Annotated in this window: 51 protein-coding genes (1 of these 51 running past the window's edge); 24 read left to right on the forward strand and 27 right to left on the reverse strand. The window is 72.8% G+C overall.

The window, feature by feature from the left end:
• Positions 1-310: 310 nt before the first annotated feature.
• Positions 311-1,792 (reverse strand): aminopeptidase P family protein, encoded by a 1,482-nt coding sequence (locus OG990_RS03480; RefSeq protein WP_328418704.1) that lies wholly within the window; start codon positions 1,790-1,792, stop codon positions 311-313.
• A 132-nt stretch (positions 1,793-1,924) separates the two neighbouring features.
• Here OG990_RS03480 and asnB point away from each other — a divergent pair, with 132 nt between their 5' ends.
• Complete coding sequence (gene asnB, locus OG990_RS03485; protein WP_328418703.1) at positions 1,925-3,886, forward strand: asparagine synthase (glutamine-hydrolyzing); 1,962 nt, start codon at positions 1,925-1,927, stop codon at positions 3,884-3,886.
• Positions 3,887-4,001: 115 nt separating this feature from the next.
• Here asnB and OG990_RS03490 read toward each other — a convergent pair whose 3' ends face one another.
• From OG990_RS03490 to OG990_RS03505, 4 genes are all read right to left on the reverse strand, one after another.
• The gene (locus tag OG990_RS03490; RefSeq protein WP_355612779.1) at positions 4,002-5,108 is read right to left on the reverse strand and encodes a lytic polysaccharide monooxygenase; all 1,107 of its coding nucleotides are present in this window, start codon (positions 5,106-5,108) and stop codon (positions 4,002-4,004) included.
• A gap of 307 nt (positions 5,109-5,415) precedes the next feature.
• Complete coding sequence (locus OG990_RS03495) at positions 5,416-7,647, reverse strand: xanthine dehydrogenase family protein molybdopterin-binding subunit (protein ID WP_386983793.1); 2,232 nt, start codon at positions 7,645-7,647, stop codon at positions 5,416-5,418.
• Positions 7,644-8,639: an FAD binding domain-containing protein gene (locus OG990_RS03500; RefSeq protein WP_386983791.1), complete on the reverse strand. Its 996-nt coding sequence runs from the start codon at positions 8,637-8,639 to the stop codon at positions 7,644-7,646. Before OG990_RS03500 ends, OG990_RS03495 begins: the two co-directional genes overlap by 4 nt.
• Positions 8,626-9,123 (reverse strand): (2Fe-2S)-binding protein, encoded by a 498-nt coding sequence (locus OG990_RS03505; protein ID WP_406081638.1) that lies wholly within the window; start codon positions 9,121-9,123, stop codon positions 8,626-8,628. The genes OG990_RS03500 and OG990_RS03505 overlap by 14 nt, the downstream gene beginning before the upstream one ends.
• Before the next feature lie 188 nt (positions 9,124-9,311).
• Between OG990_RS03505 and OG990_RS03510 the strand changes: the two genes are divergently transcribed.
• Together OG990_RS03510 and OG990_RS03515 are read left to right on the forward strand one after the other, a co-directional pair.
• Positions 9,312-10,484, forward strand: coding sequence for an XdhC family protein (locus tag OG990_RS03510; RefSeq protein ID WP_406078964.1), 1,173 nt, complete (start codon positions 9,312-9,314; stop codon positions 10,482-10,484).
• Positions 10,485-10,644: 160 nt separating this feature from the next.
• A complete protein-coding gene (locus OG990_RS03515) occupies positions 10,645-11,580 on the forward strand; it encodes a carbohydrate kinase (RefSeq protein ID WP_386983788.1) in 936 nt (311 codons plus the stop codon).
• On the opposite strand, the gene OG990_RS03520 is transcribed toward OG990_RS03515, so the two are convergent.
• Positions 11,577-12,407, reverse strand: coding sequence for an MBL fold metallo-hydrolase (locus OG990_RS03520; RefSeq protein ID WP_406078965.1), 831 nt, complete (start codon positions 12,405-12,407; stop codon positions 11,577-11,579). The genes OG990_RS03515 and OG990_RS03520 overlap by 4 nt on opposite strands.
• Positions 12,404-12,808, reverse strand: a complete 405-nt coding sequence (locus OG990_RS03525; RefSeq protein WP_406078966.1) for a thioesterase family protein — start codon at positions 12,806-12,808, stop codon at positions 12,404-12,406. The genes OG990_RS03520 and OG990_RS03525 overlap by 4 nt, the downstream gene beginning before the upstream one ends.
• 141 nt (positions 12,809-12,949) lie before the next feature.
• On the opposite strand from OG990_RS03525, the gene OG990_RS03530 reads away from it, so the two are divergent.
• A complete protein-coding gene (locus OG990_RS03530; RefSeq protein WP_406078967.1) occupies positions 12,950-14,050 on the forward strand; it encodes a phosphatase PAP2 family protein in 1,101 nt (366 codons plus the stop codon).
• 33 nt (positions 14,051-14,083) lie between these two features.
• On the opposite strand, the gene OG990_RS03535 is transcribed toward OG990_RS03530, so the two are convergent.
• From OG990_RS03535 to OG990_RS03545, 3 genes are all read right to left on the reverse strand, one after another.
• Entirely contained in the window at positions 14,084-15,421 is a 1,338-nt protein-coding gene (locus OG990_RS03535) for a PH domain-containing protein (RefSeq protein ID WP_328426751.1), read from the reverse strand.
• Positions 15,422-15,695: 274 nt separating this feature from the next.
• Positions 15,696-16,292, reverse strand: a complete 597-nt coding sequence (locus OG990_RS03540) for a PH domain-containing protein (protein ID WP_328426749.1) — start codon at positions 16,290-16,292, stop codon at positions 15,696-15,698.
• A gap of 199 nt (positions 16,293-16,491) precedes the next feature.
• The gene (locus tag OG990_RS03545) at positions 16,492-16,722 is read right to left on the reverse strand and encodes a hypothetical protein (RefSeq protein WP_328418694.1); all 231 of its coding nucleotides are present in this window, start codon (positions 16,720-16,722) and stop codon (positions 16,492-16,494) included.
• Between the two features lie 241 nt (positions 16,723-16,963).
• Between OG990_RS03545 and OG990_RS03550 the strand changes: the two genes are divergently transcribed.
• From OG990_RS03550 to OG990_RS03560, 3 genes are read left to right on the forward strand one after another with little or no spacing between them, the layout of a single operon-like run.
• Positions 16,964-18,070, forward strand: coding sequence for a MoxR family ATPase (locus OG990_RS03550; protein WP_328418693.1), 1,107 nt, complete (start codon positions 16,964-16,966; stop codon positions 18,068-18,070).
• A complete protein-coding gene (locus OG990_RS03555; RefSeq protein ID WP_406081639.1) occupies positions 18,049-19,050 on the forward strand; it encodes a DUF58 domain-containing protein in 1,002 nt (333 codons plus the stop codon). Before OG990_RS03550 ends, OG990_RS03555 begins: the two co-directional genes overlap by 22 nt.
• On the forward strand, positions 19,047-19,997 hold the full coding sequence (locus tag OG990_RS03560) for a VWA domain-containing protein (protein WP_328418692.1): 951 nt from the start codon (positions 19,047-19,049) through the stop codon (positions 19,995-19,997). The genes OG990_RS03555 and OG990_RS03560 overlap by 4 nt, the downstream gene beginning before the upstream one ends.
• Positions 19,998-20,072: 75 nt before the next feature.
• Here OG990_RS03560 and OG990_RS03565 read toward each other — a convergent pair whose 3' ends face one another.
• The 5 genes from OG990_RS03565 to OG990_RS03585 form a co-directional block, all read right to left on the reverse strand.
• The gene (locus tag OG990_RS03565; protein ID WP_406078968.1) at positions 20,073-20,282 is read right to left on the reverse strand and encodes a hypothetical protein; all 210 of its coding nucleotides are present in this window, start codon (positions 20,280-20,282) and stop codon (positions 20,073-20,075) included.
• 126 nt (positions 20,283-20,408) lie between these two features.
• Entirely contained in the window at positions 20,409-21,584 is a 1,176-nt protein-coding gene (locus tag OG990_RS03570; protein ID WP_406078969.1) for an acyltransferase family protein, read from the reverse strand.
• The gene (locus OG990_RS03575; RefSeq protein ID WP_328418689.1) at positions 21,581-22,486 is read right to left on the reverse strand and encodes an alpha/beta hydrolase; all 906 of its coding nucleotides are present in this window, start codon (positions 22,484-22,486) and stop codon (positions 21,581-21,583) included. The genes OG990_RS03570 and OG990_RS03575 overlap by 4 nt, the downstream gene beginning before the upstream one ends.
• 99 nt (positions 22,487-22,585) lie before the next feature.
• Complete coding sequence (locus OG990_RS03580; protein WP_328418688.1) at positions 22,586-23,248, reverse strand: response regulator transcription factor; 663 nt, start codon at positions 23,246-23,248, stop codon at positions 22,586-22,588.
• Complete coding sequence (locus OG990_RS03585) at positions 23,245-24,483, reverse strand: sensor histidine kinase (protein WP_386983769.1); 1,239 nt, start codon at positions 24,481-24,483, stop codon at positions 23,245-23,247. Before OG990_RS03585 ends, OG990_RS03580 begins: the two co-directional genes overlap by 4 nt.
• 154 nt (positions 24,484-24,637) lie before the next feature.
• On the opposite strand from OG990_RS03585, the gene fabG reads away from it, so the two are divergent.
• The 4 genes from fabG (at position 24,638) to OG990_RS03605 (ending at position 28,090) form a co-directional block, all read left to right on the forward strand.
• Positions 24,638-25,342, forward strand: a complete 705-nt coding sequence (gene fabG / locus OG990_RS03590) for a 3-oxoacyl-ACP reductase FabG (RefSeq protein ID WP_328418686.1) — start codon at positions 24,638-24,640, stop codon at positions 25,340-25,342.
• A gap of 36 nt (positions 25,343-25,378) precedes the next feature.
• The gene (fabI, locus tag OG990_RS03595) at positions 25,379-26,146 is read left to right on the forward strand and encodes an enoyl-ACP reductase FabI (protein WP_386983767.1); all 768 of its coding nucleotides are present in this window, start codon (positions 25,379-25,381) and stop codon (positions 26,144-26,146) included.
• 100 nt (positions 26,147-26,246) lie between these two features.
• Positions 26,247-27,275, forward strand: coding sequence for a ferrochelatase (locus OG990_RS03600; protein ID WP_406078970.1), 1,029 nt, complete (start codon positions 26,247-26,249; stop codon positions 27,273-27,275).
• The gene (locus tag OG990_RS03605; RefSeq protein ID WP_406078971.1) at positions 27,227-28,090 is read left to right on the forward strand and encodes an HAD-IIA family hydrolase; all 864 of its coding nucleotides are present in this window, start codon (positions 27,227-27,229) and stop codon (positions 28,088-28,090) included. Before OG990_RS03600 ends, OG990_RS03605 begins: the two co-directional genes overlap by 49 nt.
• 36 nt (positions 28,091-28,126) lie before the next feature.
• Here the strand turns inward: OG990_RS03605 and OG990_RS03610 are convergent, their stop codons facing one another.
• Positions 28,127-28,921 carry a hypothetical protein gene (locus OG990_RS03610; protein ID WP_328418683.1) on the reverse strand — a complete coding sequence of 265 codons (795 nt, stop codon included), beginning with the start codon at positions 28,919-28,921 and terminating at the stop codon, positions 28,127-28,129.
• A gap of 240 nt (positions 28,922-29,161) precedes the next feature.
• On the opposite strand from OG990_RS03610, the gene OG990_RS03615 reads away from it, so the two are divergent.
• Positions 29,162-29,974, forward strand: coding sequence for a DUF3097 domain-containing protein (locus OG990_RS03615; RefSeq protein WP_328418682.1), 813 nt, complete (start codon positions 29,162-29,164; stop codon positions 29,972-29,974).
• Between the two features lie 181 nt (positions 29,975-30,155).
• Here the strand turns inward: OG990_RS03615 and OG990_RS03620 are convergent, their stop codons facing one another.
• The 3 genes from OG990_RS03620 to OG990_RS03630 all read right to left on the reverse strand — a co-directional run bounded on the left by OG990_RS03620 (position 30,156) and on the right by OG990_RS03630 (position 32,564).
• Positions 30,156-30,317 carry a hypothetical protein gene (locus OG990_RS03620; protein WP_406076958.1) on the reverse strand — a complete coding sequence of 54 codons (162 nt, stop codon included), beginning with the start codon at positions 30,315-30,317 and terminating at the stop codon, positions 30,156-30,158.
• Positions 30,314-30,991, reverse strand: coding sequence for a hypothetical protein (locus tag OG990_RS03625; RefSeq protein ID WP_406076957.1), 678 nt, complete (start codon positions 30,989-30,991; stop codon positions 30,314-30,316). Before OG990_RS03625 ends, OG990_RS03620 begins: the two co-directional genes overlap by 4 nt.
• Before the next feature lie 259 nt (positions 30,992-31,250).
• Positions 31,251-32,564, reverse strand: coding sequence for a serine hydrolase domain-containing protein (locus tag OG990_RS03630; RefSeq protein WP_406078972.1), 1,314 nt, complete (start codon positions 32,562-32,564; stop codon positions 31,251-31,253).
• A 131-nt stretch (positions 32,565-32,695) separates the two neighbouring features.
• Between OG990_RS03630 and OG990_RS03635 the strand changes: the two genes are divergently transcribed.
• The 4 genes from OG990_RS03635 (at position 32,696) to OG990_RS03650 (ending at position 37,680) form a co-directional block, all read left to right on the forward strand.
• Entirely contained in the window at positions 32,696-33,169 is a 474-nt protein-coding gene (locus OG990_RS03635) for an NfeD family protein (protein ID WP_328418680.1), read from the forward strand.
• 5 nt (positions 33,170-33,174) lie between these two features.
• The gene (locus tag OG990_RS03640; RefSeq protein WP_328418679.1) at positions 33,175-34,281 is read left to right on the forward strand and encodes an SPFH domain-containing protein; all 1,107 of its coding nucleotides are present in this window, start codon (positions 33,175-33,177) and stop codon (positions 34,279-34,281) included.
• A 151-nt stretch (positions 34,282-34,432) separates the two neighbouring features.
• Positions 34,433-35,200 (forward strand): hypothetical protein, encoded by a 768-nt coding sequence (locus OG990_RS03645; RefSeq protein ID WP_328418678.1) that lies wholly within the window; start codon positions 34,433-34,435, stop codon positions 35,198-35,200.
• 281 nt (positions 35,201-35,481) lie between these two features.
• The gene (locus OG990_RS03650; RefSeq protein WP_406078973.1) at positions 35,482-37,680 is read left to right on the forward strand and encodes a transglycosylase domain-containing protein; all 2,199 of its coding nucleotides are present in this window, start codon (positions 35,482-35,484) and stop codon (positions 37,678-37,680) included.
• Between the two features lie 47 nt (positions 37,681-37,727).
• On the opposite strand, the gene OG990_RS03655 is transcribed toward OG990_RS03650, so the two are convergent.
• Entirely contained in the window at positions 37,728-39,575 is a 1,848-nt protein-coding gene (locus tag OG990_RS03655; RefSeq protein WP_406078974.1) for a thiamine pyrophosphate-requiring protein, read from the reverse strand.
• A 130-nt stretch (positions 39,576-39,705) separates the two neighbouring features.
• Here OG990_RS03655 and OG990_RS03660 point away from each other — a divergent pair, with 130 nt between their 5' ends.
• The gene (locus OG990_RS03660; protein ID WP_406078975.1) at positions 39,706-40,515 is read left to right on the forward strand and encodes a TrmH family RNA methyltransferase; all 810 of its coding nucleotides are present in this window, start codon (positions 39,706-39,708) and stop codon (positions 40,513-40,515) included.
• 63 nt (positions 40,516-40,578) lie between these two features.
• Positions 40,579-41,757, forward strand: coding sequence for an epoxide hydrolase family protein (locus tag OG990_RS03665; RefSeq protein WP_406081640.1), 1,179 nt, complete (start codon positions 40,579-40,581; stop codon positions 41,755-41,757).
• A 66-nt stretch (positions 41,758-41,823) separates the two neighbouring features.
• On the opposite strand, the gene OG990_RS03670 is transcribed toward OG990_RS03665, so the two are convergent.
• Positions 41,824-43,107 (reverse strand): serine hydrolase domain-containing protein, encoded by a 1,284-nt coding sequence (locus tag OG990_RS03670; protein WP_406078976.1) that lies wholly within the window; start codon positions 43,105-43,107, stop codon positions 41,824-41,826.
• A gap of 104 nt (positions 43,108-43,211) precedes the next feature.
• Here OG990_RS03670 and OG990_RS03675 point away from each other — a divergent pair, with 104 nt between their 5' ends.
• Complete coding sequence (locus OG990_RS03675; RefSeq protein WP_406078977.1) at positions 43,212-44,996, forward strand: PucR family transcriptional regulator; 1,785 nt, start codon at positions 43,212-43,214, stop codon at positions 44,994-44,996.
• A 25-nt stretch (positions 44,997-45,021) separates the two neighbouring features.
• Here the strand turns inward: OG990_RS03675 and OG990_RS03680 are convergent, their stop codons facing one another.
• On the reverse strand, positions 45,022-46,371 hold the full coding sequence (locus OG990_RS03680; protein WP_328418673.1) for a hypothetical protein: 1,350 nt from the start codon (positions 46,369-46,371) through the stop codon (positions 45,022-45,024).
• A gap of 91 nt (positions 46,372-46,462) precedes the next feature.
• Here OG990_RS03680 and murD point away from each other — a divergent pair, with 91 nt between their 5' ends.
• A complete protein-coding gene (gene murD, locus OG990_RS03685) occupies positions 46,463-47,809 on the forward strand; it encodes a UDP-N-acetylmuramoyl-L-alanine--D-glutamate ligase (protein ID WP_406078978.1) in 1,347 nt (448 codons plus the stop codon).
• 1 nt (position 47,810) lies between these two features.
• Here murD and OG990_RS03690 read toward each other — a convergent pair whose 3' ends face one another.
• The 3 genes from OG990_RS03690 to OG990_RS03700 all read right to left on the reverse strand — a co-directional run bounded on the left by OG990_RS03690 (position 47,811) and on the right by OG990_RS03700 (position 49,912).
• Complete coding sequence (locus OG990_RS03690; protein WP_406078979.1) at positions 47,811-48,320, reverse strand: DUF6114 domain-containing protein; 510 nt, start codon at positions 48,318-48,320, stop codon at positions 47,811-47,813.
• 1 nt (position 48,321) lies between these two features.
• Complete coding sequence (locus OG990_RS03695) at positions 48,322-48,951, reverse strand: DUF6230 family protein (RefSeq protein WP_328418670.1); 630 nt, start codon at positions 48,949-48,951, stop codon at positions 48,322-48,324.
• 190 nt (positions 48,952-49,141) lie between these two features.
• Complete coding sequence (locus tag OG990_RS03700) at positions 49,142-49,912, reverse strand: TetR/AcrR family transcriptional regulator (protein WP_406078980.1); 771 nt, start codon at positions 49,910-49,912, stop codon at positions 49,142-49,144.
• 398 nt (positions 49,913-50,310) lie between these two features.
• On the opposite strand from OG990_RS03700, the gene OG990_RS03705 reads away from it, so the two are divergent.
• Entirely contained in the window at positions 50,311-50,994 is a 684-nt protein-coding gene (locus OG990_RS03705; RefSeq protein ID WP_386983747.1) for a Tat pathway signal sequence domain protein, read from the forward strand.
• Positions 50,995-51,054: 60 nt separating this feature from the next.
• On the opposite strand, the gene OG990_RS03710 is transcribed toward OG990_RS03705, so the two are convergent.
• Positions 51,055-52,050: a hypothetical protein gene (locus tag OG990_RS03710; RefSeq protein ID WP_406078981.1), complete on the reverse strand. Its 996-nt coding sequence runs from the start codon at positions 52,048-52,050 to the stop codon at positions 51,055-51,057.
• A 214-nt stretch (positions 52,051-52,264) separates the two neighbouring features.
• Here OG990_RS03710 and OG990_RS03715 point away from each other — a divergent pair, with 214 nt between their 5' ends.
• From OG990_RS03715 to OG990_RS03725, 3 genes are all read left to right on the forward strand, one after another.
• Positions 52,265-52,585 (forward strand): hypothetical protein, encoded by a 321-nt coding sequence (locus OG990_RS03715; RefSeq protein WP_406078982.1) that lies wholly within the window; start codon positions 52,265-52,267, stop codon positions 52,583-52,585.
• 128 nt (positions 52,586-52,713) lie between these two features.
• The gene (locus OG990_RS03720) at positions 52,714-54,012 is read left to right on the forward strand and encodes an aspartate aminotransferase family protein (protein WP_355612544.1); all 1,299 of its coding nucleotides are present in this window, start codon (positions 52,714-52,716) and stop codon (positions 54,010-54,012) included.
• Positions 54,009-55,496 (forward strand): CoA-acylating methylmalonate-semialdehyde dehydrogenase, encoded by a 1,488-nt coding sequence (locus tag OG990_RS03725; RefSeq protein WP_406078983.1) that lies wholly within the window; start codon positions 54,009-54,011, stop codon positions 55,494-55,496. Before OG990_RS03720 ends, OG990_RS03725 begins: the two co-directional genes overlap by 4 nt.
• Here the strand turns inward: OG990_RS03725 and OG990_RS03730 are convergent.
• Positions 55,468-56,702, reverse strand: the 3' portion of a protein-coding gene (locus OG990_RS03730) for an acyltransferase (RefSeq protein ID WP_406078984.1). Its footprint extends 190 nt past the window's final position; 1,235 of the gene's 1,425 nt are visible here — the last part of the coding sequence; the start codon falls outside the window, past its right edge — the gene reads right to left on this strand; the stop codon is at positions 55,468-55,470. The two genes, OG990_RS03725 and OG990_RS03730, sit on opposite strands and share 29 nt — an antisense overlap.

Here is a 56,702-nt window from a genome sequence, read left to right on the forward strand (position 1 = left end):
AAGAAACCCCACATTGGGCATGCCCGGCGCGGACGGCAGGAGTGGGGACGCCCAGGGCCCCTGGGCATGACCGGTGCTGAGAACGCGGCCGGTGGCGGAAAGCTCACGGATGCCGCCAGGCCGTGGCTGGTGGCGGAAAGCTCGCGGGGACGCCGGGGAGGATCAACGGTGATGGTCGGGCACACTCATCCCGTACGGCGCGGTAGCGGCAAGATCAGCCCAAGACGCCGGCGGGCCCCGCCGCCGGAGTCTCACGACGAATACGTCGCAGACGCCGGCGGCGGGGCCCGCCGTTGTCGTACGTGCGAGGTCAGACCGGCAGGCGCGGGCCCGCCTCGCGCTGCTCGGCCAGCCAGGTCTCCACCTCGTCCGCGGTGCGCGGCAGGCCGGCCGACAGGTTCACCGCGCCGGTCGCGGTGACCAGCACGTCGTCCTCGATGCGCACGCCGATGCCGCGCAGCTCGGCGGGGACCAGCTCGTCCTCCGGCTGGAAGTACAGCCCCGGCTCGACGGTGAGCACGTAGCCCTCGCCCAGCGTGCCGTCGCGGTAGTTCTCCTTGCGGGCGTTCGAGCAGTCGTGCACGTCGATGCCGAGCATGTGGCCGAAGCCGTGCAGTGTCCACCGCCGGTAGACCGAGGACTTCTCGTCCATCGCCTCGTCCACGCTCACCGGCAGCAGGCCCAGCTCGGCCAGGCCCTCGGCGAGCACCCGCATGCAGGTCAGGTGGACGTCCTTGAACTTCACCCCGGGCCGGATGGCCTCGATCCCGGCCTGCTGCGAGGCGTACACGATGTCGTAGACCTGGCGTTGCAGGGCGGTGAACCGGCCGCTCACCGGCAGCACCCGGGTCACGTCGGCGGTGTAGAGGTTGCGCCCCTCGACACCCATGTCCATCAGCAGCAGGTCACCCGGTCGAGTGGCGCCGTGGTTGTGCACCCAGTGCAGGATCGTGGCGTGCTCGCCAGCGCCGACGATCGAGCCGTACCCGACGTCGTTGCCGTCGTGCCGGGCCCGCAGCGCGAAGATCCCCTCCAGCAGCCGCTCCGAGACCGCCCGGTCGGCCGGCAGGATCCGGGCCACGTCCTCGAAGCCACGCACCGTGGCGTCGATCGCGTCCTGGAGTTGGCCGATCTCCCACTCGTCCTTGACCAGCTTCTGCTCCGAGATGGCGATCGCCAGCTCCCGGTCGCGCGGCGGCTGCCCTTCGGCGCGGACGCCGTCGTACGGGCGTACCGCTGCGTCCACCTGCGTGTCGAAGCCGCGCAGCACCCGGGTCCGCCCCGGCGCCAGGTCGGCCAGCGTCGCCTCCAGGCCGGTCAGGTCTGCGGTGGGAAGGCCCAGCTCGGTGGACTTCTCGCTGAGCGTGTGCCGCCGGCCCACCCACAGCTCGCCGTGCCGGCTGCGGAAGAACTCGTCGGTCTCCCGGGACGAGCGGGGCCGCATGTACAGGGTGGCGTCGTGCCCCGAGCCGTTCGGGCGCAGCACCAGCACGCTGTCCGGGTCGTGGTCGCCGGTCAGGTAGACGAAGTCACTGCCCGGCCGGAACGGATACCCGGTGTCGTTGGCCCGGACCTTCTCGGGGCCGGTCGGGATCACCAGCGTCTCGCCGGGGAAGGCCGCCGACAGCGCGGCCCGCCGCTTGGCGTAGTTGGGGGCCTCCTGCCGGGGCGCTACCGGGAGCGCGGTGTCCCGCCAGCCCTGCCGCATGAAGGACAGGAACGCCTCCGGGAAGTCCGGATCATGCGATTCCGTACCGTTCGTCGGCGTTCCGTCGGTGCGTCCCTCGGTCATTGCGCCGCTCCCTCCGCTTCGTTGCTGGTCCAGACCGTATCGCGCGCCCGGTTCCCGATGGTGCCGGCCAGGGGGCTCCGGATCAACGGACGGCTGCGACGGGCCGATGGCGCGCGTGGAAAGATGTCCACCATGTGCGGACTCCTGGCCTTCTTCAGCGCGAACGGTAACGCCGCCGCGCACCGCGACCACATCGCCGGAGCGTTGGAATGCCTGCACCACCGCGGCCCCGACGAGACAGGGGTCGAGGTGGTCGGCGACGCCTCCGGCCGATACGCGGACGGAGTGTTCGCCCACAAGCGGCTCGCCATCATCGACGTCGCGTCGAGTCACGAGCCGCTGCCCTACGCGAACGGCCGTTACCTGCTCACCTTCAACGGTGAGATCTACAACTACATCGAGCTGCGCGACGAGCTGGTCCGGAACTTCGGCGCCCAGTTCGCCACCGCCGGTGACGGCGAGGTGATCGTCGCCGGCTACCACTTCTGGGGCGAGCAGGTGCTCACCCGGCTGCGCGGCATGTTCGCCTTCGTCATCTGGGACCGGCAGGAACGGCGCGCGTTCGGCGCCCGCGACTACTTCGGCATCAAGCCGATGCACTACCTGGAGACAGCCGACGGGCTGTACCTGGCCTCGGAGAAGAAGGCGCTGCTGCCGTTCGCGCACAGCAACTACCAGGGCGACGCGGGCGTCGACGCGGCCAACCTCAGCCACTACCTGACCCTGCAGTACGTCCCCGAGCCCGGCACGCTGCACAAGGGCGTCAACCGGATCGGCTCCGGGGAGTACCTGACCTGGACCCCGGGCGGGCGGATCGACGTACGCCGCTGGTACCGGCCGGTGTTCCGGCCGGCGCCGGTCGACGACGAGCAGAAGCTCTACCACGAGATCCGGGAGACGCTGCGGGAGAGCGTGCGCATGCACATGCGCTCCGACGTGCCGGTCGGTTCGTTCCTGTCCAGCGGCATCGACTCCACAGCGGTGGTCGCGCTGGCCCGGGAGTTCAACCCGAACATCCTGACCTTCACCGTCGGGTACGACGTACCGGGGTATTCGGAGATCGACGTCGCGCAGGAGTCGGCCCGGCACCTGGACGTCACCACCATCCCCACCAAGATCGGTCCGCAGGACATGATCGACGCGCTGCCGAAGATCGTCTGGCACCTGGACGACCCGGTGGCCGACCCGGCGCTGGTGCCGCTGTACTTCGTGGCCAAGAAGGCCGCCGAGCACGTCACCGTGGTGCTCTCCGGTGAGGGTGCCGACGAGTTCTTCGGCGGGTACACGATCTACCGCGAGCCACTGTCGCTCGGCACCGTCAACGGCCTGCCCGGTGGGGTGCAGAAGGGGCTGCGCGCGGTCTCCAAGGCGATCCCGCAGGGGGTCAAGGGCAAGAGCTTCCTGGAGCGCGGCACCACCCCGATAGAGGAGCGCTACTACGGCAACGCCCGGATGTTCACCGAGGAGGAGAAGCAGCACCTGATGCGCCGCTACGACCCCTCGGTGCGCTACACCGACGTGACGGCGCCGATCTACGCCGAGTGCACCGAGCTGGACGACGTCACCAAGATGCAGTACGTCGACCTCTACACCTGGCTGCGCGGGGACATCCTGGTCAAGGCCGACCGGATCTCGATGTCCCACTCGCTGGAGGTGCGGGTGCCGTTCCTCGACCGCGAGGTGTTCGACGTCGCGGCGAAGATCCCGGTGGACCTCAAGCTGCCGCCGCGCTCGGACGCCACCAAGTACGCGATGCGCCAGGCGTTGCAGGGCGTCGTCCCGCCGGCCATCGTCAACCGCAAGAAGCTGGGCTTCCCGACCCCCACCCGGGTGTGGCTGCGCGGCGAGATGTACGAGTGGGCCCGGCATGTGCTGAGCACCTCGGGCGCCGGCGACCTGCTCGACCTGTCGTACGCGCTGCGGCTGCTGGACGAGCACAAGCGGGAGGAGGCCGACCACTCCCGCAAGGTGTGGACCGTGCTGATCTTCTGCATCTGGCACGCCATCTTCGTGGCCAAGACCCTCGACCCCGGCATCCAGCGCAACCAGTCCGCCCTGCTGACCAAACCGGTGGTCGGCTCCATGGTCCGCTGACCCCGCTGCCCGCCCCGACCCTGTTGATCAAGAGGTTTGCGTCACCGGAACGCCTCCGGATGACGCAAACCTCTTGATCATTTCGGGGTGGGGTTGGACGGGGGCGGGGTTGGGTTTAGCGGCGGGCGCAGGTGACTGTTGGCAGGGTGTTGGTGCCGGTGGTGCTGGCCAGGAAGCCGAAGGTGGTGGTGCCCTCCGGCGCGACCGTGCCGTTGTACGAGACGTTGCTCGCCGTCACCGACGAACCGGACGAACTCTGGGTGGCGTTCCAGATCTGACTGATCGACTGCCCGCTGGGCCACGTCCAGCTCGCGGTCCAGCCGGCGAACGGCGTACTGCCGTGGTTCATGATCATGACTTCGCCCTGGAAGCCGCCCTGCCAGGCGCTGACGACCTTGTAGACCGCCATGCAGTCACCGCCGTGCGGCGGCGGGGTGGTCGGGGTGGGGGTTGGCGGGGGAGTCGTCGGGTTCGGCGGCGGGGTGGTCGGGGTGGGGGTCGGCGGGGGAGTGCCGCCCGGACCCACGCCGGTCACCTGGCCGTTGCCGCCGTCGAAGGTCACGTCGGAGCAGCCGAAGAAGTTCTCCTGCGAGTCCGAGCGCACCCAACGGGAGTAGATGATGTGCCGGCCGCTCTTGCCCGACGGCAGGTTTCCGCTGAAGTAGTAGTGCCCCTCGTTGGTGCCGACCCCGCCGCGCTGCGGCGGGTTGGTCACCGTCAGGAACGGCTCCTCCAGGTCGCCCCACGCCAGCGGCCGGTTCGGGCTCCAACTGTCCTTGGTCACGTAGAAGTAGAAGGTGCCCGGGTGGTGCGCCCAGTTGCTGTACCGGAAGTCCAGCCGCGCCCCCGAGGTCAGGTGGGTCAACGGCCAGTCGGTACGGGCCAGGTCGTAGCCGCTGTAGCCGGAGTTTCCGCCGCTGCACAGCTGCCCGTCCGGGATGAAGCCGACGGTCCGGCCGCCGGCGTCGGAGCGCAGCACGCTGAACCAGTTGTAGAGCGAGTTCGCCCCGCTCTGCGCCACGGCGGCGGAGCACGCGGGGTTGTTCGGCCTGATCTCGCCGGTCTGGCTCAGGCCGTCCTGCCAACACAGGAAGGTACGGCTGCCGGGGGTCATCGCCGCACCGTGCGCGGCGGCGGGCTCCGGGCTGGAGGTCAGGGCGACGGCGCCCAGGGCGAGGGTCACGGCCGCGATGAGCAACGCGGCCGTACGGGATCGTTTCACGGGTTCTCCTGACTCGCGAGGCGCGCCGCCCGAGCCGCCCCGCCGCAATCGGGTGGGGGTGTGGCCTGGTCGCCCCGCTGCGGTGAGCGGGTGCGACGGTCACGGCGATGTGCCTCGGCAGGAAAATGGCCGGTGGACACGTGCCGTCAACGGTCCCTGTCGTGGACCGGCGCCCTCGCGTCAAACGAACCCGGCAACCGGCGGCGCGGCAGCCCTCGCACCGCCCGGTATGCGTCATCCCACCACGCCACCCGGCCGCAGCGCAATAGTCGTTCCTCGATGCGTCAGGCCGGGTGCCGGGCCACCCTCAGAGCAGCTTCTCCAGGGTGATCGGCAGCTCGTACTGCCGGCGTCCGGTGGCGTGGTGCACGGCGTTGGCGATCGCGGCGGCCGCACCCACCACGCCGATCTCCCCGACCCCCTTCATCCCGAGCGGGTTCACCACCTCGTCGTGCACCTCGATGGTGTCCACCACGACGTCCGGCGCGTCTGCGTTGACCGCGACCAGGTAGTCGCCGAGGCTGGCGTTGGCCCAGCGACCCGACCGGGGATCCATCCGGGTGGCCTCCAGCAGCGCCTGGCCGAGCCCCCAGAGCATGCCGCCCATCAACTGGCTGTGCGCCGTCTTGCGGTTGAGCACCCGGCCGGGCGCGAACACCCCGACCATCCGGCGCACCCGTACGACGCCGAGGTCGGCGTCGACCGCCACCTCGGCCATCTGGGCGCCGAAGGTGTGCACCCCGTACCCGGCGTCCTGCGGTGGCGGCGTCCAGGTGCCCAGCACCTCCGCGTCCGGGGTCAGGGTGCGGGCCATCATGTCGGCGTACGCCTCGCCGACGTCGGGCCGGTCGCGCAGCACCATCCGCCCGTCCCGGACCACCACCGTGCCGGGATCGGCGCCGTGCAACGGCGAGTGGGCGTCGGCAACCGCGCGCCGGATCAGTTCATCGCGCAGCTGCGTCGCCGCGAGGTGTACGGCGGAGCCGACGGCGCTGGTACCCGTGGAACCCACGGCGGCGGTGACGTTCGGCAGGTCACTGCTGCCGCCGACGAACCGCACCCGCTCCACCGGGAGGCCGAGCGCGTCCGCGGCGACCTGGGTCATCGCGGTGAAGACCCCGGTGCCGAACTCCGACACTCCCGCCTCGACGACGGCCGTACCGTCGTTGTAGAGCCGGGCCCGGGCGCGCTGCGGGTTCACCGGCTGGGTCACCGGGTAGAGCGCGCTGGCCATGCCACTGCCGATCAGCCACTGGCCCTCGCGCCGGGGCCGGGAGTCGCGGTCGCGCCAGCCGAACAGCTCGGACGCCCGCTGGTAGCACTCCTTCAACCCGCTGCTGGACCACGGGTGCCCGCTCTCCGGGTCGGTCTCCGAGTAGTTGCGCAACCGCAGCTCCAGCGGGTCGATCCCGATCCGCTCGGCCAGCTCGTCCATCGCGCACTCGAGGGCGAACATGCCGGTCGCCTCACCCGGGGCGCGCATGAAGGTCGGGGTGATCGTGTTGCCCCGGACCAGGTGGTAGATCCCCTCGTAGTGAGGGCTGGTGTACGCCACCGCCGGGCTCTGCAACGACGGCTCCGCCCAGTCGTCGAAGCGCGAGGTGAGCGACAGCTTGTGGTGGCGCAGCGCAGCGATGCGGCCGTCCGCACCCGCGCCGATGGTGATCCGCTGCTCCTGCTCCTCGCGGTGCCCGCAGGAGGTGAACATCTGCTCCCGGGTCAGCGCCAGCCGTACCGGCCGGCCGACCTGCCGGGCGGCGAGCGCGGCCAGCGCCGGGTGATGCCAGATCATCGCCTTCGAGCCGAAGCTGCCGCCGACGGCGTGGCTCACCACCCGGATCGAGATGGGTGGCAGGCCGAGCAGCGCCGCGACGGTGAACTGGGTGGCGTTCGGCCCCTGGGTCGAGTCGTAGATGGTCAGCCGGTCGACGTCCTCCCAGACCGCGGTGCTGGCCGACGGCTCGATCGGGTTGTGGTGGTTGGGCGCGAAGCGGTACGTCGCGTCCACGCACACCTGCGCCTCAGCCAGCGCCTTGGCCACGTCACCACGGGACGCCTGCCCCGGCAGCAGCCCGCCGAAGATCCGTTCGGGCACGTACGCCTGGTCCCGGGCCTGGTCGAGCAGGGTGGTGGGGGGCGTGGTGGCGTACTCGACGCGGATCAGGGTGCCGGCGTGGTCGGCGCGTTCGACGGTGTCGGCGACCACGATGGCGATCGGCTGGCCGGAGTAGTGGATGGCCTCGTCCTGCATCGGAAAGAAGGTCTGCCCCGGCGCGGCCAGCCCGGCGAGCGACGGGAGCAGCTTCGGCACGCTGGCGACCCGGCTCAGGTTGCGGTGGGTGAGCACGGCCAGCACCCCGTCGGCCCGCTCGGCCTCGGCGGTGTCGATCGCGGTGATCCGGCCGCTGGCCACCGTCGCGTTCACCAGCACGGCGTGGACCAGGCCGGTCACCGCGACCTCGGCGGAGTAGCGGGCCTCCCCACGCACCTTGGCGCGGCCGTCCACCCGATTGAGCGTGCCGCCGATCGCCGGGCTCATGCCGGTCCCTCCCGCTGGGTCATCTGCTCCAGAGCCCGGACCATGGTCCGCCGAGCCAGCTCGATCTTGAAGGCGTTCATGCCATGTGACACCGCCGGTGCCAGCTCGGCCGCCGCGGCCCGGGTGAACGACTCGGTGGTCGCCGGGGCGCCATCGAGCTCCCGCTCGGCCGCACGTGCCCGCCACGGTTTGGTGGCCACCCCGCCCAGGGCCAGCCGGACCTCGGTGATCCGGCCGCCGTCGACCGCGATGGCCACCGCGACCGAGGCGAGCGCGAACTCGTACGACTCACGGTCGCGGATCTTGATGTAGCGGGAGGTGGCCGCCACCGGTGCCGGTGGCAGGTCGATGCCGGTCACCAACTCGCCGTGGGTCAACGGGTGTTCCCGCTCCGGGGTCTGACCGGGCAGCAGGAAGAAGTCGTCGATGGGGATGCTCCGCGCACCGCCCGGCCCCTCGGTCCGCACCACGGCGTCCAGCGCGACCAGCGCCACGGCCAGGTCGGACGGATGGGTGGCGATGCAGTGGTCGCTGGTGCCGAGGACCGCGTGCCCCCGGTTGATGCCCTCCAGCGCGCTGCACCCGCTACCGGGCAGGCGCTTGTTGCAGGCCGCCTCGGTGTCGCGGAAGTAGCCGCACCGCACCCGTTGCAGCAGGTTGCCGCCCATGGTGGCCATGTTGCGTAGTTGCGGGGATGCACCGAGCAGCAGCGACTCGGCGACCATCGGGTAGCGCCGGACCAGCTCCGGCTCCTGAGCCACGTCGCTCATCCGAGCCAGCCCGCCGAGCCGCAGCCCGCCGTCGGGCAACTCCTCGACCCGGTTCAGCGGCAGGTCGTTGATGTCGACGAGGCGGCGCGGCTGCTCGACGTAGATGCGCAGCAGGTCGATCTGGGTGGTGCCGCCGGCCAGGAAGGCGCTCTCCGGGTCGGAACTCACCGCGCCGATGGCGGTGCCGACGTCGAAGGCCCGGGAATAGCTAACGGGCCGCATCGGCGCCGCCTCCGTCGCGGATCCGGCGGATGGCCGTGCGGATGTGCGGGTACGCGGCGCAGCGGCAGATGTTGCCGCTCATCCACTCCCGGATCTCCGTGTCGTCGCCGGCATGCCCCTCGGCCAGCAGCGCCACCGCGGACATGATCTGCCCGGGGGTGCAGTACCCACACTGGAACGCGTCGCAGTCCAGGAAGGCCTGCTGCATCGGGTGCAGGGTGTCTCCGTCGGCCAGCCCTTCGATGGTGGTCACCTCGCGGCTCTCGCAGGTGATGGCCAAGGTCAGGCAGGCCAGCACGCGGCGACCGTCGACCCACACCGTGCACGCGCCGCAGGCGCCCTGGTTGCAGCCTTTCTTGGTGCCGGTCAGTTCGAGCCGGTCCCGGAGGGCGTCGAGCAGGCTGACCCGTGGCTCCACGGTCGTCGTCCGACTCTCCCCGTTGACGTGCAGGTGGACCTCCACCTCGCCGGGACCTCTGACCACCGCGTGGTCCGGATTCGGCGCGGTACGCAGCGCCTCGTACGACTTCACCAACTCACACCCCCTCTGGTGAAACCGACCATATCCTTCGCTTAATGCCGTTTTACGGCTTTTGCGACCACGGACTCCGGCCTGCGGTTCGGCCGGGGTTGGCTCGGCTGAATCAGCGCCGGGACGGAGATTGGGGAAGCGTGCCGGAGGTGTTCGACGAGGTGCACCGCCGCTGCCGGGCCGGCGAGGTGGTCGCCCTGGCCACCGTCGTGGCCACCTGGCGGTCCGCGCCACAGCCGCCCGGCGCCACCATGCTGGTGGCGACCGACGGCACGGTCACCGGCAGCGTCTCCGGCGGCTGCGTGGAGGCTGACCTCTACGAACGGGCCCACCGCGTGCTCGACACCGGCGTACCCGAGCTGATCCGCTACGGCGTCAGCGACGACGACGCGTACGCCGTGGGCCTGACCTGCGGCGGGGTGCTCGACGTGTTCGTGGAGCGGATCGAGCCCGACGCCCTCGCGGAGTTGGACGCGGTCGCCGTCGCGCGCCGGGCCGGCCAACCGGCGGCGGTGGTCACCTGCGTGGCGGCCGACGACGGCGAGGTGCCGGGCGACGGCGGCGACCTGCCGGGCGCGGTGCCGGGCGACCCGGCGGGGCGGCTGGGCCGGCGGCTCGTGCTGACCGGGGACCAGGTGACCGGCTCGCTCGGCGCCGAGCGGCTGGACGCCGCCGCCACCGCCGACGCCCTCGGGCTGCTCGCCACCGGGCACAGCGGAATGCTCCGGTACGGGTATCACGGGCAGCGCCGGGGCACCGGCCTCAGCCTGTTCGTGGCCGTCCACGCCACCCCGCCTCGGATGATCGTTTTCGGGGCGATCGACTTCGCCGCCGCGGTGGCCCGGATCGGCGCGTTCCTCGGCTACCGGGTGACCGTCTGCGACGCCCGGCCGGTCTTCGCCACCGCTCGACGGTTTCCGGAGGCGGACGAGGTGGTGGTGCAGTGGCCGCACCGCTACCTGGGGGCGGAGCTGGACGCCGGCCGGGTCGACGGACGGACCGTCGTCTGCGTGCTGACCCACGACCCGAAGTTCGACGTGCCGCTGCTGGCGCTGGCGCTGCGCCACCGGCTGGCGTACGTCGGCGCGATGGGGTCACGACGCACCCACGACGAGCGGCACAAGCGACTGCGCGAGGCGGGTCTCGATGCGGCGCAGCTCGCCCGGCTCGCCTCGCCGATCGGGCTGGACCTCGGCGGGCGTACCCCGGAGGAGACCGCGGTGAGCGTGGCCGCCCAGATCGTGGCGGGCCGCTGGGGCGGGACCGGCCACCCGCTGACAGCACTCGCCGGGCCGATCCACCACCCGGTGTAGCCGCCGGGTCGGCCGGCTTGGCCGCCTCGCCCGTGTCCCGGTAGGGCCGGACCGTGCCTTCGGCGCCCGCCGGGCCGTGCGCTGTGCCAGCCTGGTGCCACGCCGGTCGCCTCAGCGTGCGGCGGGCGGTGGCGGGGCTGACGACGACGAAAGGACCGGCATGGGACACGCGGTGGTGCTCGGCGAGGCGCTGGTCGACCTGCTCGACACCGAGCGCGACGGTGAGCGGGTCTACCGGCAGGCGATCGGCGGCGGACCGCTCAACGTCGCCGTCGGGGTGAGCCGGCTCGGTGGCGCGGCACAGTTCGTCGGGTCGCTCGGCGACGACGTGCTGGCCGGCCGGATCCGCGCCTTCCTGACCGCGCTCGACGTCGGGCTGGCCGGCGTGGTCACGGTGCCGGCGCCGACCACGCTCGCGGTGGTCACCTTCGCCGGCCCGGAACCCGACTTCCGCTTCTACGGCGACCCGCCTTCCTACAGCCTGCTCGGCCCGGACGATCTGGACGTGGCGCTGGTGGAGGGCGCCGACGTGCTCTACTGCGGGTCGGTCGTGCTGCTCCAGCCCGCCACGCTGGCCGCCGCCCGGCGTGCCTGGTCGCTCGCCCCCGGGCTGCGGGTCTTCGACCCGAACGTGCGCCCCCGGCTGCTGGACGGGCCGGCCGCGTTGGCCGGGCTGCGCGAGGTGGTGGCCGAGTTCGCCGCTGGTGCGCACCTGGTCAAGCTGAGTACCGCCGACGCCGAGCTGCTCTACCCGGGCGAGCCGGCCGAGGGGGTGGCCGCGTACCTGCGGGAGCTCGGCGCCGCCACGGTGGTGGTGACGCTCGGCGCGGCCGGTGCGGTGCTCGCCGCCGCCGAGGCGGATCCGGTACGCGTGCCAGCGCCGAAGGTGGACGCGATCGACGCCACCGGCGCCGGCGACTCGGTGATGGCCGCGTTGATCGCCGACCTGCTCCTCGACGGCGAACCGGCCGACCCGGCGGGCTGGGTCGAGCGGGTGGCGTTCGCGTTACGGGTGGCCGGCCTGGTCTGCGAGTCCCCGGGCGGGGCCACCGCCATGCCCACCCGCGCCGACGTCCAGCGCCGCTTCGGGGGTTAGGCGGTGCCGTTGAGTTCGGTGTAGCCGCGGCGGGCGGCGGTCAGGGCGGCGCGGGCGCCGAAGGGTGCCTCGGCGGCGACTCGTTCCGGTGGTGCGCCGCCGGTGTGCGCGGCCCGGATCAGCCAGGCCAGCTTCGCCAGCTCGGCGTGCTGGGCGCGGACGAACTCGACGTCCACCGGGTCGCCGTGGCCCGGCACCACCACCGTGCCCGCGGTGGTCAGCCGGAGCAGGTCCGCGACCGCGTCCGGCCACTGCAGCGGGTACGAGTCCTCGAAGGCGGGCGGGCCGCTCTGCTCCACCAGGTCACCGGCGACCAGCACGTCCACGTCGGGTACGTGCACCACCAGGTCGGCGTCGGTGTGGCCCCGCCCCGGGTGACGCAGCAGCACCCGCCGGCCGCCCACCTCCAGCGCCGTCTCGGTGTGCACGGTGTGCGTCGGGGCGAGCAGTGGGGTGTCGGCCAGCTCGGCGGCGAGCGCGGGGTGCTCCTCGTGCAACTCCTCGTACGCCTCCCGGCGCAGCCGCTCCGGCTGCTCGCGCAGGGCAGCGGCGGCCAGCTCGTGCGCGTACACCGGGCGGGGTGGGTCGCCGGCCAGAACGGCGTTGCCGAAGCAGTGGTCGTAGTGGTGGTGGGTGTTGACCAGGGTCAGCGGACGGTCGGTGATCGCCCGGATGGCGGCGGCCAGCGTGGTGGCCTGGCCGGCCGAGGAGAGGGTGTCGACCAGCAGCGCCTCGTCGTCGCCGACGACGAGAGTGACGTTGACCCGCAGCAACGGCTCGCGCAGCACGTGCACCCGGTCGGCGACCTCGATGACATCGATGGTCACGACGCCCGCCCGGCACGGTCGACGAAGCGCTGCCGATTCACCACGATCCGGTCCACCCGGCCTCGGGCCACCGTCTCGTCACCGTCGCTGACGGTGATCTCGAACGACAGCCGGCGGCCGTCCACCGCGGCCAGCAGTGCCTGTGCCTGGACGGTCCGGCCGACCACGGTCGGTGTCAGGTGCTCCAGCTCGACCCGCGTCCCCACGGTGGTCGAACCGGGCGGCATCGCGGGCGCCGTCGCCGCGACGGTCGCCGCCTCGGCCAGCGCGACCACCCGGGGAGTGCCCAGGACCGGTACGTCCCCGGAACCGACCGCCCAGGCGGTGTCCGCGTCCGTGACGGTCAACTCGACCCGGGCGGTCAGACCCGGCGCGAAGGCCGGCTCGGGCTGCTCCTGCATGGTCGTCAGCCTAGGTGCTCGCCGAGCCCGGCGACCACGCGCCCGCCGATCCCGCCGGAGCCGGCCGCCGACCACCTGCGGACGGGTCCTCCGGGTGGTCGCCGCCGGTCGATGCCGCCCCCGTCGTTACCCTTGACCGCGATGGCCGTCGTGACTGACCCCCAGCCCCCCGCCCGGACCGACCCACCCGCGTCCCCCGACGGGGGCCGTCGGCGCGTGGTCGCCATGTCGATCTGGGCGGTCGCCTTCGTGGCCGCCTGGCTGGGCATCGGTCTACCCACCGACCCCGCGTACGCCTTCGTGTGGATCTGGTTGGGGACCATCGCCTGGAACAGTGACCGGCCGTGGCGCAGTCACCTGCGCTTCGCCCGGGACTGGGTGCCGGTGGTGCTGCTGCTGGCCGCGTACAACCTCTCCCGGGGGTTCGCCGACAACGGGGCCACCCCGCACGCGATGGAGCTGATCGTCGCCGACCGGTTCATGTTCGGCTGGGCCACCGGCGGTGAGGTGCCCACCATCTGGTTGCAGGAGCACCTCTACCACCCGCAGGTGCAGTGGTACGACGTCGCGGCGAGCTGGGTGTACTTCTCGCACTTCGTGGTGGCGTTTGCCGCCGCCGCGGTGCTGTGGCTGCGTGACCGGCACCGCTGGGCGGCGTACATGCGGCGGTGGGGTTTCCTCTGCGCCGCAGGCCTGGCCACCTACTTCCTCTACCCGGCCGCCCCGCCCTGGTGGGCCGCGCAGAACGGGCTGCTCACCGAGGTGGCCCGGATCTCCACCCGGGGCTGGAGGGAATTCGGCATGCACGGCGCCGGCAACGTGCTCAACGCCGGCCAGATCGCCTCGAACCCGGTCGCCGCGATGCCGTCGCTGCACACCGCCTGGGCATTGTTCGTGGTGCTGTTCTTCCTGCGCACCACCCGCCGCCACTGGTGGCCGCTGCTGTTCGCGTACCCGCTGGCCATGACCTTCACCCTGGTCTACTCGGGTGAGCACTACGTGATCGACGTGCTGGTCGGCTGGGCGTACGTCGGGCTGACGTTCCTGGTGGTCGGCCTGGCCGAGCGCGGGTGGGCGGCGGTGCGGGCCCGCCGCGCGGGGTCCGGGGGACCGCCGCCAGGGAAGATCACCGGCCCCGACGGCACCGCCGGACTGCCGGAACCGGACCGGTCGGACAGCGAGAAGTCGGCACCGGTCGGGCCGAGCACCACCGACCAGCCCCCGGTACCCGTCGACCGCTGACGCCGAGGGTTGGCCGGCGGCCGGCGGAACGGGTCAGCCGGGCAGCCGGGTGGCGTGCGAGCGGGCGGTCAGCTCGGCCGCCAGTGCCCACGCCTCCGCCAGATCCCGGTCCTGAGCCGCCGCACCCGACCCGCCCGCGGTGTCCGCGTGCACGGTGGCCAGCCCCAGCAGGCGCTGTACCGGCCCCTGTACCACCCGCACGCTCTGGATCCGGGCGTACGGGACGATCGCCAACTGCCGGGTGAGCAGCCCGGACCGGGTGGCGAAGACCCGCTCGAACAGGCCGGCGCCGAGCGCGCCACGGCCGAGCGGGTGCAGCCAGCGGGTCCGGGGCGGCGGTGGCTGCAACGCCAGCGCGTCGAGGCGTACCCCAGGCAGCACCTCGGCGACGATCATCGTGGCGGTCGGCAGGTCACCCACCGGCAGCAGCCGGTCCGGCCGGTTGCGGTCATCGGCCTCCGCGACGGAGTATCCGGCCACCTCCAGCCGCAGCCGCAGCCAGCCGTTCACCCGCCAGAGCAGCGGCCAGGTGGCCCGTACGGTCTGCACCCGGTCCAGCGGCACGGTCTGCGCCCGGGTCTCCAGCAGGCCGTTGTGCACCCGCAGCGTGCCGCCGTCGCGGGCCAGCCGGAAGTTCCAGTCGTCGAGCACCCGGCGGATCGGTTGCAGCAACACGCCGGCCATCGCGGTCAGCGTGCTCGCCACCGCCACGAACGACCACGACCCAGCGGTGACGAACTGCACCACGACGAAGGCCAGACCGAACGGGAGCAGGAACGCCTGCGGGGTGAGCAGTTGGCTGACCAGCAGGCTCTGGTTGCGTACCGCGTGCAGCGGCCGGCCCGGCGCGGCCGCCGGCGGCACGGTTCCCGGGGCCGCCCCGGGCACCGCGAGGCCCGGCGCGGGCGGCTGCGACGCCCGTCCGGCCAGGGCCAGCAGCCGTTCGCGCAGCCGGGCCGCGTCGGCCACTCCGAGGTACGCCAGCGGCGCCTCGGTCTTGCCCCCGCCGACCACCTCCAGCCGCAGCTCGGCCAGGCCGGTGAGCTGGGCGAGCAGCGGCCGGACCACCTCCACGGCCTGCAACCGCTCCAGCGGGATGGCCCGGGTACGCCGCCAGAGCAGCCCCTCGTACACCCGCAGCTCGCGGCCCACCACGTGATAGCCGGTGTTGTACCAGCTGACCACCGACAGCACGGTCGCGCCGAGCGCCAGCACCACCACCATGGCGGCGAACCAGCCGAACCCGACCCGGGACAGCGTCGACCAGGACAGCCCGGCGATCACCACGACCAGCGACTTGGCCCCGTGCAGCAGCGGGCTGAGCGGATGCAGCCGCTGTCGTGGTTCGCCGTCGCCATCGGTCGGCGGCATCGGCCAGGGATACGGCACCCCGGGCGGTACAGCTCCGTAGGGCGGCGCACCGCCCGGTGGCACGGCACCGTAGGGCGGCGTGCCGCCAGGCGGTACAGCCCCGTAGGGCACGGCGCTGCCGGGCGGCACGGCGCCGTACGGCACGGCGTCGGCGGGTGGCGGGCCGGTGGGGGGCGCGCCGCCGGGTGGCGGGGGCGGCCGGGTGTCCGGCTCGGCGGGACCGTCGTTCATCGGGCCGGTCCACGGCGCGGCCGGCGGTCGACCGGTCGGGTGCTCACAGCCCCTCCGCCCGGTCCTCGCCGAGCGCGGTGAGCCGATCGCGCAGCCGGGACGCCTCCGCCGGCCGCAGCCCCGGCACCCGGGCGTCGCTCGCCGCCGCCGCTGTGTGCAACTGCACGGTGGCCAGGTCGAAGAGGCGCTCCAGCGGCCCCGCGCTGACATCGACGAACTGCATGCGGGAGTACGGGACGATGGAGAGCCGCCGGACCAGCAGCCCGTGCCGGACGAGCAGGTCGTCCTCCCGCTCGGCGTACCCCCAGGCCCGGACCGCGCGGACGATGGCCACGGCGCGCCACCCGCCGAGCACCAGCACGACGGCGAGGGCGAGCCCGAACAACCAGTGACCGCTCAGCGCCCACCCGATCGCCGTCACCGCCAGCCCGATGGCGACCACGATCGCCAACCGGATCAGCTCGACCCAGATCAGGTCGGAGGAGATCGGCTGCCAGCGGACCGTGTCCGGCCACGGCTCCAGGGGGCCCCGACCGACCGGCCCGCCCGTCAGCAGGGGACCGGGTGCCGCGCTGGCCGGGCCGGGCCCACCGGCGGCGGGCAGCGGGCCGGACGTCGGCACGGCACCGGGCGCTGGCATGACGCCGGCCGGTGGGGGAGGTGACGTGGCCGGGGTGGGCGGCCAGGACGGGGAGGCGGGTCCGGGGGGAGCCGGTGGGTCGACGCGGTCCTCCGCGCTCACCGATGGGATCCGTTCTGCTCGCTCACGGCGCCACCTCGCTCTGCGGCGGCGCGAGACGCCACGCTGCTGTGCCTCATGGTTCGCCCGCTGCGCTCGCTCACATGTCGAGGGTAGGCGATCCGGGCACCGGTGTGACGGCACGCAGGAAGCCGCGAGCGTCCAGGAAGTCGCCGAGGCTGCCCCGATGCTCGCCGCAGGCCAGCCAGGTCTTGCGCCGTTCGGCGTCGTGCAGGCGGGGATTGTTCCACTCCAGCGCCCAGACGGCGGGGGCGCGGCAGCCCCGGGCCGAGCAGATCAGGGCCTCTTCGGCGGGGGAGGGGGTGCTCATCCCTGCCAGTCTAGGACGGCGGGACGGAAGGTTTGAGCGCCGGGCGGCCACGGGGGGAGCCGCCCGGCGACGGGGTGAATCGTACACGCGGCTGGCCGGTCCGTGTCCACCCGTGGCGGGCGATTCGGCCGCTCGGGACGGTGCGGCGAAAATCGGCTTCTCCCCCCCTCGCCACTCAGGAAGGCGTGCGAGTCTTGATACCGCACCAGCCGCGACGACCGACCAACGCTGTGGAGGACCGGTGGCCCAGCCGACCATGCCCGACGCCCCGACGCCGAACGGGGTGGCCCCGGAGAGACCCGAGCCGGTGACCACACCCGCGCAGGACGCCACCCTGTTGGAGCGGGCGCTGTTCGAGATCAAACGGGTCATCGTCGGGCAGGACCGGATGGTGGAGCGGATGTTCGTGGCGCTGCTCGCCCGCGGCCACTGCCTGCTGGAAGGCGTGCCCGGGGTGGCCAAGACCCTGGCGGTGGAGACCCTCGCGAAGGTCGTCGGCGGTTCCTTCGCCCGGGTGCAGTTCACCCCGGACCTGGTGCCGGCCGACATCATGGGCACCCGCATCTACCGGCAGTCCAGCGAGAAGTTCGACGTCGAGCTGGGCCCCGTTTTCGTCAACTTCCTGCTCGCCGACGAGATCAACCGGGCACCGGCCAAGGTGCAGTCGGCGTTGCTCGAGGTGATGAGCGAGCGGCAGGTGTCCATCGGCGGGGAGAGCCACCGGGTGCCCGACCCGTTCCTGGTGATGGCCACCCAGAACCCGATCGAGCAGGAGGGCGTCTACCCGCTGCCGGAGGCGCAGCGGGACCGCTTCCTCATGAAGATCGTGGTGGGCTACCCGACCGACGCCGAGGAGCGGGAGATCGTCTACCGGATGGGTGTCGCCGCTCCGGAGCCGACGGCCGTGTTCGACACCCCCGACCTGATCGCCCTGCAACGCAAGGCGGACCAGGTCTTCGTGCACAACGCGTTGGTGGACTACGCGGTCCGGCTGGTGCTGGCCACCCGGGCCCCGGCCGAGCACGGCATGCCGGACGTCGCCCAGCTGATCCAGTACGGGGCCAGCCCGCGCGCCTCGCTCGGCCTGGTCCGGGCCACCCGCGCGCTGGCGCTGCTGCGCGGGCGGGACTACGCGCTGCCGCAGGACGTGCAGGACATCGCCCCGGACATCCTGCGGCACCGGCTGGTGCTCAGCTACGACGCGCTCGCCGATGACGTGCCGGCCGACCACATCGTGCACCGGGTGATGTCCACCATCCCGCTCCCGGCGGTCGCCCCCCGGCAGCAGGCATCCCCGTCACCGACCGCCCCGCCGCCGGGCGCAGGCTGGCCCGGGCAGCGCCCGTGACCTCACCCACCCCTCGACCCGCCCCTCTCGCCGATCGCAGCGAGGCCGTGCTGTCCCGGCTTCAGTTGCTGGTCACCCGCAAGCTCGACGGCATGCTCCAGGGCGACTACGCCGGGCTGCTGCCCGGGCCGGGCAGCGAGGCGGGTGAGTCGCGGGAGTACCGCCCCGGCGACGACGTCCGCCGGATGGACTGGCCGGTCACCGCGCGGACCACGACGCCGCACGTGCGGCGTACGGTCGCCGACCGGGAGTTGGAGACCTGGCTGGCGCTGGACCTCTCGGCCAGCCTGGACTTCGGCACCGGGCAGTGGCTCAAGCGGGAGGTGGTGGTCGCCGCCGCTGCCGCCATCACCCACCTGACCGTGCGCGGCGGCAACCGGATCGGCGCGGTGATCGGCACCGGCGGCGGCGCTCCCGCGCCGACCCGGCGATGGCGGGCTGGGCCACCGCCGGCCGGTCCCGGGGTGCTCACCCGGCTGCCGGCCCGCTCCGGCCGCAAGGAGGCGCAGGGTCTGCTGCGTGCCGTCGCCAACACCGCGATCCAGCCCGGCCGGGGTGACCTGGGCGCACTGATCGAGATGCTCAACCGCCCGCCCCGACGGCGCGGGGTGGCCGTGGTGGTCTCGGACTTCCTCGCGCCGGCCGAGCAGTGGGCACGGCCGATGCGCAAGCTGCGGGTCCGGCACGACGTGCTGGCGATCGAGGTGGTCGATCCGCGCGAGCTGGAGTTGCCCGACGTGGGCGTGCTGCCGGTGGTCGACCCGGAGAGCGGCGAGCTGCACGAGGTGCAGACCGCCGACCCGCGGTTGCGGCAGCGCTACGCCGAGGCCGCCAACGCCCAGCGGGCCACGATCGCCGCCGCGCTGCGCGGTGCCGGCGCGGCCCACCTGCGTCTGCGTACCGACCGAGACTGGCTGCTGGACATGGTGCGTTTCGTGGCCGCGCAGCGGCACGCGCGCACCCGGGGGACGACACGATGATCCGTTTCATGCAACCGTGGTGGCTGCTGGCCGTGCTGCCGGTGCTCGCCCTCGCCGCGTTCTACCTCTGGCGGCAGCTGCACCGCCGGACGTACGCGATGCGGTTCACCAACGTGGATCTGCTGCGCACCGTGGCCCCGAAGGGGCTGGGCTGGCGACGACACGTTCCGGCGACGGCGTTCCTGCTCTGCCTGCTGGTGCTGGCCACCGCGCTGGCCCGGCCCGCGGTGGACACCAAGGAGCCGCTGGAGCGGGCCACCGTGATGCTCGCCATCGACGTGTCGCTGTCCATGCAGGCCGACGACGTGGCGCCGAACCGGCTGGAGGCGGCACAGGAGGCGGCCAAGCAGTTCGTCGGCGAGCTGCCGGAGAGCTACAACCTGGGCCTCGTCTCGTTCGCCAAGGCGGCCAACGTGCTGGTCCCGCCCGGCAAGGACCGGGCGGCGGTGACCAGTGCGATCGACGGGCTGGTGCTGGCCGAGGCGACCGCGACTGGCGAGGCGGTGTTCACCTGTCTGGAGGCGATCCGGTCGGTGCCGGCCGACGGCGCGGCGGGCATCCCGCCGGCCCGGATCGTGCTGCTCTCCGACGGGTTCCGCACCTCCGGCCGATCGGTGGAGGAGGCGGCGGCGGCCGCGCAGGCGGCCAACGTGCCGGTCTCCACCATCGCCTTCGGCACCGACACCGGCCAGGTGGACATCGGCGGCCAGCTCCAGCGGGTGCCGGTGGACCGGCTGGCCCTGGCCGAGCTGGCCGAGACCACCGAGGGCTACTTCTACGAGGCGGCCTCGGTGAGCGAGTTGAAGCAGGTCTACCAGGACATGGGCAGCTCGATCGGGTTCCGCACCGAGCCCCGCGAGGTGACCCAGTGGTACGCCGGTCTGGCACTGCTGTTGGCGCTCTGCGCCGGCGCGCTCAGCCTGCTCTGGTCGTCGCGAATGCTCTGACGTCGGCGGTGCCCGGGCTGGTCCCGGGCACCGCTCGTCCGGCCAGCGTGACGAGAGCGGGCGGGAGAACGATGGTCAGTGACCGCCGCCGGCCAGTACGAAGACGACGGCCACCCAGACGGCGGCGAGGGTGAAGCCCAGCGGGGCGACGTAGCGGCTCATGGACGGCTCCGGGTGGCGGCTGGACGGTCCGCGTGCGGGGGCGGACCGCAGGGGTGGGGACGCGCACACGAGGTCGTGACCGGGCGGCTCCCGGCGACCGTCCGGAATCGGACGGCGCGGCACGCGCACCTCGGCGTGAGCCGGGTGGCGGGGAGCGGAGCGGGGTCAGCTCACCAGACTGAGTCGTGGCTCAGCGGGGCTGACCATCGGCCCGGCCACGACTGGGAGGATCGCTATCTCGCACAGCGATCACCTCCTGAAGTCGGCCGGGCCGGAACGTCGATGATCGTACACCCGCGTTGCCGCCGGGACGCACTCGGCCGACCGGCCGGCGCTCCCTCCACCGCCCGGCTGGCCCAGCCGCTGCGCCGGCCGGCCCGCCCGCACGAGGGTGACCAGCACCACGGCGAAAAGCGGTAGCCAGCAGCACCGGGCCAGCACCCAGCCCGGGTCGTCCGGCGCGGTGTGCAGCCCCGGCAGGGCCAGCCCGCCCCGGGCGACGAGCGCGGTCACCGCCACCAGGACCGGCTGGTGCCACAGGTAGATCCGCACCGCGTTCCGGTTCACCTCGGTCACCGCCCGGCCCGGCAGTGGCCGGGCCAGCAGCCGTTCCAGCATCGGCCGGGCGAGCAGCCCCAGCCCGACCTGGGTGACCGCCAACGCCACCGCCAGCAGCGACGGCGGGTTCAGGTTGGACACCCCCGCCCCGGGCACCCCGACCGCGCTGACCGGATAGCCCAGCGCCAGCAGCGCGGCCAGCGCCGCGGCGCCACCACCGGCCAGCGCGCCCGCCACCCGCCGGCCGGCCAGCCGCCCGTCGGCGTGCGCCACGCCCAGCAGGAACGGCACCGCCCACGCCGTCACCACACTCACCGGCGGCAGTCCGGCGCCGGCCGGCAGCAGGCGCATCGCCAGGTCGGCCGCCGCCACCACGACCACCGCCGGCGCGACACAGAGCGCCACCCCCCACCGGCGGACGGCGGCGACCAGCGGGCCGGTCGACGCGACCAGCAGCAACAGCGGCAGCAGGAACCACAGCGGACTCACCGCGAGCCGCAGCGCGACCACGAGCGTGTCGTCCGGGGTGCCGGCCACGGTGGCGGCGAGCAACACGGCGGCACCCACGCCCAGCAGTGCCACCGTGGGCAGCAGGAGCCGGCGCAGCCGGCCGGCCAGCCAACCGCCCGGCCCGCCCGGGTAGCGGGCCAGCGACCGGGCCGAACCGAACCCGGCGGCGAAGAAGAACAACCCGAGCGTCTGCAACACCCAGGTCGCCGGGGCCAGCGCGGGCAGCGCGGTCAGCGGGCTGGCCTGGTGCAGCCCGCCGTCGTCGCCCAGCACCAGGCCGGTGACGAGCCAGTGCCCCAGCACCACCCCGCCGATGGCGTACGCCCGCAGCGCGTCGACCACCCGGTCGCGGCTCACCGGGCGCTCCCCGCCCGCTCGGCGGCGGCTCCGTCCCGCACGACCGCCGCCACCGCGACCAGCGTGGCGCTGCCCGGCACCAGGTAGCCGTCGTGCCCCGCCACCCCGGCCACCGGCAACGGCCGGGCGCCGAACGCCGGGTCGCCGGGGCGACGGCCGTACCCGAGGCCGGCCAACCGCACGGATGGCACCCGGCGGATCCAGTCGGTGGGTGCCTCGGCCGCCCAGAACCGCCGACCGCCGCGCAGCTCATCGGCGTGCTGCACCCCGGCGCCGATCCCGCCGATGCTGACCACGTCGCTGACCTGCGGTGGGGCGGCCGCTGCGGCCAGCGACACCACCAGCGCCCCGTAGCTGTGCCCGACCAGGGTGATCGTCGCGGCCGGGCGGCGCCCGGCCAGCTCCCGCAACAGCGCGGCCAGGCCGACCGCGCCGCGCCGGGCGCTGGCGCCGCCGACGGCGGTCAGCACCCCGTCGGGCGGGTCGTAGCCGAGCCAGGCCAGCACCGCGACCCGCGCCGCCGGGTCGGCCGCCCGCAGTGCCCGGTACAACTGCCCGGCCTGCACCGCTGGCGCCCGGTGGGCGACCCCGCCCAGCCCTCGGTCGAAGTCGGCCAGGGTGCTGCCCACACCGGGCACCAGCACCGCGATCCGATCCGCGTCGGCCAGGTCGCCGAGCACCTCGACCGCACGGCCGTCGCCCCGCGGGTCGAACGTCAGGAACCGGCGTCCGCCCGCCACCCAGTCCGCGTACGGCGGGCCGGCCGCGCGCATCGCCGCCGCCGTGACCGGGTACGCCTCGACGAAACCGGCCGCCGCGACCGGCTCGGCTCGAGTGGGTAGAACCAGGTTCACGCCGAGCAGCGCGGCCAACGCCAGCCGGCTGGCACCTCGTCGTCGCATCACGTTCTCCCTCCGGAATGTCGTCCAGAGGCAGGGTGCGTTGGTGGGTGGCGCCCGGTCGTCGTCCCGGAGAGCCGTTCCCGGGCTGGCTCCGCGGAGCTACTCGCCGGCGGCGACCAGACCCGTCTCGTACGCCAACACGACGGCCTGGGCCCGGTCTCGCAGCCCCAGCTTGGCCAGGATCCGCCCGATGTGCGTCTTCACGGTCTGCTCGGCCACCACCAGGTCGGCGGCGATCTCCGCGTTGTTGCGGCCTCGGGCGATCAACCGCAGCACCTCGGTCTCCCGCGGGGTGAGCCCGGCCAGGTCGGTGGGGCGGGGCCGGCGGCGGTCCGGGCGGGCCGCGAACTCGGCGATCAGCCGACGGGTGACCGCCGGGGCGAGCAGGGCGTCGCCGGCCGCCACCACCCGCACCGCCTGCACCAGGTCGGCCGCCGGGGCGTCCTTGAGCAGGAAGCCGCTGGCCCCGGCGCGCAGTGCCTCGTACACGTAGTCGTCCAGGTCGAAGGTGGTGAGGATGAGCACCCGGGGGCGCTGCGTCGACCGGTCGCCGAGCAGCTTGCGGGTGGCGGCAAGCCCATCCAGCACCGGCATCCGCACGTCCATCAGCACCACGTCCGGGTCGAGCCGGCGGGCGGCGGCGACGGCCTGCGCGCCGTCGGCGGCGTCACCCACCACCAGCAGGTCGGGCTGGGCGGCGAGCAGCGCGCCGAAGCCCTGCCGGACCATCGCCTGGTCGTCGGCGATCAGCACCTTGATCATCGGTCCCCGCCCTCAACGTCGTACGGCAGCTCGACCGCCACCTCGTAGCCTCCGCCGGGCAGCGGCCCGGCGGTGAACGTACCGCCCAGCGAGGTGGCCCGCTCCCGCATGCCGGTCAGCCCGTGCCCGGCGCCGGCCTCGGCGGCCGGCCGGACGTCCAGGTCGTCGGGCGGCGCGTTCTGCACGCGTACCGCCAGGGTGGACCGGCCGGCGCGGACGGTGACCCGCACCGCGGCACCGCCCGCGTGGCGGGCCGCGTTGGCCAGCCCTTCCTGCACGATCCGGTACGCGGCCAGCCCGACCGGCGCGGGCACCAGCCCGTCGTCCACCGGCTCGGCGTCCAGAGTCACCGGCAGCCCGGCCCGGTGGGCCGCGTCCACCATCGAGCCCAGGTCGGCCAGGTCGGGCTGCGGCGCGGTCTGCGGGCCGTTCGACTCGCTGCGCAGCACGCCCAGCAGCCGCCGCATGTCGGTCAGCGCGGCGCGGGCCGAGCCGGCGATGGCCGCGAACTCCGCCGCGGCCGGCGCCGGCACGTCGGTCAGCCGGTACGGCGCGGTCTCCGCCTGCACCGCGATCAGCGACATGTGGTGGGCCACCACGTCGTGCATTTCGCGGGCGATTCGGGTGCGTTCCTCCAGCACCGCGCGGCGCTCCTGCTCCCGCTCGCTCAGCTCGGTCTGCGCGGCCAGTGCCCGGCGGGACAACCGGTTGCGCCGGACCAGGTCGCCGACGATCGCCAGCGCGCCGAGTAGCGCCAGGACGGCGGCCCGGTTCTCGGGGTGAACCAGGGTGAGCACCGGCACCGTGGTGATCGTCACCAGCCAGACCAGCACCGGCCGGTCGACCCGCGCGACGACCCCCGCGACCACCGCGATCGACCCGAGCGCCAGCGGCGGGGTCCACGGCCAGGGCTCGTCAGCCGGCGCGTTGAACGTGCACACCAGCAGGGCCAGCACCATCAGCCGCCAGGCCAGCAGCGGATGCCGGGGCAGCGCCAGCAGCGGTGCCACGGTCAACGCCGCGAACAACACCCCGATCGGCGCCGGCAGGCCCCAGTCGCTCTCCACGGCAAACGTGATCCAGAACAGGCCGAGCGCGGCGAGCAGCCCGACCGGGGCGGAGTAACGGGCCAGCCTGGGCCAGCGGGCCAGCAACGGACGGCCGGCCGGGGCGTCCGGGCCCAGCAGGGTCTGCCGCAAAGCGCGCAGGGCCGCGGCGATCAGTTGCCGGTTCACCACCGGGAGGCTACGGGCCAACACCCCCGCAGGTCGTGCCACCAGGGGTTGATCCCGGTGTCGTACCCCGGTGTGACGCGTTCCCGTTAGCGCTTACCTGCCGGTAACGCCTAGGCTCCGACGCGTCCGTGCTGACCATTCGCAAGGGGGAACCGTGGCCCGTACCGTGCTGGTGACCGGGGGCAACCGGGGAATCGGCCTGGCCATCGCGCAGGCCTTCGCCAAGCAGGGCGACCGGGTGGCGGTGACCCACCGCAGCGGCGACGCCCCCGAGGGGTTGTTCGGGGTGCGGGCCGACGTCACCGACGCGGCCTCGATCGACGCCGCGTTCACCGCCATCGAGGCGGAGCTCGGGCCGGTCGAGGTGCTGGTCGCCAACGCCGGCATCACCGACGACACGCTGCTGCTGCGGATGTCCGAGGAGCAGTTCACCGGCGTGCTGGACACCAACCTCAGCGGGGCGTTCCGGGTCGCCAAGCGAGCCTCCGGAAAGATGCTCCGGGCCAAGTGGGGCCGCATGATCTTCATCTCCTCGGTGGTGGGCCTCTCCGGAGGTGCTGGTCAGGTCAACTACGCCGCCAGCAAGGCCGGCCTGGTCGGCGTGGCCCGCTCGATCACCCGGGAACTGGGCAGCCGCAACATCACCGCGAACGTGGTGGCGCCCGGCTTCATCGACACGGACATGACCGCCGGCCTGTCCGACGACCGCAAGGCGGAGATCCGCAAGTCGATCCCGGCCGGCCGGATGGCCCACCCGGACGAGGTCGCCGCCGTGGTCACCTGGCTCGCCGGGGACACCGCCGGGTACGTCTCCGGCGCCGTGATCCCGGTCGACGGTGGCCTCGGCATGGGCCACTGACCAGCGCTTTCTGACTACGTACGGAGGAACCCCTGCATGTCCGGACTGCTCGCCGGTAAGCGGCTGCTGGTCACCGGCGTCATCACCGACGCCTCGATCGCCTTCTCGGTGGCGAAGATCGCCCAGGAGAACGGCGCGCAGGTCGTGCTGACCGGCTTCGGACGGCTCTCCCTGGTCGAGCGGATCGCCAAGCGACTGCCCGAGCCGGCGCCGGTTATCGAGGTGGACGTGACCAACACGGAGCACCTGGCCAGCCTCGCCGACCGGGTCCGCGAGCACGTCGACGGGCTCGACGGCGTCGTCCACTCGATCGGCTTCGCGCCGCAGAGCTGCCTCGGCGGCGGCTTCCTCGACGCTCCCTGGGAGGACGTGGCGACCGCGCTGCACGTCTCCACCTTCTCGTACAAGTCGCTGGCCATGGCGGCGCTGCCGCTGATGTCCCCCGGCGGCGCGGTGGTCGGCCTGACCTTCGACGCGACCAAGGCGTGGCCGGTCTACGACTGGATGGGCGTGGCCAAGGCCGGCCTGGAGTCCGCCTCCCGTTACCTGGCGCTGCACCTGGGCAAGCAGGGCATCCGCAGCAACCTGGTCGCCGCCGGCCCGCTGCGCACCATCGCCGCCAAGTCGATCCCCGGCTTCGACCAGTTCGAGGACGCCTGGACCGAGCGGGCCCCGCTGGGCTGGAGCCTCACCGACCAGGAGCCCGCCGCCCGGGCCTGCCTGGCGCTGCTGTCCGACTGGTTCCCGGCCACCACCGGCGAGATCGTGCACGTCGACGGCGGCTACCACGCCATCGGCGCCTGACGTCCCCGGCGGCGCCCCCGACCGCCGTCCCGTGTGATCCACGTGGGCCGGAGCAGGGGGCGTCGCCGGGTCGTTCCGCCCGACCGGCAAGAATGGGCCCATGGCGTACGACGCGGTGGTGCTGGTGTCCTTCGGTGGGCCGGAGCGGCCCGAGGACGTGATGCCGTTCCTGCAGAACGTGACCCGGGGTCGCGGCGTGCCGCCCGAAAGGCTGGCCGAGGTCGTCGAGCACTACCTGCACTTCGGCGGGGTGTCCCCGATCAACCAGCAGTGTCGTGACCTGCTGGCCGCCGTCCGCGCCGACTTCGCCGCGAACGGCCTCGACCTGCCCGTCTACTGGGGCAACCGCAACTGGGACCCGCTGCTCGCCGACACCGTGACCCAGATGCGCGACGACGGTGTCACCCGGGCGCTGGCCTTCGTCACCAGCGCGTACGGCGGCTACTCGTCGTGCCGGCAGTACCAGGAGGACATCGCCGCCGCCCGGGCCGCGGTCGGTCCGGACGCCCCGGTGATCGAGAAGCTGCGCCAGTTCTGGGACCATCCCGGGTTCATCGAGCCGCACACGGACGCCGTCCGGGCCGCGTTGGGCCAGCTCGACCCGGCCAAGCGGGGCACCACCCGACTGGTCTTCACCGCCCACTCCGTCCCCACCTCGATGGCGGCCAACGCCGGCCCACACGGCGGCCGGTACGAGGCGCAGCTGCAAGAGGCCGCCCGGCTGGTGGCTGCGGCCGCGGCCCCGGACCTGCCGTACGACCTGGTGTGGCAGAGCCGCTCGGGTCCGCCGCAGGTGCCGTGGCTGGAGCCGGACATCAACGACCACCTGGCCACCCTCGCCCAGGGCGACACCACCAGCGTGGTGGTCAGCCCGATCGGGTTCATCTCCGACCACCTCGAGGTGGTGTGGGACCTGGACACCGAGGCGCTGGAGACGGCCAAGCAGCTCGGCCTGGAATTCGCCCGGGCCGGCACCCCGGGCACCGACCCGCGCTTCGTGACCATGGTCCGCGAGCTGGTGACCGAGCGGACCGACCCGGACGGCGCGCAGCTGCGCCGCCGCCTGGGCGAGCTGCCGATGTGGGACACCTGCCCCACCGTCTGCTGCGTGCCGACCCGTCGCCCCTGACCGTCCACCCGTCCACCGACACCCTGGGATCATCGATGCAGGACCGAAAGCCCGTGCAGAGCTGGCTGACCGACATGGACGGCGTGCTGGTGCACGAGGGCCAGCCGGTGCCCGGCGCGCCGGAGTTCATCAAACGGATGCGCGCCTCCGGCAAGCCGTTCCTGGTGCTGACCAACAACTCGATCTACACCCCGCGCGACCTGACGGCTCGGCTGAGCCGGATGGGGCTGGACGTGCCGGAGGAGTCGATCTGGTCCTCCGCACTGGCCACCGGCCAGTTCCTCGCCGACCAGCGGCCGGGCGGCACCGCGTACGTGATCGGGGAGGCCGGGCTGACCACGGCGCTGCATGCCGTGGGCTACGTGCTCACCGACTTCGCGCCGGACTACGTGGTGCTCGGGGAGACCCGCACCTACAGCTTCGAAGCGATCACCAAGGCGGTCCGGCTGATCAACGACGGGGCCCGCTTCATCTGCACCAACCCCGACGTGACCGGCCCTTCCGTGGAGGGCGCGCTGCCCGCCGCCGGCTCGGTCGCCGCCATGATCTCCAAGGCGACCGGGGTGGAGCCGTACTTCGTCGGCAAGCCGAACCCGATGATGATGCGCTCCGCGCTGAACACCATCAACGCGCACTCGGAGAGCACCGCGATGATCGGCGACCGGATGGACACCGACATCCTGTGCGGCCTGGAGGCCGGGCTGGAGACCATCCTGGTGCTCACCGGAATCAGCAGCCGCACCGAGGCGGAGCGCTACCCGTACCGCCCGTCCCGGATCGTCAACTCGGTCGCCGACCTGCTCGACGAGGTCTGACCGGCCGCGGCCTCGTGCCGGTGCCGCCGCCTCCCGTCAGGGGCGCAGCGGTGCGTTGCAGGCGGCCACCAGCGCCTGCCGGCAGGCCGCGGTGAGCGGGCGGAGCGCGGCGTCGCGCTGCTGGGCCTCGTAGTTGTTGATCGCGCCACCGGGGGCGGCGTGCCCGGCCAGCGCCAGCACCCGGTCGAGCACCGCGGCCCGGGCGAAGAGCCGGCGGGCGCGGGGGTCGAAGCCGGGCGGCAGGTCGGTGGCGCCGTCCGGGCGGCGCAGCGCGGCCAGCGCGCCGGCCAGCTCGGGTCGCCACTGGGCGACGTCCAGACGGGTCAGCGCGGCGGTGGTCTCGGCCAGCGCGGCGGCCAGTTCGGCCTCCGCCTCGGCGGCACCGGGCAGCACGAGCGACGCGGCGGGCGCGTTGGCCGGCAGCGGGTACACCCGCCAAAGCACCGTCTCGAAGCAGTCCCCGGAGCCGGAGGTGTGCAGCCGGACCTGCGGGATCAACCCGAGCATGCCAGCCACCACCGCCTCGCCCGTGACCAGTGCCGCGCCGGCGAAGTCGCCGGGGCCGGGCAGCCCTCGGGGGTCACCCGGCGCGGGCAGCACCAGGCGGATCTCGTCCGGGGAGAGCTTGGCCAGGGTGGGCAGCGCGGCGCTGAGTGGGACGTCGGTCCAGGTGCCGGGAGCGTCCGCCACGAGGTGTTCCTCGTCGCCGGCGATGGCGTCGGCGACCTCGTCGTACGGCACCAACCCGGCGCGCCACGCGCGCACCCAGGCAACAAACCGGCTCGACCGGCGCGGCGCGAGTGTGGCCGCGCCCGTTGCGGGGGTGGACATGCCGAAAGGGTACGTGGTGACCGGCGGCCCTGTCTCGACTGCCGCTCCGGCCGCCCTGCGTGCCCCGAACTGCCCCCTTCGCCCCGCCTCTGCCCGTGCCGACAACGCAGTGGTGGCGGGGGTTCGCTGGTGGTTCGCGGCGTTTCGCCGCCGCTGTGATCGAGGCGGTGGGGCGTGGTGTCCGGCAGGCGGCGGTGTGTCGGGGTGATGTGTGGGTGCGGCGGGGTTAGCGTGATCGACATGGCGGGGCGATACGGCGAGGACGTGTTGGCGGGGGACTGGCGGCGGCGGAAGGTCACCCCCGAGGTGGACGCCGAACCGGATCTCGTGGTGGAGGACGCCGAATCCGGGTTCTGCGGCGCGGTGGTGGGCTTCGAGTCCGGCGCGGTGGTGCTGGAGGACCGGCACGGCAAGCGGCGCAACTTTCCCCTGCTGCCGGCGGCGTTCCTGCTCGACGGTCGCCCGGTGACGCTGCGCCGCCCGACCCGCGCGTCGGTGCCGGCGGCCCGCCGGCGCACCGCGTCTGGTTCGGTGGCGGTGGACAACGTCCGCGCGCAGGTGGCCAAGGCCAGCCGGATCTGGGTCGAGGGCATCCACGACGCCGCGCTGGTCGAGCGGATCTGGGGCGACGACCTGCGGATCGAGGGCGTGGTCGTGGAGCCGCTGGACGGCATCGACGCCCTCGACGCCGAGGTACGCGACTTCGCCCCCGGCCCGACCCGGCGGCTCGGCGTGCTCGTCGACCACCTGGTGCCCGGCAGCAAGGAGAGCCGGATCGTGGCCCGGGTGAACTCGCCCTACGTGCTGGTGACCGGGCATCCGTACGTGGACGTCTGGCAGGCGGTCAAGCCGGCGGCGCTGGGCATCGCGGCGTGGCCGGTGGTACCGCCGGGGCGGCCGTGGAAGGAGGGGGTCTGCGCGGCCCTCGGAGTGGCCGAGCCGGCCGACATGTGGCGGCACATCCTGTCCCGGGTGAACAGCTTCGCCGACGTGGAGACCCCCCTGATCAACGCCATGGAACGCCTCATCGACTTCGTCACCGAACCGGCCTGACCCGCAACGGCCGTCCGCGCCGCGCCGCGCCGCGCCGCGCCGTGCCGTGCCGCGCAAGATCCGCACAACTTCCAGGAGCTTGTCTCATCCTGTTTGGGCTGCTCAGGGATGGTTGACAGGTCGTGGTGGTGTGGTTGGGGTGCTGGTGTGCGGGTGTGGATCTTCGGTGTTGATCATCTGTCTAGCGGTTGATTTCGGTGTTGGTCAGCACGAGTAGGGCGCGTAGCAGGGTGGTGGCGTGTGGGCGCCAGCCGTGGCGTAGTCGGGTGAGGATGCGCCAGTTCTTGAGGTGAGCGTGGGCGTGTTCATTGGCCGCGCGTTCGCGGCTGAGCAGGGTGTTCACGCTGTGTTGGGCGGGGGTGAGGGGTGGTGGCGGTTGCCGCGTCGTCCGGTGATGACGGTGGGGTTCTCGGGTTGGTCGTCGAGGCGGGTGTGGATGCGGTCGCAGATGACGGCGAGGTCATGACGGCGTAGCCGGGTGGGTAGGCGTAGGCGTTTGGCTTGGGTGGCTTCGTGGGTGCGGGCGCCGGCGGCGGCGGAGATCCAGAGCAGCCGGCCGTGGTGGTCGGTGAGGGTGAGTACGCGTAGGTGGTGAGCCTTGTGTTTGCCGCACCACAGGCGTCGTTCGGCGCGGCCGCTCGGGCGGTGCACGGGCAGGCAGGTGCCGTCGAACAGCAGCGGGTCCTCACTGCTGGTGCGGGCGGTGTGGGTGAGGACTCGGTCCAGGCGGGGCGCCATCGCGGCGAGAGTGGTGATGGTTTGCCGAACCCAGCGGCGCACGCTGTGATGCGACACCCCGTAGGCGGCGGCGAGGTCGGCGGGACGCTGATCATGGCGGAGCACGGCCAGCACGATGAGGGCGACCTGCTCATCGGGCAGCTTGCGCCACCGCGAGCGCACACCACGGCGATACCGGCGGATCGCTTGAGTGATCATGGTCAGCGACTTCGTCGACAAGGGCAGATGGACCTGGTAGACCAGAGCATGGCCCTCGGTGGGCGTGTTGTCGTGTGTCACGACCTGCAACCCTCACCGAGGGCCCTGCTATGAGCCACGCGCAACACCGGAACAGATCGAACCTTCCCGAGGGCAGTCGATCATCAGCGAAGATCACCACACCCTGACCAGCGCCGCGACCCCACGACTCGTCCTGTCAACACCACCCCACCAGCCCAAACAGGATGAGACAAGCTCCAGGATGTAGTGGCCTCGTCGACCTCGGAGGCCACTACATCCATGATTCTGTGCGGATCTTGCCCAGGAGGTCAGCGAGCGGTCAGGGTTCCTGGTCGGGGTGGCGGGTGTGGACGAAGGTGGCGATGTCCAGGGCGACCGCACGGCCCTGCTCGTCGCGGCGCACCGTGAGGATCTCGCCGTCCTGTCCACCGGCGCGGCCCCGCCACCGGTCCGGTCCCTCGGCGACGAAGCGCAGATCCGGTACGCCGACCGGGCCGGCGTGCAGGTCGCCGGTGACGTCCGCGAACACCTCGATCTCGCTGCCCATCCACCACCAGCGGCCGGTCAGCTCGCTCAGCTCGGCGGGCGGCGCGGCGGCGGCCGGCAGCCAGGGGGTGATTGGCGCGGGCTCGGCGTCCAGCACCAGCGTGAGCAGCCGCCGGCCGAGCGCGCCGAGGTGCCCGGTACGCAGGCCGTACGAGTTGGCGAAGCCGACCACGGCGGTGCGGGTGGGCCGGTGCACGGCCAGCGAGGCGATGTAGCCGGGCATCGAGCCGCCGTGCCCGACGTACACCCGGTCGCCTTCCCGGAAGAGCTCCAGCCCGAGGCCGTGCCCGTGGTTCCAGGACTCCAGGTCGCTGATCACCACGGGGGAGCACATCTCGGTCAGCGTCTCGGCGGCGAGCACCGAGGGGTCGGGGTCGGCCAGGAAGGCTGCCCAGCGACCCAGGTCCTCGATGGTCGACCAGAGTTGCCCGGCCGGGGCCATCGCCCCGGTGTCGGTGCGGGGCTCCTCGCGCAGCGTGTCGTGCCAGGGGTGGACGACGTAGCCGCGGGCGAACGGCTCGGTGGCCGCGTACGTGGTGCGGCCCATCCCCAGCGGGGTGAGGATCCGCTCGCCGAGCAGGTCGGCCCAGGGTGTCCCGGTGAGCCGTTCGAGGACGCCGCCGAGCAGCCCGTACGCGAGGTTGGAGTAGTGGTAGGTGGCGTGCGGCGGGTACGCGATCTTGTCTGCGGTCAGCCCGGCGAGCAGGGTGCGCAGGTCGGCGCCCTCGGTCCGCTCCCACCACTCACCCTCGGGTTCGCGCTGGATGCCGCTGGCGTGCCCGAGTAGCTGGCGCAGGGTGAGCGTGCCGACGCCGGTGCCCGGCAGGTGCCGTTCCAACGGGTCGTCCACGGCCAGCCGGCCGGCGTCGCGCACCTGCATGATCAGCGTGGCGGTCATCGTCTTGCTGATCGAGCCCAGCCGGTACTGCAGGTCGATGTCCGGGCGGGGATGCTCTCCGGCGGCGGCCAGATGCACCAGCGCGCCGTCGCGGACCACGCCCAGCACCAGCGACGGGGCGCGCCCGTCGACCTGTGCCTGGGCGACCATGGCGTCGACCTGTCGGGCGGTCTCGGGCAGCAGGGTCAACGGGATCTCCTCGCTCGTCGGCTCGGGCCGGTTTATCGAGACGGGGCGTTTCGGCCGGCCAGGTGGGTTTCGCCGAGCTTACTGATCATCACGGGTCGTCCGCGCGTGCAATTGCGTGTCACGATCAGGGGGTGGACGCCGTGGTGTGGATCGTGTTGGGTGTGTTGCTGGTGGTCGCCGAGATCTTCACGACGACGCTGTTTCTGATCATGTTCGGGGCTGGCGCGTTCGCCGCCGCAGGTGCGGCCGCCCTGGGCGCGCCGGTGGCGATACAGGCGCTGGTGTTCGCGGTGGTGTCGGCGTTGAGCCTGGTGGTGGTCCGACCGGTCATCCGGCGGCATCAGAGGACCGCGCTGGACAGCGGCGAGCAGCCGTTCGGCCTGGAGGCGATCGAAGGCTCCACGGCGTTGGTGCTGGAACGGGTGGACGCCGAGCACGGCCTCGTCAAGATTGACGGAGAGCTGTGGAGCGCCCGGTCGTACGACACGACGCAGGTCTACGACGTCGGTCAACGGGTTCGGGTGATAAAGGTCCGGGGCGCGACCGCCCTGGTCTGGCAGGACGATGTTTCTTCCGCCGGCGAGCTGCCGGAATCGAGAGGGTGAACGGGATGACGGTCATAGGGGTGCTGGTGATCGCGGTGGCGCTGATCGCCGTGGTGACGCTGGCCAAGGCGGTGCGGATCGTGCCGCAGCAACGCCAGGACGTGGTGGAACGGCTCGGCAAGTACAAGCGCACCCTCAGCCCCGGCCTCAACCTGCTGGTGCCGTTCATCGACGCGGTCCGTACCAAGGTAGACATGCGGGAGCAGGTGGTCAGCTTCCCGCCGCAGCCGGTGATCACCTCGGACAACCTGGTGGTCTCGATCGACACGGTCCTCTACTTCAAGGTGGTCGACTCGGTCCGGGCGACCTACGAGATCTCCAGCTTCCTCCAGGCCATCGAGCAGCTCACCGTCACCACGCTGCGAAACGTGATCGGCTCGCTGGACCTGGAGCGGGCGCTGACCAGCCGGGACGAGATCAACCGGCACCTCTCCGGCGTGCTGGACGAGACCACCGGCCGCTGGGGCATCAAGGTGACCCGGGTGGAGATCAAGGCGATCGAGCCGCCAGCCAGCATCCGTGACTCGATGGAGAAGCAGATGCGCGCCGAGCGGGACCGCCGCGCGGCGATCCTGACCGCCGAGGGGCACAAGCAGTCGCAGATCCTCACCGCCGAGGGCGAGAAGCAGTCCGCGGTGCTGCGCGCCGACGGTGACCGGCAGGCTCGGATCCTGCAGGCCGAGGGCCAGGCGAAGGCGATCCGGACGGTGTTCGACGCGATCCACCAGGCGAACCCGAGCCAGAAGGTGCTCGCCTACCAGTACCTGCAGGCCCTGCCGCAGATCGCCCAGGGCAGCGCCAACAAGGTCTGGATCATCCCGGCCGAGCTGACCAAGGCACTTGAGGGGATGGGTGGCGCGCTGGGCGGTTTGAGCCAGATGGTGGGGGACCTTCCCGCACCGGAGGCAGCCGACCACGCGAGCCAGGTCGAGCGCGAGGCCGCGGAGGCGGCGCAGGCCGCGGCGGCCGCCGCCCAGCAGATCCACGACGAGGTACGCGTCGCCGAGGCGCAGGCCACCGGCACCAAGGGGCCGCAGGGGCTGCCCGCGCCGGAGCCGGTCTCCCCGACCAGCCTGGTCAATGACCCGACCGATCAGCGCGAGCGCGGCTGATCCAGTAGAGCGGCCGCCCGGCCGGGTAAATGCGAGAAAGACTCATGGGGCGCTCCGACGCCTGCCACGATCGGTCCTAGGACGGGTGGTGACCAGGCAATCGGGGCGCCCCGGCGCGTCCCGCACCGCTCGCGGACGAGCGAGGTGACGCATGAAGGATCCGGCGAATCGGATGTGGTCCTCCGCCCCGGTGCCCGGCGCGCACGACCCGGCCGGCCCACTGGGTTCCCGGAGCAGCGGCGGAGGGTTCGGCGTACTGCCGTTCGTGGGCGAGCCGACCCCGGCCGGGCCGGCAACGAACGCCAGTTGGGCCTGGTCGATACGCCGGTTCGCGCGGGCGGCGGTGTGGCTGCTGCCCGCGTACGCCATCCTCTACGGCGTGGTGGCGATGGCCAGCGACGGCGGGGTGGGCAACGACCCGTACCCGGCCGACGGTCGGGCGGCGTACCTGATCGGTTGGGTGGCCGCGGTCTGGCTTGGCCTGCTCGCGCTGCTGGCCCTCACCGGGCTGCTCGCCGCGACCCGCAGTCGTCGGGTGGCCGCCGCCGGCCTGCTGGTCAGCATCGCCGGCACCGTGCTGATGCTGCCCTTCGCCGGGCTCGCCGAGCAGACACCGGTCTTCGGCACCACGGCGCGTTCGCTGGTCCTGGTCGGCGCCACCTTCTACAGCGTGGGCTGGTTCCTCACCGGTTGGGCGGTCGCCCGATCGGGCACGTTCAGCCTCGGCGACGGGGTCATGCTGATCATCGCCGCGCCGCTGCTCGGCCTGGGCGGCGCCCTGATCGGGTCGCTGCAGACGTTCGGCGCGATCTTCGTGCTGATCGCCGGCATCGGCATCGGCTACCGCTCCGGGCGCCTGGTGCCCCGCGACATCGCCCGCGACGCCGCCAGCGCCAGCCTCTCCACCCCAACCCCCTAACCCACCCCACCTCGCCCATCCCGCTCCACCCACCCCGCCCACCCCACCCGCCCACTCGCCCGGCTTCGGTGATCATGAGGTTGACGAGGGTTTCCTTGATCGAACTCCCCGTCAACCTCATGATCACCAGGGGTGGGCGGGGGTGGGCGGGGGTGGGTCGGGGGTCGGAGGAGGGGTGCGGGCGGTTTGGGTGGGAGTTGGCTGGTGGGGGGCGGTGAAGTTGCTGACAATCGGGCTGCGAGGGTGGTCGGTTGGCGGCATTCGTGGCAATCCTGGGGAGCATGGCCGCCTCCCGCTCGCCGCTGTCGCGGCTGTTCACCGTGCTGCTCGCCGGCTTGCTGGCCGGGCTCGCCCTGGCAGTCGCCGCGCTGCCGGGCAACCTGCTGCTCGGGTTCGCCGCCCGCTCCGCGATCGGGACGTACGCCGCGTTGCCTGACGCGCTGCGCACCCCGGCCACCCCGCAGCGCTCCTACCTCTACGCCAACGACGGCAAGACGCTGATCACGACGTTCTACGACGTGAACCGCACCGACGTCCCGCTGGCGGACATCGCCCCGGTGATGCGGCAGGCGATTGTGGCGGCCGAGGACCGGCGGTTCTACTCGCACGGCGGCGCGGACCTGCGCGGGCTGGCCCGCGCGCTGGTGTCGAACGTCAAGGGCGGCGGCACCGAGCAGGGCGGCTCGACGCTGACCATGCAGTACGTCCGTAACGTGCTCAAGACCGACCCCACCCGCACCGCCGAGGAACGCGCCGCCGCCACCGACCCCACGATTCCGCGCAAGATCCAGGAGATCCGGTACGCGGGCGCGTTGGAGCAGAGCCTCGGCAAGGACGAGATCCTCAACCGGTACCTGAACATCGCCTACTTCGGCTCCAATGCGTACGGGATCGCGGCGGCCAGCCAGCGCTACTTCGGCAAGCCTCCGGCGCAGCTGACCCTCGCCGAGTCGGCCCTGCTCGCTGGCCTGGTGCAGTCCCCGGACGCGTACAGCCCCATCGACGGGAACAAGGACGACGCGCTGGCCCGCCGGTCGTACGTCCTGGACTCGATGGCCGAGACCGGCGCCATCACCGCCGGGCAGGCCGCGCAGGCCAAGGCGGAGCCGCTGACCCTGCACCCCACCGCGCAGCCCAACGGCTGCACCGCCGTGGCCCAGGGCCACGACGACTGGGGCTACTTCTGCGACTACCTGCGCCGGTGGTGGGTCGCCCAGCCGGCGTTCGGGGCCACCGTGCCGGAGCGCGAGCAGGCCCTGCGGTCGGGCGGCTACACCGTCGTGACCTCGCTGGACCCGCAGATCCAGGCCACCGCGCAGCAGCAGGCCACCAAGGTCTACGGGTACGACAACAAGCGCGCCCTGCCGATCGCGGCCGTGCAGCCGGGCACCGGGCAGGTGCTGGCGATGGCGGTCAACCGGCACTACAGCCTGGCCGACAACCCGGGCGGGCAGGCCAACTACCCGAACACCGTCAACCCGCTGATCTCCGGCGGGGCCAGCGTCGACGGGTACCAGGCCGGCTCGACGTTCAAGCTGTTCACCATGCTCGCCGCGCTGGAGTCGGGCCGTACCCTCTCCACCGGCTTCGACGCACCCGCCAAGCTGCCCACCCGGTACGCCGCCGAGGGCCCGGGCAGCTGTGACGGCACCTGGTGCCCGGCCAACGCCAACCCGGACTGGATGGACGGGTACCGGATGATGTGGGACGGCTTCGGCCGTTCGGTGAACACCTACTTCGTCTGGCTGGCCGAGCAGGTCGGCCAGGACAAGGTGGTGGAGATGGCGCAGCGGCTCGGCATCACCTTCCGCGCCGACGCGGACGCCGCCTTCGCCAAGGACGACGCCGCCAACTGGGGTTCGTTCACCCTGGGCGTGGCCGCCACCACCCCGCTGGACCTGGCCAACGCGTACGCCACGGTGGCCGCCGAGGGCACCTACTGCACGCCCGTGCCGGTGGTCTCGGTGACCGCCGCGAACGGGGACAAGGTGCCGGTCGGGCAGCCGGCCTGCAAGCGGGTGCTCGACGCCGACGTGGCCCGCGCCGCGACCGACGCCGCCCGCTGCCCGGTCGGCCAGCAGTCGCCGTACGGGCAGTGCAACGGCGGCACCGCCACCGGCGTGAACGACATCCTCGACGGCCGCCCGGTGGCCGGCAAGACCGGCAGCTCGGAGGAGAATTCCACCGAGACGTTCGTCGGCTTCACCCCGCAGGTCGCGGTCGCCGGCATCGCCGCCAACCCGGACGACCCGACCGACTCGGTGGGCTCCGCGGTGCAGGCCAAGGTGATCGACGCGGTCGCCCGGGTCATCGCCACCGCCGTGAAGGGCCAGCCGGAGAAGGCGTTCGTCGCACCCAGCCGCGAGCTGGCCGGCGAACCTCGCCGCCCGGTCGAGCGCGCTCCCGTTCCGGACCGTCGACCAACCCGGGAGGACGACCCTCGCTCACTCCTGCAACGCTGGCTGGACCGCCGCGGCTGACCGCCCTGCCTGGCCCCCGCCCCGGCTCCTGAGGAGCGGGGGGACCGTCAGCCCTGCCGACGACGGGGGCGGTAGCTGGCCAGGGTGGCGGGTAGGCCGCGGCGGATGATTCCGGCCCAGTCGGTGTCGCCGCGCAGCACTGCCGCCGCGGTCTTGCGCGCCTGCTCGGCGGTGAAGTGTGGTGGCAGCATCAGCTCCGCCGGGTCGACCAGCGCGTTGATCACCACCGGCCGGTCGGCGGTGAGCGCCCGGTCCCAGATCGCCGGCACCTGCCCCGGGGAGTCGACCAGCTCGCCGTGCAGCCCGAGCACCTGCGCCCACTGGTGGTAGCCGATGTCCGGCAGTTGCTGGCTGTCCGGGAACATCGGCGTCCCCTCGCTGGAGCGTTGCTCCCAGCTGACGAACGCCAGATCCCGGTTGTTGAGCACCAGCACCACGAACCGTGGGTCGGCCCAGCTGCGCCAGTACTTGGCCACGGTGATCAGCTCGTTGACGCCGTTCATCTGCATCGCACCGTCGCCGATCAGCGCCACCAGCGGGCGGTCCGGGTGGGCGAACTTGGCGCTCAGCGCGTACGGCATGGCGCCGCCCATGGACAGCAGGGTCCCGGAGAGGCTGGCCAGCATCCCGGGGCGGACCTGCACGTGCCGGGCGTACCAGGCGGTCGTGGTGCCGCAGTCCACGGCGATCATCGCGTCGTCGGGCAGCCGCTCGCTGAGGGTGCTGAACAGCAACTGCGGGTTGACCGGGTCGGCGGTCTGCTCTGCCAGGTCGCGCTGCACCCGGCGCCACGACGAGGTGGCCTCGGCGATCTCCGCCCGCCAGGCGGTCGGCCCCGGGCCGGGGCCCAGCTCGTGCAGCAACGCCCGCAGCGTGGGGCCGGCGTCGCCGGTCAGGTTCACCTCGGTCGGGTATCGCAGCCCGAGCTGGGTGCCGTCCACGTCGATCTGCACCGCGCGGGCCTGCCCCTGCGGCGGGTAGAACTCCGAGTACGGCATGTTGCTGCCGACGATCAGCAGCCGGTCGCAGCCGGTCATCAGCTGCCAGCTCGGCCGGGTGCCGAGCAGCCCGATCGAGCCGGTGACCCACGGCTCCCGGTGGTCGACGGCGGTGAAGCCGAGCAGCGCGGTGGCCACCCCCGCGCCGAGCCGCTGGGCGATCTCGCGGACCTCGTCCGGTGCCCCGAGCGCGCCCTGCCCCACCAGCATCGCCACCCGCTGCCCGCTGCGCAGCACCTCGGCTGCCCGGCGCAGGTCCGCCTCCGGCGGCACGGTCGGCGGGCTGCTCGGCACGTTGCTGGTGTGGTAGTAGCCGTGCGCGTACGGCGGGTCCGGGATGGCCGGCTCGTCCTGCAGGTCTGAGGGGAGCACCAGGGCGGTGACGGTACGCCGGGCCAGCGCCGTGCGGCACGCCCGGTCGACCAGATGGCGGACCTGCGCCGGGTGGTCGAGCTGGGCCAGGAACGCGGCGGCCACGTCCTTGTAGAGGGCCAGCAGGTCGACCTCCTGGTAGTAGCCGCCGCCCTCGGCGGTGACCGCGGTGTGCCCGACCAGAGCGACAACCGGCTGGTGGTCGAGCTTGGCGTCGTACAGGCCGTTGAGCAGATGGATGGCGCCCGGCCCGCTGGTCACCAGCGCGCAGCCCAGCGGCCCGCCGCCGTACTTGACGTGCGCCGAGGCGGCGAAGCCGGCGGTCTCCTCGTGTCGCACCTGGATGAACTGGGCCCGCTCGTTGGTGCGTTGCAGTGCGGAGGTGAGGCCGTTGATGCCGTCGCCCGGGTAGCCGAAGTACCGGTGCACGCCCCAGCTGAACAGGCGGGCGACGATGTGGTCCGCGACGGTGGCGTGCTTGGGCAGGGCACCCGCTTCGCCCGGCGCGGCGTGGTCTGGGCTCACCTGGCTGGTCCTTCCGGTTGAGTCCTTTACTCCGCCCGCCATTCCCCTTCCTTTCCGGACAAAACGCCCCGGGTGGGGTGGGCTCGACCGGCCCCGGAGTGCCGGGCGGGCCGTCCGGCAGAATCGTCGGGTGCCCGTCCACCAGATCACCGATCCCGACGACGACCGGATCGCCGACTACCGCGCGCTCACCGACGTCGAGCTGCGCACCCGCTGGGAGCCGCCGCACGGCCTGTTCATCGCCGAGGGGGAGCTGGTGCTGCGCCGCGCGCTGCGCGCCGGCTACCCGGCCCGGTCGTACCTGGTCGACGCCAAGCGGGCCGACCAGCTCGCCGACCTGGACACCGGCGACGCGCCGGTCTACGCGGCGACGCAGGACGTGCTGCAACGGGCCACCGGATTCCACGTACACCGGGGGGTGCTGGCGTCGTTCCACCGCCGTCCGCTGCCGACGGCGGCCGAGGTGCTCGCCACCGCGCGCCGGGTGGTGATCCTGGAGGACGTCAACAACCACACCAACCTCGGCGCGGTTTTCAGGGGCGCCGCCGCGCTCGGCATCGACGCGGTGCTGCTCTCGCCCACCTGCGCCGACCCGCTCTACCGACGCAGCGTACGGGTCAGCATGGGCGAGGTCTTCGCGGTGCCGTACGCCAAGCTCGAGCGCTGGCCGGTGGCCCTGGACCAGGTGCGGGAAGCGGGCTTCACCGTGCTCGCCATGACGCCGGCTCCGGACGCCGTACCGATCCAGCGGCTCACTGCGGCGCAGCGTGCACGGGCGGCGCTGCTCCTCGGGGCCGAAGGCCCTGGCCTCACCGCGGCGGCCCAGTCAGCCAGCGAGGTACGGGTGGTCATCCCGATGCGGCGCGGAGTGGACTCGTTGAACGTTGCCGCCGCAGCCGCGGTCGCCTTCTGGGAGTTGGGTCGCGACGATCCCCTGTGAGGTGGGCGCTCGACGGGACAGAACATAGTATCCGCAGTCGTGACAACTTCGCCCGATTCGAGCATCCATCCTTTCCGGGTTGACATTCCGCAACGCGATCTCGACGACCTGTACGAGCGGCTCGATCGCACCAGGTGGCCCGACCAGTTGCCCGGGGTGGGCTGGGAGTACGGCGTCCCGCGGGACTACCTGATGGACCTGGTGCGGTACTGGCGGCACGAATACGACTGGCGTGCCGCGGAGGCCAGGCTCAACGAGTGGCCGCAGTTCACTACCACGATCGATGGGGCGGACATTCACTTCGCGCACATCCGGTCTCCGGAGCCGGGCGCGACTCCGCTGCTCATCACGCACGGCTGGCCGGGCTCAATCGTGGAGTTCACCGAGGTCGCCGGGCCGCTGACGGATCCGCGGGCCCACGGCGGCGACCCGTCCGACGCCTTCCACCTGGTCATGCCGAGCATCCCGGGGTTCGGGTTCTCCGGGCCGACGCGGGAGACCGGATGGGAGTTTCGGCGGGTGGCCGCCGCATTCGCCGAGATGATGCGGCGTCTCGGCTATCAGCGGTACGGCGTGCAGGGCGGTGACTGGGGGTCGGTCATCTCCCGCGAACTCGGCCGTACCCAGACCGGCCACGTCATCGGCGTACACCTGAACCTGCTGCCGAACTCGTCCGTGACGGAGGAACCGGACGCCGACCTGCTCGTCACGTTGAGCCCGGCGGAACGGGAGCGAACGCTGGCCTCGTGGCGGCGCACCCAACAGTGGGACCGCGACAGCGCGGGCTATGCGGTTATCCAGTCCACGCGGCCGCAGACGCTTGCCTACGGCCTGACCGACTCCCCGGTCGGCCAGTTGGCCTGGATCGCGGAGAAGTTCAAGGAGTGGACGGACTCGTCGGCCCGCCCGGAGGACGCCGTCGACCGCGATCACCTGCTCACCAACGTCATGCTCTACTGGCTCACCGGAACGGCCGGCTCGTCCGCCCGCATCTACTACGAGCGGGCACATGCGGACTACTGGGGGTCGCCGCCGGAGCCGTCCACCGCACCGACAGCCTTGGCCGCCTTCCCACGGGACAACTTCATTCCGTTGCGGCACATCGCCGATCGAACGAACAACATCGTGCGATGGACGGAGTTCGACCGAGGCGGGCATTTCGCTGCGATGGAGACACCCGATCTGCTGGTCGCTGACATCCGAACGTTCTTCCGACAGCTCCGCGCGGAGACGTCTGACTGATCCGGCCGGGTCAGCAACCCCGCTGCCGGGGCAGTGGTGAGGGCGCGCCCGCCCTCACCACCGGCGTCATGCGAAGTACTTCGACCAGAAGTTGTGGGTCGGCCAACTGGTCACCGCGCGGGAGGCGGCCCAGAGCGCGGGGTCGATGTCGCCGTAGGTCAGCCCGGACTCGTCGTCGCGCCGGTTGAACACCGCCGCCCAGCTCAGCCCGTGGTAGGTGCGTACCACGATGCTGTACGTGCCCGGCAGGCTACCGGTGTGCCAGGTGTTACGCCCGGTGCCGCCGGTCGTCGCCGGACGCACCTGCCAACCGAGGCCGTAGTACCAACCGTTGGCGCTCACCCCGGTCGGGTTCGGCACCGCCCACGCCCGGCCCAGCGAGGTGCTGTTCAGGATCGGGCTGCCGGTGTCGAAGGCCGACGCCCAGCGCACCAGGTCCACGGCGGAGGCGATCCACCCGCCGTTGGCGTCGTGCATTCGCATGCTGAACGTGCCGTACGGGGAGTCCACGATGGTGCCCGAGTTGTCCAGCACGGTGGTGCCGGTGTACTGCGACTCGTACCCGACCTCACCGCTGTGCCGGGCGATCGACCAGCCGTTCGCCATCCGGGTGATGCCCAGCGGCGCGAGCAGCTCCTGCCGGACGTACGTCTCGTAGGGCTGGCCGGTCACCGCCTCGACCACCCGGCCGGCCAGCAGATAGCCGTAGTTGCTGTACGACACGTACGAGCCGGGGTCGTGGCTGAGTGGCTGGCCGGACATGAACCGGACCACGTCGGCGTGGGTCAGCTCCAGCGGCGCGCCGAGCGACCGGGCGATGACCAGGTCCTTGAACAGGGGGTCGAAGTTGGTCAGGTTCCGGTCCCAGCCGCCGGTGTGCTGGAGGATCCGCCACAGGCTGACGTTGGCCAGCCGCGGGTCCACCGCCTGGCCGGCCGGCGGGGTCAGGTCGACGTACCTGCCGACCGGGTCGCCGAGGCTGAGCCTGCCGTCCTGGGCGAGCCGGAGCAGGGCCGCCGCGGTCAGTGACTTCGACAGGCTGGCCACCCGGAACAGCGAGGTCGGCTGGATCACTTGCGGGGAGTCGTTGCCGTAGCCGCGGGCCAGCACCAGCCGACCCTTGTAGGTCACGGCGAGCTGCCCAGCGGAGACGTGCCGGGCCTGCATGAAGGTCTGCATGGCGCTGTCGAAGGCCGACAGCGCGGCCACCGCCGTGCCGCTGGCCACCCAGGTGGCCTGCGGTGCCGCCTGGCCGGGCGACCCGCCCAACGCCCCGGCGGCGAGGGTCCCCGCGCCCGCCGCGCCCACCAGCTTGCCGAAGGCGCGCCTGCTGATCGTCGTCCTGTTCATGCCTCCCCCTCCCAAAGATCACAATCAGCGGCACGCTACTCGATGTGATCTTCGAACGATGCCCCCACAGCGGGATGTCGAGTTCCGGCGTCACGGACGGTAGCGTGGCGGCCGTGTTCCCTACCGTCCGTGAGGTCCTCGCCCTGGACCCGGTCCGCCACGGCGCGCCGCGCCTGGTCGCCGGGGACGCCGGGCTGGACCGGCCGGTCCGCTGGGTGCACGTCGCCGAGGTGCCCGACATCGCCACCCTGCTCGGCGGTGGCGAGCTGGTGCTCACCACCGGCATCGGGCTGCCCGGCGACGACGCGGGGCTGCGCGCGTTCATCGGGGATCTGGCCGACGTCGGTGTCTCCGGGCTCGTCGTCGAGCTGGGCCGCCGGTACGTCAGCGGGGTGCCCCGGGTGATGGCCGCCGCCGCCGAGCGGCGCGGCCTGCCGCTGGTGGAGCTGCGCCGGGCCACCCCGTTCGTGCGGATCACCGAGGCGGTGCACGCGTTGATCGTCGACGCGCAGCTCACCGAACTGCGCGCCACCGAGGAGATCCACCAGCGGTTCACCGACCTCTCGGTCGAGGGCGCCGACGCCACCGAGGTGATCCGGCAGGCCGCCGAGCTGTCCGGTTGCCCGGTGGTGCTGGAGAACCTGTCCCGGCAGGTGCTGGGGTACGACCCGGCGGGGGAGAGCGCCGAACTGCTCCTGGACGGCTGGGAGCAGCACTCCCGGCGGATCCGGCCGGCCGGGCGGACCGCGTACGACCCGGACAGCGGCTGGCTGGTGACGGTCGTCGGAGCCCGGGGGCAGGACTGGGGGCGGCTGCTGCTGCGCTGGCCCGGCGGCGGGGAGTTGCCCACCCGCCGGGGCACCGACCCGGCGCGGCCCGACCCGAGCCCCGGGCCGCCGACCCGGCTCACCATCCTGATCGAGCGGGCCGCGTCCACCCTCGCGCTGGGCCGGCTGATCCGCCGCGACGCCGAAGGGCTGGAACGGCAGATCCACCGCACCCTGCTCACCGCACTGCTCGACCACTCCCGATCGGTGGACGAGGTGGCGCTGCGGGCCAAGGCGCTCGGCGTGGTGCTCGACCGCCGGCATCTGGTCGGCGTGATGGTCCGGCACCGGGCCGACGACCCGGCCGGCGAGGGCGGTCCCGAGGCCGGCCCGGCCCGGCTGCGGGACCTGTCCGAGGCGGTCGGCCAGGCGCTGCGGGAGGCGAAGTTGACCGCACTGACCAGCGCGGTCGACGACCACTCGGTCGGCGCGTTGCTGGCCCTGCCCGACCCGGCCGCCGAGGACCGCGCGCTGTCCGCGTTCGCCGCCGCGCTGCGCCGGGTACGCCTCGACGCAGGCGCGTCCCGGGTGGCGTCCGGCGCCAACGCGTCCCCGGTGGCGTCCGGTGCCGACGCGTCCCGGGTGGTGGCCGACGGAGTAGGTCGGTCGGTGGGCGGGGTGATCGTGGCTGCGGGTTCCGGGGTGGGCAGCCTGCGGGAGGCCCGACGATCGCTGATCGAGGCGCGGCAGATCGCCGAGGCGGCCCGCCGCGACCGGCGTGACCTGCCGATCTTCCGCCTACCGCACGTGGGTCTGGCCGGCCTGTTGCACCTGCTGCGCGACGAGCCCCGGTTGCAGACCTTCGTGGAGCGCGAACTCGGGGCGCTGCTGGAGTACGACGCCCGGCACCCCCGGGAGCGGCTGCTCGACACCCTGCGCGCGTACCTGGAGCAGGGGCGCAACAAGTCTGCCGGCGCCGCCGCCGCCCACCTGTCCCGGCCGGCCTTCTACGAGCGCCTGGCCCGTATCGCCCGCATCCTCGACGTCGACCTCGACTCGGTCGAAGCCTGCCTCTCCCTGCACGTGGCCCTACTGGCCCTGGACGCCGTCCGCACCCCCTGACTCACCCCCACCCAGGGTGAGTGGGTCAGGTGAGGGTGGTCAGGGCTTTGGCGTAGGTCGGGGGGATGTGGTTGGGGCCGCCTGGGGTGAAGACGTCGGAGTTGGCCACGGCGGACCAGGCGGTGGCCGGGACGGCGTCGACCAGGGCGCGGATCACCGGGGCGTCGCGCCACTGGTCCTGCTCGGCGAGCAGGCCCAAAGCCACCACCGACTCCTCTACCTCGCCCACGCACTCGAACGGCTTGTGCCCGTCCACGCCCAGCAGCTCCCGGTAACCGGGGATCTGCGACTCGTCGGCCAGCAGGTCGCCGCCGAAGATGCCCACCACCCGCTCGCGCGGCATGAACGGCGCCATGGCCAGGAAGACGAACCGGCACTTCGGGCAGTCGCGGCACCAGCGTTCGCTCGCGTTGTGCAGCTTGAAGGCGGAGTTGCAGCTGGTCACCACGTCGTCGTACCGGGTGAACTCGGCGAAGAGCCGGGCGATGTGCAGCTCAGACAGCGAGCGCAGCAGCGAGAAGTACGGCTCGGTCAGGCCGGCGTGCTCGGCCAGCGCCGCCCGCAGCAGCCCTTCCGCCTCGACACCCTTGGACCACTGGTGGTTGATCTCGTGGCCGTTCCAGACCAGGTTCGGGTCGGACGCCGAGCGCTCGTTGGACATCACCACCGGGCCGAGCCCGTGCAGCACGGCGGTTGCCACCGCGATCAGCGAGTTGATCGCGGTGACCGGAATGTGCCCGTTCAGCGCGCCGGCCGCGTTCAGGTCGAACAGCACCGGGTCGATCCGGCGCCGGGCGGCCAGCGGGGTCAGCCCGGACGCCTCGTTGACCGAGACGATCACGTGGTTCGGGTTGACCGAGAACGGCACCGGGTCCAGCTCGGCCCGGCGCAGCGCCTCCAGGCTGACGATGGAGTCCTTGCCGCCACCGACCGCGGAGAGCGGGCGACGGTCGGAGTCGTCGTACACCCGGGCCGGTGGCACCTCACCGGCCGGCACCTCCGGGCGCAGCTCCAGCACGTGCGGCAGCTGGTTGCGGTACGCGTACTCCGCCAGGCCCTGGGTGTAGATGGCCGTGACGTAGTCGACGGCGGCCGCGCCCAGCGGCGCCGGCAGCACCAGACGGGGCGGCGCGGCGGCCTTGTAGTAGCTGACCCCGGCGACCAGGTGCAGCACCTCCAGCACCCGGCCGAGGGTGGCCACCGTCTCGTCCGAGGGCGGCTCGGCAGGCAGCGGAAGGGTGATGACCTCGGTGAACCGCTGCTCGCCGGCTGGGCCGGTCAAGGCGTAGTCGAACAACACCTCGCCGGTGGCGAAGTCGATCGAGTAGGACGGGAAGGTGAAGGCGTCCATCCGCCGGAGCTGCTCGTTGGGCACACGCCATACTAGGCCCTGGTTCGTCCGGCCGTGTCCGGCTGCGCCGGACCGCGCCCGCCCCACCGCCGCCGCGACCCTTGAGGAGAGCCCCGTGCGCCTGTCTGACCTGCGCGGACGTACCGTCGCCGTCTGGGGGACCGGCCGGGAGGGCCGGGCCGCGGTGACCGCGATCGCCGCGCACGGCCCGGCCGAGCTGGTCGCCGTCGACGACAGCGCCAACTTCCTCTCGCTGCCCTGGGACGGCCCGCTGGCCGAGGCAGCCCCACTGGTCACCGGCGAGGCGGGCTTCGAGCGACTGGCCGCCGCCGACGTGGTGGTCCGCTCGCCGGGCGTGCCGCAGACCCACCCGTGGCTGGTCGAGCTGCGCGGGCGCGGCGTCACCGTCACCCAGGGCACCGCGCTGTGGATGGCCGACCACGCCGCGCGCACCGTCGGGGTCACCGGCAGCAAGGGCAAGAGCACCACCTCCAGCCTGATCTGCCACCTGCTCACCGCGATGGGCCGGCCGAACGTCTTCGGCGGCAACATCGGCGTGCCCACCCTGGACCTGCCCGAGGCGGAGCTGTACGTGCTGGAGCTGTCCAGCTACCAGTGCAGCGACCTCACCGACTCGCCCCGGGTGGCCGTGGTCACCGCGCTCTTCCCCGAGCACCTGGACGCGCACGGCGGGGAGCGGGAGTACTACCGGGACAAGCTCAACCTGCTCGCCCACGGCCCGGAGACGATCGTGGTGAACGGCGCGGACCCCCGGCTCGCCGCTGAGCTCGGTGATCGGCCGGCGGTCCGCGCCGGTCGCACCGACACCACCCACGTCGCCACCGGCGCGGACGGCACGCCCTGGTTCCACCTCGCTGACCAGCCGCTCTTCCCGCGCGCCGTGCTGCCCCTGGTGGGCCGGCACAACGAGGGCAACCTCTGCGTCGCGCTCGCCGTGCTCGACGCGCTCGGCGTGGACGTGGTGGCCGACCGGAACAGCCTCGCCGTCGCGGTCGCCGAGTTCCAGGGGCTGGCCCACCGGCTCACCGAGATCACCGACCCGTCCGGGCTGACCTTCGTCGACGACACCCTGGCCACCAGCCCGTACGCGGCCATGCACGCGATCGACGCGTACGACGGGCGGCCGTTGACCGTGATCGTCGGGGGCAGCGACCGAGGGCTCGACTACACGCCGCTCCGGGAGCACCTGGCCGAGCGTGAGATCACCGTCATCGGCATCCCGGACAGCGGCCCCCGGATCGTCGAGGCGCTCGCCGGGCTGCCGGCGGTACGCACCGAGCTCGCCGAGGACCTGGTCGCCGCGGTGGGGCTGGCCCGCAAGCTCACCCCCGCGGGCGGGGTGGTGCTGCTCTCGCCGGCCGCCCCGAGCTACGGGCGGTTCCGCAACTTCGAGCACCGCTCGGAGGTGTTCGCGCAGGCGGTCGCGGACACCGCCCGCTGACTCAGCTCCGGTCCGCCGGGGTCGGGTCCGCCGTCTCGGTCAGGGGCAGCACTGCCGTGTCGTCGTCGTCCGCAGGCTCTCGCGGTGCGGGTGCCACGGGCTCTGCCGGGGCACCGGCCGACCGGCGTTGCTTGTCCGGAGTCCAGGCGAATGCGAGTGCCCCGCCGACCAGGGCCAGCAGCATTCCGATCAGGAAGCCGCCCAGGTTCGAGGTCAACCAGGAGACCAGCCCGAGCACCAGCGAGACCAGAGCGTAGAAGACCCGCTGCTGCGGGGCGGTGATCAGCAGCACCCCGCAGATCACCAGGACGGTCGGCACCAGGTACGCGGCGAGCCCCTGCGGCCCGATGTGCAGCAGCACCCCGAGCGGCGCCCGCAGGGTCACCAGCATCTCCGCGCCCCCGAGGGCGATCAGCACTCCGGCGGTGAGCGGACGGCCCCGCCGCCAGCGGCGCCAGCGCCCGCCGGTCCGGCGGGCGGCCGGCGCCGTTTGGTGTCGTCCGGCGGTCACGTCAGCACCCGTCGGAGGTGAACGCCATGCGCAGGTTGGGCAGATTGAAGACGGCGGCCGTGGTGGCGTAGTTGTTCTGCCGCAGGTTGTCGATGGTCACCGTGTCCGCCTGCTGGGAGAAGACACCGGGGTTACCTTTCACGCCGGGCACCTTGTCCAGGGTGCTGGCGTCCTGCCCGACGTCGATGTTCCGGAACGAGGCGTTGCCGGCGATCTCGTCGCCGTCGACGACCAGGGTCCGGGCGGTGACCGGCGTGCCAGCGCCGCCGGCGGTGATCTTCAGGTAGACGCCGCCCAGGTTGATGCTCTGGCAGAGGTTGGTCAGCTCGGCCCGGTCGATCGCCGAGACGATCACCAGCACCTGCCCGCCGGTGTCGCCCTGGTTGGGGCTGTCCGGGATCATCTGGTCGAGGGTGGCGAACTGCTCGAACCCGGTGCCGGTGAGCTTGTCGGCGGTGACGGTGAACGGCATGCCCGAGATGGCGAACTGCGCGCCCAGTACGCCCTGGGCGGTGAGCACGACCATGCCGGCCGCACCCGCCACGACGGTGCCGAACGTGACGGCGAACCGGCGCCAGCGCACACCGCTCCGTGGTGGACCGGGCTCGATCGGTGCGGTCTGCTCCGACATGGCGGCTCCCCTTTGAGATCAATTCACTGGCGACAATGGGAATTGCGACCCGGGATGAAGGCGCATCGAGGCGCAGAGCCGAAGTTACCGCCGAGTAAAGGGCGGGTCAACAGCGTGTGGCAGACAGTTGGGCGGCATTTGTAAAATGCGGCCAAAGTGAAAAACCGCTGCGGTTTCCGACCCCGAATGATCAGGAGTGGACGGTCGCCTCGCTGGGCGACACGCATGGCGCGGTCGTGCTCGGGCCGTCGTCCGGGCGTATCGGCCGCGTCGCCCGGGCCGCGCCGTCGGTGCCAAGGAACGGCGCGGTGGCCGCGTAGGTGAGCACCGGCAGCAGTTGTGGCAACTCCGCCGCACGACCCTGCGCCACCCGGCCACGGATGGTGGCGTAGATCCCGCCGACCACCGTGGACACCAGCGCGTCCCGGTCCACGCCGGCGACCGCCGGCCCCGGGCCCGCGTCGGCGAAGAACCGGCGGAAACTGCTGAGCAGGACGTCCCGCTCCCGGCGGGCGTCCGGGCCGGCCGCGTCCACCTCGACGAGCGCCATCCGGGCGAACGCGGGCACGCTCGCCAACACCTCCAGCAGGGTGCGCAGCGCGGCGCGGGCGGCATCCGGCCAGGCCGGGCCGGCCTCGCGGTAGGCGCCCTCCATCAGCTGTGACACCACGGCGATGCCGTGCCGGTACGCGGCGAGGAAGGCGTCCTCCTTGCCGGTGAAGAGGGCATAGAAGGCCGGCCGGGTCACCCCGGCGGCGTGGCAGATGTCGCTGACCCGGGCGTTGTCGTAGCCCTTCGTCGCCACCTCGTGCACGAGCCCGTCGAAGAGGCGGTCACGCTGGGTCGCGGCCACCACCTCGGCGGAGACGCGGCGCGGGCCGCGCTTGATCGCGCGGTCCGGGTCACGGCCGGGACGTGCGCCCGGCAGGGGCGCCGGCTGCGGGTGGCCCTGCGTGGTCAACTTATCGACCTCCGTTGATGCGTTGACTTTGCGACCCTCCGGGGTTTATAACTTTCTGCACGCTCAGTTGGCACGCAGTCACCGTTGGTGATCTCCCCGGATGGTCACCCTGGCTCGTCGAAGGAGGGCTCGATGGTTGCCATTATCGCCGACCACGAGCGCTCTCCCAAGGTCGGAGAGGCGCAGGTGACGCGGCTCAGCCGCAGTGCGCCACGCCGGCCCGCCCGCTGACGCAGCGGCACCTCCATCACCGCCAGCCGGCCCCGACGGCCGCCCGGCACGCCCTCCACCACCGCCGTCCACTGCGGATGGCCACAATCGCCGCCCGGGTCTCCCCGCCCGGCGGTGACCGCCTGTGCGGTCCGCTCAATCCCGTCCCACCACCGGAAGGAAGAACCATGCCCAGGTACGGAAGAATCGGCGGGGGTCTCGCTGCCCTCGCACTGCTGGCCGGTGTCGTAGCCGCCGCGCCGGCCTCCGCCGACCCGTCGTCCTCGCTCGCCGGGAACGTGCTGACCTACCCCACGCCCGGCGGCACCGCCGTCGCCGTCAACGACGTCATCCAGGCCAGCCTCAAGACCGGCACCAACGCCACCTTCTACAACTCCGCCAGCGGCACCACCGGCCTGAAGTGCGCCGTGTCCAGCTTCAGCGCCAAGGTGCTGACCAACCCGATCGCCCCGGGCACCGCCACCGAGAGCCTCACAGCCCAGACCTTCACCAGCTGCACCACCAACGTGTTCGGCACCACCGGGGTGAGCAGCGTGACCGTCAACAACCTGCCGTACACCACCTCGGTCACCAGCGCCGGCGTGGTCACGATCTCCGGTACGGCGGCGGCGCCCATCCAGAGCACCGTCGTGCTGAACACGCTGCTCGGCCAGATCACCTGCGTCTACCGGACCAGCACCAACAGCCTCACCGGCGCGGCGTCCAACGCCACCAACTCGATCACCTTCACCAACCAGCCGCTGAACAAGTTCTCCGGCCCGTCCCTCTGCTTCGGCACCGCGTACTTCTCCGCGACGTACTCGCCGGTGCGGGACACCACCAAGGGGAACAGCCCCGTCTACGTGAACTGACCACGGCCCACGGGCCGGTGCGCGGCGATCCGCCGTGCGCCGGCCCTCGACGGGCGCCGGTCAGCCGGCGGTCAGCACCGTGTGCAGGGCGCGCATCGACCGGATCGCCGAGCGGATCTCCTGCAGGTAGCGGCCCGGGCTGAGGGTCGGCTCCGGCAGCCGGGCAAGGTCCGCCAGGGTGGGGTCGACCCCGACGGTGTCGATCCCGCAGCGGTACGGCACGGCCAGGGTGCGCAGCGCGTCGCAGTGCTGGAACGGCACGTAGATCGGCGCGGTCACCAGCAGCACCGCGTCGCCGGGGGCCAGCCGGACGTGTCCGGCCCAGAACCGTTGGGTGTCCGCGGTGTGCGCACGCCGACGCTGCGGCTCGCTTGACGGCGCGGCCAGCACCCGCACCGGCGGCAGAGCGGCTGGCAGGTACGTGCGCGACGACCACGAGTGGTGCACGTGGCCCGCGTCGACGCCGTCCTCCTGCGCCGGGGCGGTCACCCCGAACGCCAGCCGGACCGCCGCGTCCAGGGCGTCCACCTCGGTCTCGCAGCCGGGCACGCCCGCCGCGGCCAACGTCCGGTGCTCCAGGTCGGAGAGCGGCCGGAAGCTGCCCAGCACCGCCACCTCGCCGGTCACCCGCAGCCCACGTCGCAGCAGGTGCGCGGCGTACGCGACGCGACGCAGGCAGGCGTGCGCCAGACCGCCCAGCACGACCAGGTGGGCGTACGCCGACCTGACCGGTGCCACGGGCCGGACGAGCCCGAGCGCGGCGGCGGCGGCGCGTACCAGCTCGACGGTGCCGGCGTCGAGGTCCGGCTCCCGGGCGTCGGGCCGCTCCCGGCCGCCCCGAAAGTCCCAGTGCCGGGCGGAGAACTCGTCGAGGAACCCGAGGGTGTCGGCGAGGTCGCCAGCCGGCCAGGTGCCACCGAAGCGGGCGACAAGCCGGCGCAGCGGGTCGGCGCCGATCCACCCGTCGATCCCCGCGATCATCGCCGTGGTCGGTGCGCCCACGGTCCCGGCGGGCAGCGCCACGTCCGGCCCGACGAGTACCGATCCGGAGGTCATCGGCGTAATTCCGATCGGTCCATCCGCCGTCCGTACCGGTGGCGGAGCAGGGATCTCGGGCACCGCCGAATCGTACCGAGCGGTGGTCCCGGCGCGGGCCGGCGTGGCCCGGTCCGGTTGGCGGGGCGGCTTACCCTGGCGGCAGCCAGCGCCCGGGAGGTACGTCGATGGCCGATCTGCTTCGCCGACCCGGCGCTGACCGGGTCGGTCCGGCATGCTGGTGATCCTGCTCGGCGCGACGCCCACCGGGCTGCTGGGCGAACTGCTGCGCGCGATGGTGGTGACCTTCCCCTACTCCGGGGTGCTGGTGGCGATCGAGACTCGCCGCGACCTGGTGGCGTTCACCGGGCACTTCGCCCGCAACAGCCTGGCGCTGGTCGGCTTCCTGACGGCGTACCACCGGTGGCAGGACGATTCGCCGGTCGCCGCGCTGGCGGCCGGCTGGGTGGCCTTCGCGCTGGTGGCCGTGGCGCTGCACGCGGCGGCTCCCGGCGGTGTGGCCCGGCGCCGCTCGGCGCTGCCCACCGCCGGCTGACCACTGCCGTCGCCCGGCTGACGCACTGTCAGGAGCGAACGCGCCCTGCGCTACACAGTGGCAGTTGTCCACACCGGCCGCCGGTGGGAGCGTGCGGTATCCACGAATGCCGCTGAAGGGTTGCCACGATGACCGACGACCTGCTGGCCCGGCACCGGGCCGTGCTCCCGTCCTGGATGCCGTTGTACTACGCCGAGCCGATCGAGCTGGTCGCCGGCTCGGGTCGCCGGGTCACCGACGCCCAGGGCCGCAGCTACCTGGACTTCTTCGGCGGCGTGCTGACCAACATGATCGGCTACGACATTCCGGAGATCCGCGAGGCGGTCGAGCGTCAGCTCGCCACCGGCATCGTGCACAGCTCGACGCTCTACCTGATCCGACAGCAGGTGGAGCTGGCCGAGAAGATCGCGCAGCGCTCCGGCATCCCGGACGCCCGGGTGTTCTTCACCAACTCCGGCACCGAGGCGAACGAGGCGGCGCTGCTGGTCGCCACCAACCACCGCCGCTCGCACCAGATCCTGGCCGTGCGCAACAGCTACCACGGCCGGTCCTACGCGGCGATGGGCGTCACCGGCAACCGCAACTGGTCGGCCAGCGGGCTCAACCCGCTCCAGGTGGCCTGGCTGCACTCCGGCGACCGGGTACGCGGTCTGCTGGCCCGGCTGAGCGCCGAGGAGCAGGTCGACGCGGCGGTGGAGGACCTGCGTGAGGTGCTGGCGACGCAGACCGCCGGTGACGTGGCCGCGCTGATCGCCGAGCCGATCCAGGGGGTCGGTGGTTTCGTGCACCCGCCGGACGGCCTCTTCGCGGGCTGGAAGAAGGTCCTCGACGAGCACGGCATCCTGTTCATCGCCGACGAGGTGCAGACCGGTTGGGGGCGTACCGGGGAGCACTTCTGGGGCTACCAGGCACACGGGGTCACCCCCGACCTGCTCACCTTCGCCAAGGGCATCGGCAACGGGTTCGCGCTGGCCGGGGTGGTCGGCCGGGCCGAGGTGCTGGAGTCGGTGCCGGCGATCAGCTTCTCCACCTTCGGTGGCAACCCGATCTCCACGGCGGCCGGCAACGCCGTGCTCGACTACCTGCTTGAGCACGATCTCCAGGCGAACGCGGCCCGCGTCGGCGCGATCCTCGCCGACGGCCTGCGCGCCGAGGTGGGCAGCCTCGACTGCGTCGCGGAGGTACGCGGCAAGGGGCTGATGCTCGGCGTCGAGTTCGTCCGGCCGGGCTCCAGCGAGCCCGACCCGGCGCTGACCAACCGGGTGTTCGAGGCGTGCCGGGCCGGCGGCCTGCTCACCGGCAAGGGCGGCCTGTACGGCAACGTGCTGCGGATGGGTCCACCGTTGACGCTGACCGAGGAGGAGGCCCGCGAGGGCCTGGCGATCCTCGTCGACGCGATCCGCTCCTCGGCGGGGGTGGCGGCATGAGTATCGGACACTTCATCGACGGTAAGCGGGTCGGCGGCACCTCCGAGCGGCGCGGCGACGTGTTCGACCCGGCGACGGGTCGGCGTACCGCCGAGGTGGAGCTGGCCTCGACCGCGGACGTCGACGTCGCGGTGCAGGCCGCTGCCCGCGCCGCCCGGGCGTGGCGGGACGCGTCGTTGGCGAAGCGGTCGGCGGTGTTGTTCGCCTTCCGGGAGTTGGTGCACGCCCGCCGGGACCGGCTCGCTGAGGTGATCACCGCCGAGCACGGCAAGGTGCTGGCCGACGCCGCCGGCGAGGTGCAGCGCGGCCTGGAGGTGATCGAGTACGCCTGCGGCCTGCCCTCGGCGCTGCGGGGGGCGTTCAGCGAGAACGTCTCCACCGAGGTCGACTCGTACACCATCCGGCAGCCGGTCGGGGTGGTCGCGGTGATCTCCCCGTTCAACTTCCCGGTGATGGTGCCGCTGTGGTTCGTGCCGGTCGCGGTGGCCTGCGGAAACGCGGTGGTGCTCAAGCCGAGCGAGAAGGACCCGAGCGCGGCGCTGCTGTTGGCCGAGTGGTTCGCCGAGGCGGGCCTGCCCGACGGGGTGCTCAACGTCGTCAACGGGGACAAGGAGGCGGTGGACGCGCTGCTGGACCACCCGGAGGTGCGGGGCGTGTCGTTCGTCGGCTCCACCCCGATCGCCCGGTACGTCTACCAGCGCGGCACCGCCGCCGGCAAGCGGGTGCAGGCGCTCGGTGGGGCGAAGAACCACATGGTGGTGCTCCCCGACGCCGACCTGGACCTGGCGGCCGACGCGGCGGTCAACGCCGGGTTCGGTTCGGCGGGGGAGCGGTGCATGGCCATCTCGGTACTGGTGGCGGTGGAGCCGGTCGCGGACGCGCTGGTCGGGCGGATCGCCGCGCGGATGGCCGGTCTGCGCACCGGTGACGGCCGGCGGGGCTGCGACATGGGTCCGTTGGTCACCGCCGCCCACGCGGCGAAGGTACGGTCCTACGTCGACGCCGGGGTGGCCGCCGGAGCGGTGCCGGTGGTCGATGGCCGGGACGTGACGCCGGACGGCGACCCGGATGGCTTCTGGCTGGGCCCGACGCTGTTCGACCGGGTGACCCCGCAGATGTCGATCTACACCGAAGAGATCTTCGGGCCGGTGCTCGGCGTGGTCCGGGTCGGCTCGTACGACGAGGCGGTGGAGCTGGTCAACGCCAGCCCGTACGGCAACGGTACGGCGATCTTCACCAACGACGGCGGTGCGGCCCGGCGCTACCAGCACGAGGTGGAGGTTGGCATGGTCGGGATCAACGTGCCGATCCCGGTGCCGATGGCGTACCACTCGTTCGGCGGCTGGAAGTCCTCGCTCTTTGGGGACCTGCACGCGCACGGCGAGGACGGGGTGCGGTTCTTCACCCGCGGCAAGGTGGTCACCAGCCGGTGGCTGGACCCGCGCCACGGCGGGGTCAACCTCGGGTTCCCCACCCAGACCTGAGCAGCCGCAGCACGCCCGCCCCGGCCAGGTACGCCAGCAGCGCCGGGGCGGGCATGCCGAGCGGCTCCGGGGCGCCTTTCGGGGTCACGCTGTTGATCAGCAGCGCGGCCACCACGGCGGTGTAGCCGGCCACGGTCAGCACCGTGCGGGTCGTGGTGCCCCGGCCGGCCCGGCGCCCGGTGCGGTGCCGACCGCTACGGGCCTCCACCGGCCCGAAGATCGCGACCAGGACCGCCAGGACCGCCGTGAGCAGCAGCAGCCAGGGCACCCGCCACGCCCACCAGGCGGTCGAGCCGACCGCCGGGGTGGGCAGTGTCCCGGTCGCGTCGAGCAGCCCGATCAGCAGGATCGCGGCGGTCAGGTGCCAGAGGAAGACGGTCAGCACCACCAGGTTGACCCCGATCACCAGCTGCCACGGGCGCCGGCGGCGCAGCAGGCGCTCCGCCGGGCCGCGCAGCAGCAGGATCAGGCCGAGCTGGGCGGCGGCGACGGCCAGCAGCGCGAGGCTGGGCGGCCCGGCGTTGTGCAGCCGCTCGCCGGGCACGTTCAGCATGGCCACCGGCCAGGGGCCGGGCACGGTGAGCAGCAGCAGCGCGGCCAGGCCGCTGGCCAGGAACGCCAGGCCGGCCCGGCGGGAGGTGGGCAGCCGACGCCGGCGTACCTGTGGATGCCCGGCAGCCGACGGCCCGGCGGCGTCGGCCACCGCACGTGGCGGGGTGGTTTCACCGACGGCAGCCGAGGCGGCGCGGGTGTCGTGCCAGGCGAAGCCGAGCTGGTGTACGGCCAGCCAGCCGAACAGGTAGCTGCCGTAGCTCAGCTCCACCGGCCCGGTCAGCCGTCCCAGGTCGCCGAGACCGACCAGGGCGACCAGCAGCAGCGGGACGGCGAGACCGAAGCGGCGGTGCAGCGCGTACATCGGTGGGGTGAGCGCGACCACCGCCAGGTAGGCGACCAGGAACCAGAGCGGGATGGTGGCGAACCAGACCACCTCGCGGATCTGGGTCGGGTCGGTGCCGAGTAGCCGGGCCAGCGCAGCCGCGACGGTGAGCACCAGCACCAGCACGCTGGTGGGGCGGACCAGTCGGGCGCTGCGGTCGAGCAGCCAGCCGGCGGCGTCGCCGCCCCGGGCGCGCAGCCGGGTCAGCGAGGCCGCGTTGGCGTAGCCGCCGACCAGGAAGAAGACCGGCATCACCTGGGCTATCCAGG

This window comes from Micromonospora sp. NBC_00858, assembly GCF_045207365.1.
Classification (GTDB): domain Bacteria; phylum Actinomycetota; class Actinomycetes; order Mycobacteriales; family Micromonosporaceae; genus Micromonospora.

What these genes read in the sequence shown, in the direction of transcription:
- OG990_RS03600 (WP_406078970.1), top strand. Translation starts at nt 26,247, where the DNA reads ATGGCGTACGACGCGGTGGTGCTGGTGTCCTTCGGTGGGCCGGAGCGG.
- OG990_RS03575 (WP_328418689.1), bottom strand. Translation starts at nt 22,486, where the DNA reads ATGCGACGACGAGGTGCCAGCCGGCTGGCGTTGGCCGCGCTGCTCGGC.
- OG990_RS03540 (WP_328426749.1), bottom strand. Translation starts at nt 16,292, where the DNA reads ATGCCAGCGCCCGGTGCCGTGCCGACGTCCGGCCCGCTGCCCGCCGCC.
- OG990_RS03480 (WP_328418704.1), bottom strand. Translation starts at nt 1,792, where the DNA reads ATGACCGAGGGACGCACCGACGGAACGCCGACGAACGGTACGGAATCG.
- OG990_RS03615 (WP_328418682.1), top strand. Translation starts at nt 29,162, where the DNA reads ATGGCGGGGCGATACGGCGAGGACGTGTTGGCGGGGGACTGGCGGCGG.
- OG990_RS03695 (WP_328418670.1), bottom strand. Translation starts at nt 48,951, where the DNA reads ATGTCGGAGCAGACCGCACCGATCGAGCCCGGTCCACCACGGAGCGGT.
- OG990_RS03670 (WP_406078976.1), bottom strand. Translation starts at nt 43,107, where the DNA reads ATGAACAGGACGACGATCAGCAGGCGCGCCTTCGGCAAGCTGGTGGGC.
- OG990_RS03645 (WP_328418678.1), top strand. Translation starts at nt 34,433, where the DNA reads ATGAAGGATCCGGCGAATCGGATGTGGTCCTCCGCCCCGGTGCCCGGC.
- OG990_RS03580 (WP_328418688.1), bottom strand. Translation starts at nt 23,248, where the DNA reads ATGATCAAGGTGCTGATCGCCGACGACCAGGCGATGGTCCGGCAGGGC.
- OG990_RS03495 (WP_386983793.1), bottom strand. Translation starts at nt 7,647, where the DNA reads ATGAGCCCGGCGATCGGCGGCACGCTCAATCGGGTGGACGGCCGCGCC.
- OG990_RS03545 (WP_328418694.1), bottom strand. Translation starts at nt 16,722, where the DNA reads ATGAGCACCCCCTCCCCCGCCGAAGAGGCCCTGATCTGCTCGGCCCGG.
- OG990_RS03535 (WP_328426751.1), bottom strand. Translation starts at nt 15,421, where the DNA reads ATGCCGCCGACCGATGGCGACGGCGAACCACGACAGCGGCTGCATCCG.
- OG990_RS03640 (WP_328418679.1), top strand. Translation starts at nt 33,175, where the DNA reads ATGACGGTCATAGGGGTGCTGGTGATCGCGGTGGCGCTGATCGCCGTG.
- OG990_RS03715 (WP_406078982.1), top strand. Translation starts at nt 52,265, where the DNA reads ATGCTGGTGATCCTGCTCGGCGCGACGCCCACCGGGCTGCTGGGCGAA.
- OG990_RS03500 (WP_386983791.1), bottom strand. Translation starts at nt 8,639, where the DNA reads ATGCGGCCCGTTAGCTATTCCCGGGCCTTCGACGTCGGCACCGCCATC.
- OG990_RS03530 (WP_406078967.1), top strand. Translation starts at nt 12,950, where the DNA reads ATGGCCGTCGTGACTGACCCCCAGCCCCCCGCCCGGACCGACCCACCC.
- OG990_RS03725 (WP_406078983.1), top strand. Translation starts at nt 54,009, where the DNA reads ATGAGTATCGGACACTTCATCGACGGTAAGCGGGTCGGCGGCACCTCC.
- OG990_RS03650 (WP_406078973.1), top strand. Translation starts at nt 35,482, where the DNA reads ATGGCCGCCTCCCGCTCGCCGCTGTCGCGGCTGTTCACCGTGCTGCTC.
- OG990_RS03610 (WP_328418683.1), bottom strand. Translation starts at nt 28,921, where the DNA reads ATGTCCACCCCCGCAACGGGCGCGGCCACACTCGCGCCGCGCCGGTCG.
- OG990_RS03515 (WP_386983788.1), top strand. Translation starts at nt 10,645, where the DNA reads ATGGGACACGCGGTGGTGCTCGGCGAGGCGCTGGTCGACCTGCTCGAC.
- asnB (WP_328418703.1), top strand. Translation starts at nt 1,925, where the DNA reads ATGTGCGGACTCCTGGCCTTCTTCAGCGCGAACGGTAACGCCGCCGCG.
- OG990_RS03525 (WP_406078966.1), bottom strand. Translation starts at nt 12,808, where the DNA reads ATGCAGGAGCAGCCCGAGCCGGCCTTCGCGCCGGGTCTGACCGCCCGG.
- OG990_RS03560 (WP_328418692.1), top strand. Translation starts at nt 19,047, where the DNA reads ATGATCCGTTTCATGCAACCGTGGTGGCTGCTGGCCGTGCTGCCGGTG.
- fabI (WP_386983767.1), top strand. Translation starts at nt 25,379, where the DNA reads ATGTCCGGACTGCTCGCCGGTAAGCGGCTGCTGGTCACCGGCGTCATC.
- OG990_RS03705 (WP_386983747.1), top strand. Translation starts at nt 50,311, where the DNA reads ATGCCCAGGTACGGAAGAATCGGCGGGGGTCTCGCTGCCCTCGCACTG.
- OG990_RS03710 (WP_406078981.1), bottom strand. Translation starts at nt 52,050, where the DNA reads ATGACCTCCGGATCGGTACTCGTCGGGCCGGACGTGGCGCTGCCCGCC.
- OG990_RS03720 (WP_355612544.1), top strand. Translation starts at nt 52,714, where the DNA reads ATGACCGACGACCTGCTGGCCCGGCACCGGGCCGTGCTCCCGTCCTGG.